The sequence below is a fragment of the Polyangium jinanense genome (assembly GCF_028435365.1).
This window is the reverse complement of the sequence record NZ_JAGTJJ010000064.1, coordinates 1-57,472: the sequence shown is the minus strand read 5'-3', so window position 1 is coordinate 57,472 and position 57,472 is coordinate 1. Positions and strand designations below refer to the sequence as shown.

The window sequence follows — 57,472 nt, the reverse complement described above, 5'->3', positions numbered from 1 at the left end:
CGGGGTGGAAGAACGGCGCGGTGCGCAGTTCTTCCACGGGCCGGTGGCAAGACCAGGGACAGCATTGCCAATAGAAATGGCAGCGCGGCTGTCTTGGTTGGCAGGGGGCGTTCCTCGGCCTGTTCGATGAACTGCGCGGAGCGCAGTTCATCGACCCCGGGTCCAGCGCTTGCGCTGGTCCGGGTCCAGGGGCGGATAGCCCCGGTGGGGCCTGGGGCAACGCCCCAGCGAAGCGGCTCCCAGATGAGACCAATGCTCAGGCCGTCGAGGCGTGGTCACCGCCCCCGGAGCCTCGGCGCAGGGGCAGCGGCCGTCGCGCCGCGGACGCGCCGGAGAGCGTATTCCATTCCGCCCTGGAGGGTGCTCATCGTCACGAAAGACCGCAGATCGACGTCGAGCGAAATGAGCGTCTGTGCGATCCGCGGAGCGATGCCCGTGATGAGCGTCTCTGCGCCGAGGAGCCGCAGCGCGCCTGCGACGTCGATGAGCATTCGCGCTGTATGGGTATCGACATCCTTCATTCCCGTGACATCGAGAATGACCACGCGCGCGCCTTGGCGCTGGGCGCCTTCGAGCGCGACAGCGAGGACCTGGGCGGCGCGCTCGCTATCCATGGTGCCGATGAGGGGCATGACGACGATCTCGCGGGTAATGGGCAGGAGCGGCGTCGACAGCTCCGCGAGCCTGGCGCGCTGTGCCGTGATGATTTGCGCCTGGAGCGCCTCGCGCTGCTCCTCGACCATGCGGCGCTGGGAGAGCTCGGCTTCGAGGCGGCCGTTGGCATCCGTGAGATCACGATTGAGATACCGCAGCTCCTCTGTCCTGCGCGCGACCTCGAGCTCGAGCCGCTCGTTGGCGCGCTTGACCTCTTCATTGGCCGCGCGCGAGCTCTCGAGGAGCCTGGCGATTTCAATGGCGATGGCGGCCTGCGACGAGAGCAGGGTGAGGAGCTCGACGCGCGCTTCGTTGAAGACGCCGGCGATGGCGCGGTTTTCCAGGTAGAGTACGCCGCTCAGCCGGCCTTGGTGCAGGAGCGGCAGGCACAAGATCGACCGTGGGTTTTCGCGGACGATGTACGGATCGTCCGAGAAGCGCGCGGCGCTCTCCCTGTCGTCGAGGAGCACGACCTCCTGTGTTCTTGACACATAAAGGATGACGCTCCTGGCGCATTCGGCGGCGCCGTCCAGCGGCTCCCCCTCGCCGGCGTCGATGGTCCTGCTCTGCTCCCCGAGCCTCGCGACAATCGCAAACTGCCCGTCTCGCGCGAGGATCAAAGCCCCACGATCGGCGCCCGCGTTGCTGAGGACGAGGTTGGCGAGGCGATCGATGACCTTCGCGAGATCGGTCTCGCTTGCGATTTCCTGCGCGGCACGGACGACGAGTGCGGCGTCGCGGAGACTGCCGGCGCCCGTCTTGCTGAGGAGGGTCCTGCCGAGCTCCGTGAGCCCGGATTGGCTCGTCGTCCCCGTGCTCGACCTGGTACGCGTAACGTCGCGGAACGAGGGCCACACGTGTGAGGACTCCGACTCGAGCGAGGCGGCCTTGAGGGGGGCGCCCCAATGCAGGTATGCCCGGTATGCATTTCGCATGTAGGCGCCGGCGCCCGTGGTGATGCCGATGCTCACGAAAAACTTGGCGAAGAGCTCGTTGGCCATCGCCTCGAAGTGGGGGGCCTTGTTTTCCTGGCAAAGCGCGATTGCGCCTTCGTAGCGCTGCATGGCGCCGGTGATATCACCTTGCGTTCGTGCTTCTTCGGCGTCGACGAGCGCCTTCAAATGCGCGAAGCTCTTCGGGGACCACGCCGCGAGGTCTGCGATCTCCGCCCTGTATCTCGTGAAGAGCTCCTTGCGCCTCGCCGCCTCGTTGGGCTCCTCAGCCGGCGGTAGGGCGAGGAGCAGGAGCGCTCGGAAGAAGGAATGGATCTTCGGTTGGATCGTCCCTCCGCCGAACATCAAGGCACGCTCGGCGATCTCCGATGCCTCCCAGGCCTCCGCGTGTTTTCCGTGCACGAGGAGGACGAATGACTTCAATACGCCATAGTGGACATTCGTGCTGCTGGGCTGCTGGCTCTGCAGGTCACGGACGAACTTGTCCTCGTCGAAGTTGTCGTCGCTGAACGACGTCGCGTCCCGCGTCTTGCCTGCGAGGCATGCGACGGCCTGCCGAACGGCGGTCATGGCGGCGTTGTTGCGCTGGATGTTGCTGCGCCGGACGATCGCCAGGTTTTTCTCGGCGAGGTCCATGAGATCGTCGATCTGATCTCCGGCGAAGAGGTTTGCCATCGTCCCGAGGAAGCAGGCGACGCCGAGCATGTGAAGCTCGCCGGTCTCCAGGCAGCGTTGCCGCGTGACGGCGAACCGCTCTCCCACTTGGCGCATCGGATATCGCATATGCGCGCAGCTGCTCGCGGCGAAGCCGAGCCTCGCGGTCTGCAAGGCGCTTGGAAACTTCGCGTTGATCGCTTCCGCCAGTTTGCAGAAATCCATCCCCTCGTCCACGCGCCCACGGATTGCCGCGAGCATGTAGCCGACGCAGCTGTACGGCAGCGCGACGAGCTCGGTATGACCGTGCACGAGGGCGATGTTGACCGCCCTGAGATTGATGATGGAGAACGCGACCGCGCCGAGGTGGTGCGAGCCGTCGCCGATGGAGTCGAGGATCGAGAGGACCGCGCCGATGACCGGGTCTTTCACCGCCGGCGCGTCGACCACGTCCTCGATGCGGCGTCCGCGCAGGTTGGTCGTCACCTGGGCGAGCTCCGCCATCATCACCTGCGGCGACTTGATCTCCTCCATGAGCAGCGGGTGCCCGAGCAGCCCCAGCGTATCGAGGCCGATCTTGATGCCTTCCACGAATTGCCCGTGGGACATCCTGCTGAAGACGCGCTCCCTCTGGATCGCGGCCCGCTCGATATCGGTCTTCACCCGGCGCGAAAGCTCCGCGAAGACGGCCTCGGCGCGTTCGGCATCGCCGCCCAGATATGCGCATTGACCTGCGAGCATGTGCAATTCGAGGCACAAATCATAATGCTCGTGCCAATCCTCGTCGCGGAGCAGGTCGATGCCGGCGCGTGCATACTCGGTGGACGCGTGGTAGGCCGTGGAAGCCTTGGCTTTTTGGGCAGCTCGCAGGTTGAGCCTCGCGAGGTCGACCCGCTCGGCATGATCATCCATGCAAGCAGCGCCGATGTTGAGGTGGTGGACGAGCTTGAGCAGATGCTCGTCCATGGATGCTCCTTTGATGTGCTGCTGGAGGAGGCGCCCGATGCCGAGATGGATCGTTTCTCGCTGTTCGGGCGGGAGGAGAAGGTATGCAGCCTGATGGACGCGATCGTGGACGAATCGATAGCGGACGTCGAAGCGCGCCGCCGAGTCGCTCGCCTCCGAGCCTCCGAGCCCGACCTCGAGATACCTGTAGTCACCGTCCAGAGAGACGATGAGCCCGGCCTTCATCGCGTCCCAGATCGCGGCGAGGATATCATTCGGCGGTTTGTTCGCGACGATGGCCAGCAATCCATATTCGAACGAATGGCCAATACACGCCGCGAGCAAGAGCACCTCTTGCGTCGCTGCCGGGAGCTCCTGCATGCTCTCGATGAGCAGATCGACGACGTTGTCGGTCACGTTCGCCGCGCGGATGGTGTCGACCTCCCATGACCACGCGCCCGTGGACGGGTCGAAGCGGAGGAGGTTCCGTTCGTTCAGCGTGACCAGGAATTGATGCGCGAAGAACGGGTTCCCGTGCGTCTTTTCGTAAACCAGCTCGGCCAAGCTCTCGACTTCCTCGGGCCGGCTCGTGAGCGTGTCGGCGACGAGGTGATGCAACGTCTCACGATCGAGCGGCCCGAGCTGGATATCCGTGGCGCGGAAGCCGAACTTGCCGAGCTCCGCGACGAGCGAGAGGAGCGGATGGCCGGGCTCGACTTCGTTGTCCCTGTAGGCGCCGATGATCAACAAGTGCCGGCTGAACGCGTCCGTCAGGAGAATATGCAAAAGCCGCCGCGAGGCCGGGTCGAGCCATTGAAGGTCATCGAGGAAGAGGACGACGGGGTGCGCCGCGCTCGCGAAGACGTGCAAAAAGTCGAGGAGCGTCAGCTCGAAGCGGTTCTTGGCTTGATCCGGCGGCAGATCCGGCACTTTGGGCAGATCGCCGACGACGAGCGCGAGCTCCGGCACGAGCTCGGTGAGCAGCGCGCCATTGCCTTTGAGCGCAACGAGCAGGTTTTCTTTCCATCGTGCGAGCGCCGCGGGGGACTCCGTCAGGATTTCGCGCATCAACTCCCGGAACGCCGATACGACCGGCGCGAGCGGCACGTCGCGGGAGAGCTGATCGAATTTGCCCGAGATGAAAAAACCACCGTGCCGCGTGATGGTCTTGTGAATCTCGCGGACCAGTGCCGACTTGCCGATGCCGGAATAGCCCGAGACGAGGACCAGCTCCGGGCCGCGCTGGCGGGCGTGCTCGAACGCCTCGAGCAGCGCTTCGATATCACGCTCTCGGCCGTACAGGCGCTGCGCGCGCCGCAGTTCGGGCGCCCTGTCCTTCGTATACAGAGGGAATGACTCGATGGCGCCGCGCTCCCTCCACTGCCGAAGGCATTCGGCGAGGTCGAACGCGAGGCCCGCGTCACTCTGGTATCTCTCCTCGGGTGTCTTCGCGAGGAGCCTCATGACGATTTCCGAGAGCGGCGCGGGCACGGACGGAGACATCTCGCGCGGCGGCACCGGGCTTCGTGTCAGGTGGGCCTGAAGGACGTCCTCGACCTCGCGGTCCGGGAAAGGCACATGACCGACGAGCATCTCATACAGAATCACGCCGAGCGAATAAAGATCCGACCGCGCGTCGACGGCGCGGTTCATGCGCCCCGTTTGTTCGGGCGAAACATAGAGAGGCGTGCCCTCCAGCGAACGCGCATTCGTCGGCGCGTTGAGCTCGCGAGAGATGCGCGCCGATATGCCGAAATCGATGAGAAAAACCCTGGAGGAGGACCTGTCCACCAGGATGTTTCTCGGTGTGATGTCCTTGTGGATGACGCGCCTCTCGTGGATCGCCGCGAGCGCGTTGCATATCGATATGGCGAGGACGAGGACGGTGTCGATGTCGAGCTTCCCGCCCTCGAGGATCTCGCGCAGCGTGGGGTGGCCGATGTCCACCATCACGAGGCGCAGGCCGCGCCCGTGCTCCTCCAGCGCGAGCGCTTGGGGCGTGTTGTCGAGCCCAAGCTCGCGCAGGATCATGAATTCGCGCCGCAGCCTGGCGTTCTCTCGCGCGCTCGGATAGTCGTTCTTCGTCTGCTTCAGGATGACATGCGCCCCGCCATCCTGTTTCCGCGCCCGGTACACGAACGTTTCGGCGCCTTCATAGACGGGCACCACGAATGCGTAGCCGTCGAATGCATCGGATGCCGAGGCGGGAAATGCAGACTGCGCGACCATGTTGCCTCCTCCGAGGAGCTTAGCTTTAAGGGAAGACCCTACCCGAGTTGGGGCCGCCGTTGCAAGGGTTCTCGTGACACTGTAAGCGCCAAATGAATGTGGATGTGCGCCGGAAGAGCCGCGCCAGAGCGCCAGCTGTCTTCGTTTTCGCCTGGAGTTACAAGATTTTACGAGAGAGGGGCGAGTCGATGCTCGACGTGGACCCGTTGCCGGTCGGCCCGCGGGACAGGGGATGGTCCTGAGCTTGATGTTTTTAGCGTAGATCGACGACCGTCAACTCGACCGCCTCGGCATCGGATGCGCATCGGGCGGCGGCGCGCAGGGTCATTCGTCGCCGTCCCGGATACCGTCCTCGTCCCGGTCGATACCAATTCGTTCACCGGTTCCGGGGGGCACGCACGTAAATGTCAGCTCGCGCTGGAAGAATTGCGCCAGGTGGAGCAGCGCGGTCTTTGAAATCGCTCCGATCGACTGGTAACTCGAGGTGAACTCATTCGCGCCCACGTACAGGAAGCCGATCTCCTGCAGCCCGAAGCGGGTCTTTCCGACGAGATCACATTCGCCGACCTCGGCGCGTGATACGAGGAGGTCGAGGCGTCCGCGCGCGGCGGTGCTGTTCTGGTTCGTGACGGTGACCTGCTGCCCGACGATCGGCGCTAGATTGCTGTCGAAGGCCAAGAGAAATTGCTCGACCTGTCTGCGCACCGGGTCGCCTGCCCCCGGAGGGCTCTCGTCGAAGCCATTGGGGGAAACGGGAGGGCTGTTGGGAAACGATGTCTGATTATCGAACCCGCGTGAATTCATGAAGCGGAAGATCGTGTCTTCGGACCCGTCGTTCGTGAAGCCGAATCCGCGCACCTGGTCACCCATGTGGTCGTTGTCCTTGGCGAAAATATTCGGCACCTGGTCCATGCCGAACATACCGACCTTCTGGTACAGATTGCGGAGATGCGGAACTTTCAGGCTTTGCGGCTGCTCGTTGACGACGTACCCGCCCCCGGTGCCAAAGAATCCCGGTATGGGCTCGCCGAACTTGGCGTTTGCGGTCGGGTCGAGCCTGTGGCACGTCTCGCAGGTGCCGGAAAGCGCCCCCTCCACCAGGAAGAAATGATCGCGCCCCGCTTGCTGGTCCGGCGTGAGCGAGTTGTCGAGGTTCCGGATCGGGTTTGGGGGGTACATGATCTGGAGCGCGAAATCCGCAAAGGCTTCCATGTCGTCCTCGGGAAGCGGCTCGCTGCGGCCGAGCAAATCGACATACGCGGCCTGGAATTGCCTGAACGCCTCATGTTCATCGAACGTCCCATCGTCCGGCTGAGCGCTCGGCTCGGCGTTGCCCCCGGTGCGATCTCCTCGCCAATGCATCGGGCCATGGTTCGCCGTTCCGCGGAGGCTCTGCGTCGTCATCGGCCCCTTGAGCGCGGAGAAACCATCGAACGTCGTGATGAACTTCGGGAACGGACTGGCGATCGGTCCCGGCAGGTCGGCGTCCATGGTATCCGGGTTGCCGAGATTCCAGGCAAGGCTATCCAGGTCGCCGAAGACGTGGCAGCTCGCGCAGGACGCCTCCCCGTTGGCGGAGCTGAATCGGGCGTCGTACAGATGTTGTCGGCCCGCGACGACGCTCGGAGGCTCGGGATTGTAGAGCGGGACGCGGCCGATGACGGCTTTCGTCGTCGTGTTGACGATCGTGATCGAGTTGTCGAACCGTGTGAGCACGTAGAGTCGCTGTTGGGACTCGTTGAGGACGAGGCCGGTCGGACCGACAGGCTCGTCGCCGTCGTCGAGGACGATGTGGTTCGCAGCATTCGGGGTGAATGTATCGTTCTCGAGCGCAGCCGTATCGAACACGCCGATCTTGCTGGAGCCGAGCGCCGCGACGTAGAGCTTCGAACCATTGCTCGTGATGGCCATCCCTACAGGCGTCGCCAGGCTCTTGTCATTGACGGTGTTGGGCAACGGCGCGCAGCACGAGTCGTAATTGATGTGTTTGTTGAGGTGGCGCGGCGCGACCGTGCCATTCGACAGCACGGAGATACGGGCTTCGTGCAGGTGACCCCGGACCGTCGAGCCGGTGAATGTCCCCGGACCCTCGAACCGCTGGAGGTTGTTCGCATCGGTGTTCGTGACGTACACCTTCCCGTTCGCGGGGTTGACGATCATGTCGTAGAGGACCGTACCCACGCCTGTATAATAGCCCGAGGCACCTGCGAGCTGCGCGGGAGGGTTCGCCATGGCGTCGATGACGAAGACGTCCTTGTCGGGGAGGGAAAGCTTGACGGCTGCATCCCAGGATTTCCCGCTCTCGTCCACCCAGTGATGGCCGTCGTATTTCACGATCAGCGCGGTCGGAGGCTGGGGTTCGCCGGCAGCATTGGTGTGCGGCGGCGGCATCACGAAGTTATTGTATTTGAGTACGAGATTCCTATGAATGCTCGTGGTGCGATTGCCCGTGTGGAAGCCGGCCGCGTAGACACGTTGCCCGTCCGGGCTCACCGCGAGCGCCCGTGGCGTGTCCGTAAATAGGCTGATGATGTTGAGGGGGACACCCCCAAGCGAGCTCGATTCCAGGTGCGTCGCGTCAAATACCCAAACATCGGCGCGCCCGATGCCGGGCGTTGTGAGCTGAGGATCAAATGGAGCGTTCTGGCCGCGGTGGGCCGTGGTAATGAACGCCCGGCCGCGGTTGGGGCCGCCGAACACAATGTCGCGAGGCTCGTCGCCGACGAGCAGCGTACGGACGACGCGCGGCGCGAAGGGGGCCGAGACGTCCACCACGCTCACGCTGTCGGAAAGATGATTGACCACCCACACCTCGTCGCTGTTCCGAGCTGCGACAGCGACAGGCTCGAGTCCCACCGTTACAGACCCGATATGCAGCAGCCCCGAGGACGTGACATGGAACACCTCAAGCCGGTTGTCGGGGGTGTTCACGGCATACAGCCGCTGGCCGTTTTGCGAGAGCGCGAGAGGCCGGACTTGGCCGCTTTCAAAGAGTGTGTAGGAGCCAGCGCTGGCAGAGCTCACTTGCAACATCGCGCCTGAAAGGGCCGCTGCGAAGGCAAGCCAGGCTTTGCTGCGGCGACGTCGCGCCGGCGTGATGATGGCGTGATCGAGCCCGGAGCCATGGAGCTCCCGCGCGTGGAGATGGGTAGACATACCTCCCCTTTCGGCGATGAAGCAATCGCCCAAATTCGGACGAGTGGATTTCTGCGTGACCGACGGGCTGGAGGCTATCGACGGGTCAACATGAACTGACCATCGCTCTCTTCCTCGCGCCGGTCGGTCGGGGCCTTCGTGCGCCAGTATAAACTACCCGAACCGCGTCAATTTTCAAGACTTTTGTGGGCTAGGCGCAGTGCAATGGGGAGCAACGACGAAGATTCGACGTCATCCTTGGCACAAGTCTTTCACGGCGCTTGCGTGGTCGCGGAGCGCTTAGGAAGAACAAACCGCCTCTTCGACAGCCGCAGACCGCTGGATCACCGCGCGCAAGCAGGGGGCTCGCGCCCGAAGCCCCCGCAGGTCGTTTCCAGGTCAGAGCGCTTGCTGCGAGGGGGCGAAGACGCGACGGTGCCCGGCGCGAGCACGGTGGCATACCCCGACGTGACTCGGGCTTTCGTCGGACGTCGTGTACGCGGACGCACCCAACGAACGTGTCGCGCGCAAGGTTGAACGCATGACGCGGGGGTCGCTTTCAGGAACGTGGTCGGTGCTCGTTGAGCAGGTGCCACCGGTGAAGGGTGGTCACTGCGTGGTGCACGTGCTCCTTCGCACCGGGCGAGTGTGAAGGCCGCGTGTCGCGCCGCGCCGCGGGGCGCGGGGGGGTGATCATTCCGCGGCGCAGGGCATAGCGCGGAGGATACGGACGGTGTTGTTCTTCGTGCCCTTCGCAGCGAAGGCGACGCTGCCATCGGGGTAAGCGCGGAAGGCTTGGTAGCGATTGCCGAGCACGCCGGCGTCGAGCACGGCGCTCACGGCTTCGCCGGTCGTTGCGTGGAGGACTTGGACGAGCATCTTGCGATTCCCGTCGAAGGGCGTGAGATCACCCGGAGCGGTCGAGGTCTCCCAGCCGGCGAGGAGGTATTTGTCGCCGTAATTCGCGAGGTAGGGCGCGCGCGCGTTTTCCCCGGTCTTCCCGGCGATCACGATGTCCTTGTCGGCCGTCCCGCTGTTGAAATGCAGGAGGTGGACCTCGGCGAGGCCGTTCGCGAGGACGGGCTCACCATTTTGACGGTCGCTCGTCAGGGCCCAATAACCGCCCTCGTGATCGAGGGCGACGTCGCTCAAATTCGAATAGGCGAGGTCGATCGACTTGATGGTGGAGATTTCCGGGGCATGAGCGATGCGGTTGTTGTTGTCGGTTTTGCAGATGGTGACGTATTTGTTCGCGCCCGGATCCCAGGTGATGCGCTCGTAGCCGCTATGGCTACAACCCCAATCGAACCCGCCCGAGATCAGCTCTCCGGCCGGGGAGACGACCTTCATGCGATCGCCCTGGTGAATGTTGATGCAGCCGCCTTGCGAGACGCTGATCGCCGCGCCGAAATAACCGGCGAAGTTCGTGCCGTCCGAGGCGATGCGGCCGTGATGCGCGTACCACCAGATCATGAAGACATCGGGGCCGGTCTTGCCGGTCGAATAGGGGGGAAGGGCCGCGCTCGAGCTCGTGAGCTTCGTCGCCCAGGACTCGCTTTGGCCGTCGAAGCGCACCATGTACATGTCGTGACATGCCACGGGGGGGTTTGGCGGGGTGCCGCAGAGGTTCGTCGGCTCGCCGCAGTTGAGCGTCCCGCCGCCTTGGGCGTCGCGCGTGAGGAGGAGGACGCCGCCTTTGTCATCGGCGTAGAGGTCGCCGAAATCGTGGGCGTTGATATCGACGAGGTCACCGACGAGCTTGTCGCTCACGTCGAGCTCGGCGACGTGGACCTTGTTGTCGGTCCCCATGAAGGCGAGGCGGGAGCCGCCGGAGGGTTTGGGGGAAATCGCGAGAGGGCGAAGATTTACCTCGTCTTCGTTCTGGTCGACGGCGATGGGGAGCTCGACCTCGGTGATGGTCAGCGTCGGGTTGCTGCACGTGCCTTGCGTTGGGTTTCCGGTTGTGCCTCCGCCGGAGCCCGAAGAGGCCCCGGGACCTGTGCTCGAGTTGCTCGAGCTTCCCCCAGCGCCGGCGCCATTTCCGGCGCTGCCGCTGCTCGGATCCCCGGAGCCGTTTTCGCCGCCGCAGGCGATGGCGAACACGAGGGGCAGGGAGAGGAGGAGACATGTGGTTGTGAGGGGACGTGCATGGAAAAGATTGTTCGCATTCATGGAGGGGGGGTCGCTTTCGGGGCTTCGAGGGACGACGATCCAAAGGCGCGAAGGATACCCGCGCCCACGCAGAAAGACTCTAACCGAGTGCGGGGCAGTGGGCGCTTCATGATTGACATGCTGGTCGATGCCACCGACGATCGTGGGATGATCAAGCGTATCTTTTGCATGGGGCTGTTCATCGGGGGGCTCGTCCACTGCTCGGCGGGCGAAAACGGGGCGACGACCAGCCCCGGGGGACAAGGGGGCGGTGCGGGGGGCTCGAGCTCGAGCGCTGGCGAAAGCGGAGGCATGAATGCGGGCGGCGGCGGCGCAGGAGGCGAAGGAGGCGTCCTCTTCCCGAGCGGCTCGGGGGGCGGGGGCGGGTCATGCACGCCGGCGGGCGCGGTCGAGACGGTGTGCGACGGCAAGGACGACGATTGTAATGGCCGCGTCGACGACGTGGACGTGGGCAAGGACGGGATCTGCGATTGCTTGCGGCTCGGGATCGTCGGCAGCCCGGGGAGCAATCCCTCCTCGAACTTCCAGGCCTGGCTCGCGGCGCGAGGCACGAGCGTGGAGCGGACGCATCAGACGCCCGCGGAGGTCTTCGACGCGGCGCTCCTCGACAAATACGACGTCATCATCTTCGATCGGCTGGCTCGGACGTACACGGCCGAGGAGGCGAATGCGCTCGCGGCGTGGGTGGAGACGCGGGGCGGGTTCGTCTCGATGACGGGATATACCGATGCGGACCCTGATTTCTACGTGAACACGCTGCTCGCCCCGTTCGGGCTCGCATACCAGCCCGGTCTGCACTCCGAGCCAGTGACGATGTTCGCGGCGCACCCGGTGACGGCCGGGCTCTCGTCGGTGACGTTCCTCGGCGGATACCTGGTCGAGGACCTCGGCGGGAGCGGCGGCACGAGCGCGGCGATTGGGAGCATCCAGGCGGGGCCCGTGGCGTTCGCGCACGAGCGGGGCAAGGGCCGGGCCGTGGTGTGGGGTGACGAGTGGATCGAGTACGACAGCGAATGGCAATCGCTGCCCGAGATCGAGCAGCTCTGGGTCAACATGATCGCTTGGCTCGGACCTCAGGATAGCTGTCAGGTCACGGTGCCGAAATGACGGATCGAGGGGTCAGCGACCGGGCTCCTTTTCCGTCGCTTGCAGGAGCAGCTTTTTGATCCTGTCCTCGTCGAGGACCGTGAACACGGAAGCCTTCCCTTCGTGGTGCACGTAGATCCCGACCTGCGTCGCGAGGGCGAGCGCGAGCACCTTCATCGCGGGCATTCCCTCGGGTTTGGCGTCGGCGCCGTCAACGGCGCGGAGGGAGGCCTCGTCCGTATAAAAGACGAGGTTTCCCTCGTGCCTGGGCATCGTGCCTCGGGCATTGTTGAAATACAGGACGGATCGCAGGAGTTCTCGCTCGAAGTTCGCGTGCGCCTTTGCGTGGTCCATCCCGTACGCCTCCGGCGTCCAGATCGCCACCAGCGCGGGGCCGAGCTTCTCGTTGTTCGGGATCCCCGTCACGAGGGAGGGGTCGAGCGTCGTTGAAAGGTGAACGGTGGGCGCCGGAGCCTCGGCGGCCTCCGATCCTCCTTTCGGCTTTGAACTCTTCACGGCGTTCCGCACGTGCTCCTCGGTCTTGAATCGCTGGAACTTGTTCTCCATGCGTGAAGCGGCGAGCCGCTCGGCGGCCATCAGGGCCGCGGCCTGCTCCCGAGACGCCTTTGCGCGCAGATAAAACCCGCCAATCGCCAAGGCCATGAAGCCCAGGGACACGGCCCCCGTCACGGTCGTCGGAACGGGTGGCGTCTCATCGTTTCTCGTGGCGAGGAACAGCCCGCCGAACCCGGCCATTCCGGCGAGCCCGGAAATCCCCAGGCCGAGGCCGACGTTTTTCGTGGTCTGCGCGCCCTTCACCTCCGTTTCGTACATCTCGAGGGCGCGGGCGTGGTCCTTTTGGACGCGGTCGCGCTCCTCCTCGTAGGCACTCTCGAACGCGGCATACCGCGCGATGTGCAGGGCGCTGAGGGCGTCGATTTCCGTGTCTCCCTGATAGACGTGCCATTCGTGCACCGGCACCTCGGCCGGCTGCGCTTCGTAGATCACCTCCTTGCCCACGTAGCGGCCGCGCGCGCTATAGACCTCGCGCTCGCCCACGGGAACCTTCTTCATGACCGTGCGCGTGGAATCCTTGGTCTCGATCCGCAGAGGCTCCCCGGTCGACCGGTGCGGGAGCTGGTATTCGAAATCGGAAGGCGCCTGCGGCGGAGGCGGCGCCGCGCAACCACCGATGACAGCGCCGAGGACAACCCACCCCACCCATTTCTTCATGCGTTCACTCCCTCCATGATGTATTCGACAATCCCTCGTTTTCCACGAGTCGCAAGGCCCGTGCCAGCCTCGGTGCTTCCCTGGGGGGTGAGCGTTTTCTCAAAGGGAGCGAAAAACGGTGCTGTGGCGCACGACCAAGCGCGGTTCCCTGCCGAGGTGTCATGGAGTCGGTTGTACTGCGCTCGTGACACTGTCACACGCGTATGACAGTGCTCCGTCGCGTGGCGCGGGCGCATGCCTTGCACGACCCTCGGCCGGCGCGGACGTGGGCACGGGGGGGACAGGGAGCATGCGGTATGTTTTCCACTTGTTCACGTTCGTCGCGGGCTCGTGAACGGAAAGGATTCGACCATGTATACCGCCCTGTTCGCGCTCGCGTTTGCCCTCGTTCCCATCTACACGATTTCACCCCGACCCCTGTCGGTTCAGGGAATGCAGCTCGGAGACATCGATGGAGACGACGAGCTCGACGTCGTGCTCGCCCACAGTGGGGACCCGCTGCTGTACGGGGTCAGCGTGCTGCTGAACCGAGGCTCGAGCTCCGTGTCGCAGCCACGGTCGTACCGGCTCTCCGACAACGGCGGCACGGGCCTGCGGCTCGCCGATTTCAATGAGGATCAGCGCCTCGACGCCGTCGTGATGACCCTCGGCGCGGATGGAATGCGATCGCTCGACGTGCTGCTCGGTCAGGGAGACGAGGGCTTTGGGGCGCCGGAACTCGTCGCACCCAACGAAAAAGTGAACGGGATCGAAGTGGGGGATTTCAACGCGGATGGGCATCGAGACATCGTCGTGGGGAGTGGCTCTGTCGAGGGGGACGCTCCGCTCGTGCTCCTGTTCGGTCGCGGGGATGGCACGTTTGCGCCCGTCGAGTACGAGGGCGAATATTCCCTCAGAAATCTCGCCACGGGCGACATGAACGGAGACGGCGCGGTCGATATCGTGGCCGAAATGTACGAGGACACGGACGAGGGCGTCACGGCGTGGAGCGTGGCCGTTTTTCTCAATGACGGCACCGGGAAGTTCGCCGTGCCGCTCCGGCATCGAGTCCCCTGGAGATACTGGAAGGACCTCGCGCTGCTCGACGCCAATCGCGACGGGCGCCTGGACGTGGCCCTTATCGAGCCATACGAAAACGGGGTCGCCGTGTTGCGCGGCGCAGGCGACGGCAAGTTTGGCGAAGTCACCCGTCATGCGACCGGTCGTGGCCCGGTTTCTCTGGCCGTCGGCGACGTCGATCGGGACGGCTTTCCCGATCTGGTCACGGCCAACGAAGAGGACAAAACGATCACCGTCCTTCTCCTGGGTGCCCCCGGCAGCACGCCCAAGCGCTGGGAGCTCCCGCTCGGGGATCAGCCTGCGGCCGTGGCGCTCGGAAACATGGATGGGGACGCGGGGCTGGAAATCGTGAGCGCGGGCGAAACGGGGCGGATCACGGTCGTCGGATTCCGCGAACCCTGATCGAACCGGACGACGCGGCGCAGAGCGACCACGCCGCCGGCAACACGTGGGTATGTTCCGTAGGTCCTCAGGAGGCGAGGAGGCGCATGGGGAGTGTCTTCGGGCCGCGATCCGAGAGGTTGTAATCGCCGAGGAGGCAAGGGCCGGAGCCGGGCTCCCAGCGGGGGATCTCGAGCAGCGCCGCGAGCGCCTCCTCGACCTCCACGCGGACGAGCGGGGCGCCGATACAATAATGGTGGCCCATGCTGAAGGACAGGTGCCGGGGGCCTGTGCGCGTGATGTCGAAGCGGTCGGGATCGGGGAACGCGAGGGGATCACGGTTCGCGGCGGGGAGGATGGGGAAAACGAGCTCGCCCTTTTTGATTCGCTTGCCGCCGAGCTCCACGTCCTCCGCAGCGAGGCGGTTTGTCACGACCACCGAGGGCTCGTAGCGCAGTGCCTCCTCGATGGCGCCCTTCATGCGGCGGGGGTCGTCGCGCAGGCGCTCGAGCTCGGCGGGGTGCCGGAGCAGGGTCCAGATGGTGTTCGCAATCTGGTTCATGCTGGTCCGGTAGCCGGCGACGATCACCTGGTAGCTCTGCAGGACGATGTCCTCGCGGCTCGGTGCGCCCTCGTCGGCCCAGAAGCGGCTGATCACATCGTCGCCCCGGTCCGCACGGCGGCGCTCCGCGAGGGCGGCAATGTAGTTGAGCATGGCGCTCGTATGCTCCTTGATTCGATTCGTGACGTCCTCGGCCATGGCCGCGCCGCCCGCGCCCTTGAACAAGGTCGTGATCCAGCCGCGGAAGGTCGGTCGATCGTCGGGGGGGACGTCGAAGAGGGAGGTGATGGTGCGGAGGGCGATGGGATCGGCGAGATCCTCGACGATATCGATTTCCTCGCCCTTTTCGCGCGCGGCCGCGAGCGCCTCGCGCGCGATCGCCCGCACCGCGGGGCGCAGGCCCTCGATGGCCTGGGGCGTGAAGCCCTTGTTCATGAATTGCCGGAGCCGCGCGTGGTCTGGCGGATCGCGGAACCAGACGAGCTCGGACCACATCTGCGCCATAGCGGTAAGCTCCTCGCCCGCGAGCGTCGGCATCATCACGCGGATGAGCTCGCGGGCGCGGTGATTGAGGAAGCGGCGATCGTCGCGGACCATCATGTCGGCGTGGTCGTAGCGCGTGACGAGCCAAATTCCGAGCGGCTCGAACCAGTGGACCGGATCCTCCTCGCGGATGCGGTGGAGCGTGGGATAGGGATCGTCGAAGAACGCCTAGCTCTGAATGTCGTACGGGGCGCGCTGGCTCATGCTCGTCCTCCTCGGGTGGCCGTTGCTCGGGCGGCAAGACCCCGTCGCAAGCAACCTCTTCCTTTGTGCACGTGAGGAGTTTAGGATGCGGCCGCACGTCCGGGTAGCTTTGTGTGGACCCGGGGGACGCGGGAGAAAAGAGGATGTCGTTCGTCAAACGCCCGGGAGGGGATCCCACGCAGATCGCAGGCGGCCTGCGCGAGCCGGAGCTGCCGATCTTCGAGGAGAAGGCGATCACGTCACGCGTGGCCGAGAAGGCCGTGAACGCATTCCAGGCGAAGGGCGGCGCGGCGTTCGAGGAGCTCGCGAGCCGCGCGGGCGCGGCGGGCCTGGGCGAGAGCGGCGGCGCGATGGGCGGCACCGACCTCACGTTCGCCTGGGAAAACGCGGCCGGGCCGCAGGGGCCGTGGAGCCACTTGCGTGTCGTGTCCGTGCGCGGGACCGAGGCCGTCTCGAGCCTGTATCGTTACGAAATCACGGCCCTCGCCCGCGAGCCCGCGCCCGAGCTCGATCCGGACGAGCTCATAGAAGCCCGCGCGACGCTGCGGATTGCCACGACGACGCAGCCTTCGTTTCGCGTCGTGCACGGCATCGTCGTCGAGGCCGAGGAGCTCGGGCCCGTGCCGGGAGGCATGCTCTATCGCCTCGTGCTCGCGCCCCCGCTCACGCGCGCGATGCACCGCATGCGTTGCCGCATCTTCCTGGAGAAGACCACGCGGCAGATCATCGACGCGGTTCTGCAGGGCGATCCCGAGCTCTCGCTCGCGGTCGGGGCGAACGCGCCGCCCGACGGCGGGGACGAGCTGAGCTTCTCGCCTGCGATGGAGCGGTACACATGGCGTATCGCGGACGCCTCGCGGATCGACGACGTGGCCACGCGCGGGTATTGCGTCCAGTACAACGAAAGCGATTTCGCCTTCGTGTGTCGGCTCCTCGAGGAGGAGGGGATCTCGTTCCATTACGAGAACGGCGACGGGGTATGCCTGCTCGTCCTCTCGGACAACGACGCGGGCCGCACGCGCCTCGACCCGTTCGAGCCGCTGGGCCCCGGCATCGTGGGCCGCGCGGTGCAATCGATGAAGCTCGGAGCGCGCTTGCGCCCGCGCAAGGTCTCGCTGCTCGATTACAACTGGAAACAACCCACGCTCGACATGGCCGTCGCCGAGCCGGCGCGGCCGGCGAGCGCGGACCTCGTGTACCACGAATATCCAGGGCGCTACACGGAGACGCCCGCCATGGGCAAGCCGCTCGCGGCGGCGACGCTCGAAAGGCTGGAGGTGGAGGCGAGTTACGCAGTCGGTGAGAGCACGTGCCGCACGATCGCGGCGGGGAGCATCTTCGCGCTGGAACACCCGCAATCACGCTACGAGGGCGAATACCTGATCACGAAGATCGAGGTCCGCGCCGAGCAGGCGGGCGTATTGCCGCCGAGCGTGGCGACGGCGATGCCGCTCTCTGGCGTGCCGTATGCCGTGACGTTCGAATGTGCGCGGCGAGGGAAAAATGGCTCCGTGGCGGAGTCGAGGTTCCGCCCGGCGCGCGTGACGCCGAAGCCGCGGATTCACGGCTCGCAGACGGCATTCGTCACGGCGGAGCCGAGCACGAAGGGGGCGGAGATCCATGTGGGAGGGCCGCCGGGCGCCGAGATCGGCTGCGTCCGCCTGAAGTTTCACTGGGACACGGACACGGCGCGGCACGCGAAGGAGCCGACGTCGTGCTGGGTGCGCGTGAACCAGGTGTTCGCGGGGGTCGGCGAGGGCGCGGTGTTCCATCCGCGCGTCGGGGTGGAGGCGATCGTCGATTTCGAGGAGGGAGATCCGGATCGGCCGATCATCGTGGGGCGCGTATACAACGGGAAGAACCGGCCGCCGGGCGGAGCTCCCACGGTGAGCATGTTCAAGACGATGTCGAGCCCGTCCTCGGGCGCCTTCAACGAGCTCACGTTCGACGATACGGCGGGCAATGAACAGATCAAGATGCACACGCCGTTCAACTGGAACTCGGACGCCGGCAATGATCGGACCGAGAAGGTGGGGAACAACAGCGCGTCGACCGCGGGCGTGGATCGCAACGAGATGACGGGCTCGAACCGGACCACGATGGCGGGCGGGAACAACGCCGAGGTGGTGGGGGGCAACGAGTCGGTCACGGTCGGCGCGAACCAGAACATGAACGTCGGCGCGAACCAATCGGTCAGCGTCGGATCGAACCGATCGGTCGACGTCGGGGCGAACCAGACGGTCACCGTGGCGGGCAACCACACGGAGTCGGTCACGGGCAACCGCGAATCGACCATTTCGAGCAACGACAAACTCACGGTGACGGGCACGCAGGACGTCCACGTGACGGGCGCGCAAACGGAGAACTACGGCGCGACGCAGGACATCACGGTCGCCGGGAACCAAAAGGCGCAGATCGGCGGCGAGCAGACGATCGAAGTGGCGGGGCCGCAGGCGCTCAAATCGGGGGCGAGCCAGAAGATCGAGGCGCCGGCGCAGGAGATGAAGGCGGACGGCACGCAGGCGTTGAAATCGACGGTCCTCACGGTGAACGCCGCGGCGATGGCGACGGTCGAGACCACGATGCTGACCCTGAATGGGGCCGCGTTCACGCAGATCAACACGGCGAGCCTGGTCATCACGGCGGGGACGATCACGATCACCGGCGGCGCGATCAGCATCAACGGCGGTACGGTGACCGTGAAGGGATCGCCGGTCGACATCGACGGCGGCGGCGCGGTGAACGTGACGGCCGGGCTGATCAAGCTCAACTGAGCGCGCGCATGAAATTCGTCAATGAGACTCCGCTGCCGGCGGCGATGATTCCGAACGGCGAGGAGGACGATCGGATCACGGCGCTGTTCCTCTGCGCGATCACGCTCAGGATCGCGTCGGGCGGGCTCGAGCTCGTCCCCGGGCAACGGCCGCTTTTGCTCGACGCGCGGTCGAAGGTCCCGAACGACGTCATGTTCTCGAAGGAGGCCACCTCCGTGTGCGCGACGGGCTTCGTGTATCCGCGACGGGGCGACCGCGCGCGGGAGGCCACGGCGTCGCTGCGCGTGGGTTCGTCCGACATGCACATTCAGGTGTTCGGGACGCGGGTCTGGCAGCGGGGGGCGCTCGGGGGGCTCACGCCGAGCTCGCCGGTCCCGTTCGAGCGGGTGGCGATGAGCTGGGAGAATGCGTACGGCGGCGTGACGAAGGCGCCCGCGGCGGTGGTGGAGATGGACGGGGAGGAGGCGTTTGTCCCGGAGCACGAGTCGGGGTATCCGCTGAACTTCGACGGCAAGGGGTTTTATACGGACGAGGCGCGTGCCGAGAATCAGCCGCTCCCGCAGCTCGAAGATCCCGCGGCGCTCGTGCGCGCCTGGGACGATCACCCCGAGCCCGTCTGCTTCGCGCCATACCCGCTCTGGGGCGGCATGCGGGCGAAACACGTGGTGAAGGGGCAAGAGCTCGACATGACGGGCATCCGCAAGCTCGGCAGCCGCGCGGCGCCGCGGATGACGTTCGACACGATCGGCGCGGGAACCGAGATCGTGCTCGCGGGGATGCGGCCCGGAGGCGGAGCTCTTTCGTTCGTGGTGCCGCGCTCGCCGGTCGTGGTTGCGATGTCGGTCGGGGGTATGCGCGAGACGATCGTGCCGCGGCTCGACGCCGTCGACATCGACGCCGAGGCGTGCGAAGCGCGATTCGTGTTCCGGGCGAAGGCGACGTACGGCCTCGTGCAATTCGAGGAGCGGCGGGCGGTGCTCTCGCCGAGCGAGTTTTTCCCGAAGGGGTGAGCGGCCATGGCGAACAACTTCCACACCGATGCGGGATGGCTGCTCGTCGGGATCGATGGGCACAACGGGATCCATTGGCCGTTCGTGCCGACGTGGTTCTTCAAGCTGAACCTCTTGCACCCGCTCTCGATGGGCGACAAGCAGAAGCCGACGGTGATGTTCAATGGCGTGCCGTCGGTGACGCACGGGCACGAGCCCTCGAAATTGTGGCCGCACATCGGCATCTTCCCGAGCCCGCTCGACCTGATGACGCCGCTGCACATCCTGTTCGGCTCGCACAAATGCTGGCTGCCGCGGGGGGCGGTGGAGATCTGCGGGGAGACGTCGACATGTTGCGTGATCGGCGGAGCCATGTCGCTGAACGCCGATTGCTGGGAATACGGCAAATGGCCGACGTCGCTCGTGGAGGATCCGGGCACGGTGCAGACCACGCCGACCGTGATGGATTTCCTCATGGGCGCGGTCTCGCTCGCGGTCGACCTCGTGATCGATCTCGCGTTCGAGGTCGTCATGAACGTCGGCGGCGCGGCGCTCAAGAAGTTCGGCGACAAACTCATTGCCCCGTTCTTCAAGAAGGCGGACGAGGTGGTGGAGGGGGCGGCGAAGAACGCGGACGAGGTGCTCGGCGAGGGGCTCGAATCCGCGGCCAAGCAAAGCGACGAGGTGGCCGGGGAAGCGGCGGAGAGCGCGGCGAAAGGCGCGGACGGGAAAGCCTCGGATCTTTGTGACGAGGTGCGGTGCGAGGGCGGGCATCCGGTCGATCTGACGAGCGGGGACGTGGTCGATCGAAAGGTCGATCTGGTCTTGCCCGGGGCCATTCCGTTCGAGTGGAAGAGGCATTACTCGTCGAAACGCGCGCTCGCGCGGACCTCGCTCGGCCGTGGCGGGTGGGCGCACAATTTCGAGCAATGGATCGAGCGCACGGACGACGGGCTGCTCTCGCTCCGCAGCGAGGAGGGCCGCGACGTGTTTTTCCGCGCGCTCCGCGTGGGGGAGAGCGCGTTCCATCGGATGGATCGGCTGACGCTCCGGGCGCTCGAAGGCGGGGCGTTCGAGGTGACAAGCCACAAGACGCGGCTCGTGCGGCATTTCGCCCCGGAGGAACCGGGCGAGAAGGCGCTTCTCCGATCGATCCGGGACGCGTACGGAAACTCCATCGAGCTCGAATACACGAATGGCCGCCTCCGCCGGGTGATCGATACGGCCGGCCGCGAGGTGCGCGTGAAGACGACGCACGGCGGGCGTATCGCGCGGCTCGAGGTCTGGGTCGGCGATTCCTTCGAGCAGTGGGTCGATTACACGTACGCGAAGATGGGGGAGCTCGCGAGCGTGACGGATGCGCTCGGACAAACGGAGCGGTACGAGTACGACGAGGATCATCGGATGGTGAAGACCACGCTGAAGAACGGCGTGAGTTTTCATTATGCGTACGATCCGGAGACGGGGCGGTGCAAGAAGACGTGGGGGGACGAGGGGCTGCACACGCTGGTCCTCACGTACGACCTGGAAAAGCGCGTTACGAAGGTCGAGGGGAATGAGGAGCCGCGGGTCCTTCACTGGAACGAGTCGGGGCTCGTGGTCCGGGAGGAGACGACGGATGGGATCCTGATCGGCACGTGGGAATACGACGCGGACAATTATCTGGTTGGCCAAGCGAATGGGGCCGGCGAGGCGACGCGGTATCGGTACGATAAGAGGGGGAACAAGGTCGAGGAGGTCGATCCTGCGGGGAACGTGACCCGGTGGGAGTACGACGACGATCTTGCTGTGTTGCAGGTGGGCCCCGAAGCATTGACGACGCGGCTCTCGCGGGACGCGTTCGGCGCGCTGCAGAGGGTGGAGTATCCCTCGGGCGTCCGGTACTCGTTCGCGTACGACAAAAAGGGGCGCCTCACCTGCGTGAGCGGGGACGAGGGGATGCTCGTCGAGGTCGCGTACGACGCCCAGCACAACATCGTGGCCGAGCTCGACGCGCGCAGCGCCCGGACGACGTACGAACACGACCTCGTGGGCCGGCCCGTGCGACGAACCGATGCCCTCGGGCGCTTCACGGCGGTGGAGTACGATCGCCTGGGGCAACCCCTGTCCGTGCGGAGGCCGGACGGCACGAGCACGCAATCGGCGTACGATCCGCTGGGCAACCCGATCCGCGTCGTCGATGCGTCGGGGCAGGTCACGCAGATGGAGTACGGCGGGACGGGCGTGCTCACGAAGCTCATGCAGCCGGACGGGCGGGTCTGGCGGTTCAAGTATTCGGCACAGGAGAAGCTCCGCTGCATCGAGAATCCGCGGAACGAGAAATACGAATTCGTTTACGACGCCGCAGGAAGGGTGGTCGAGGAGGCCTCGTTCGATGGACGGGTGCTGAAGTACGGGTACTCGAAATCGGGTAGGCTCGGGCGAATCGATTATCCGGATCGCAGTTATCGTGCGTTCGCGCATGATCCGCTCGGCAACGTGCTGCGCGAGGATACGACGGATGGCCCGATCACGTTCGAGCGAGATCGCATGGGCAGGCTGCTCGGCGCTGTCCTCGAGCAGGACGGCCAGCGGGTCGTCACGATGTTCGAGCGGGACCGGCTGGGGCGCGTCGTGGCCGAGGTGCAGGACGGGCGGCGGCTTCGGTACGAGCTCGATTCGCGTGGGCGCAGGACGGTGCGCGTCATGCCGGACGGCGCGGCCACCCGGTATCGATACGATATGCTCGGCGATCTCGTCGGGCTCTCGCACGATGGCCACGAAATCATGTTCGATCGCGACGTGCTCGGGCGGGAGACGGCGCGCCGGGACGCCTCGGGGAGGTTTTCGATCCGGAGCGAGTACGACTCGATGGATCGGATCATCGAGCAGCGCGCCGAGGCGCGGAGTCCGGGCGGCGGCGTGCCGCAAGCGGTGGTGCAGCGGCTTTGGCAATACGATGCACTCGGACGGGTGAAGCTCGTCGAGGATCGGCGGTGGGGCTCGACGGCGTATCGATATGATCCGGTCGGGCAGCTCGTGGAGGCGCAGCGGGGCAGCCACCACGAGGTGTTTGCATACGATCCGGCGGGGTCGATCCAGAAGATGCTCGACGGGCTGGAGACGGGCCCGGCGAAGGCGGACGAGGCCGAGCCGTGGGAGATCGGCAAGGGGAACTTGCTGCTCCGCACGGATCGCGCGAAGTATTCGTACGATCGGCGGGGGCGTCGGGTATCGAAGGAGGAAGCGGGGCAGCGGACCACCTATCGCTGGGATGCGCGGGACCGGCTGCGCGAGGTCACTCTGCCGTCGGGCGAGCGAGTGTTCTTCACCTATGACGCGTTCGGCCGGCGGCTGCGGAAGGAGATTCAGGACGAATACGGGGATAGGCGATACGCTGTCGATTTCGTCTGGGATGGGGATGTCCTGGCGCAGGACATCGATAGCCGGCACGGCAAACGTTGCTTCGTCCATGCACCGGGCACGTTCTTGCCGCTGCTCCAGGCGGAGCGGGGCGAGGTGTTCTGTTACGTCGTCGATCAGGTGGGGGTGCCGAAGGAGTTGATCGACCGGGAAGGGCGGGTCGCGTGGTCGGCGGCGCATTCGGCGTGGGGGCGCGTCACGGAGACGTACGCGGCGCCGGGGCGGACCGGTCGCGCCGTGGAGTCGCCCTTCCGGCTCCTGGGGCAGTATGCGGACGAGGAGACGGGGCTTTGTTGTACGAGGTTCCGGTACTTCGACGCGTCGGCAGGAAGGTGGTGCAGCCCGGATCCGCTCGGCATCATGGGCGGGCTCGACCTCTTCGCGTTCGGCAGAGACGCCATCAACAACGTCGATCCGCTCGGCTTGGCCTGCCAGAAGCCCGAAAACGCAGTCCACGACGCGAATTATACGATAAACAGACACACGCGTGATGGTAGGATCGTTCAGAAGGACCTCGGAAAGGGCAAAGAAGCGCACATATTCAACGATGACGCAGACCTCGAGGCCCTGGAGGATCTGGTCTGGAAGCACGGCGAGGCGCAAGGAAACGTCCGCGGCTTCGATCGGTTCACGTATACATCGGACACGCCGATCGGTGTGAGGACTCAGAACGGGAGATCCGACGTCCCTCTTTATGTCATAGAGATCAAGGGCAAACTCGAAGGCGATTCGTGGGTATACCACATGGTGCCGAGGACGAGGGTTGCGCAATGAGATCGAAATACAAATGGCTCGAAGCTTGGGTCGATTTTTCGAGCGACCGCCATTACGTACTGCTGGTGCGCGAGCGACTGAGTGGAAAGATCGAAATCGTCGACCCGGCCGAGGACAACAAGGTCATCCATGAGTTCGACAATTACGAGGACGCCGTACACTGGCTCCGCGAAGACGAGTACGATCAGATCGAGGGGCGCGGTGTCCTCGACGAGGATGGCGGGGTCACCTTCGATTGAGCGCGATGCCTCAGGTCCCAGAGCTCCACTTCAATCGTAACCCCGTGTTCTCCAGGACGTCCGCCGCGATCGGGCTCATCAATCGCACCACCCCCGCCCACGTCATCACCACCCGCCTCGCCTCCGCGTCCACCCGCACCGTCTGCAGCACCGCTTCCGGCGTGAACACCTTCGGGCTCCCCGGCGGCGTCACCTCGATTCGCGGCCTCTCCCCCGGCAATTGAAACCTCGTCTCCCCGCTCCCTTCGACGAGCCCCTGCAGAATCACCACCTCGTCCCCCCGGAGCCGCTCCACCGCCATCCCCGGCGCCGCCCCCTGCAGCCCGCGCGGAAGTACGTCGTTTTTCCGGAACGGACCCGCGAGATCTTCCCCGTCCGCGAATTGCATCTCCCGGATCGGCTTCGTCGCCGGATCGTGCTCCAGAAACCCGCCCATGAGCCGCATCATCCGCGGATACCACGTATGCGGCACCCACCCGATCCCCGCAGGCATCGGCTGATCCAACCACTTCTTCCAGTGTGGCACGAAAAACCGCGACGGCGTCAGCGGATCGCCCGGATCCTCGATCTGCGGGAGCAACGCCCCGTCCGCCCGATCCCGGTCCACGTCGATGAAATAAGCCCGCCCCACCTTGTTCCGCGGATACGCGAAGACCCCCTCCTGCCGCGGCGAAGGCTCGATCCTCCGCCCGTTCCGCCGCTTCGGCGGGCAAAGCTCGTCGTGCGCGTACGCGTCGTACCCGCCATACGCGAGATCCCACGCGAGCGGCACGCTCTCGAAGAGCGCCGGATCCGAGAATCGCACCGTCCCCTCGATCGAGACCTCCGCCCGCCGCTCTCCGAGCACCCGGAGCACGCGCGCGTTTTTCCCGACCGCCACCCGCACCGTCGCCTCGCGCGCCTTCCCGCCCGGCGCATACGCCCGCCCCGTCACGATCACGTCGGTCGCGACCTTCGGCGGGAAGAGGTCCATGTCGTCCCGCAGCCCGCGCATGCGGCCGTCGTCGCCCACCTCGAGGTCCGGCTCCCGGCGCACCGGCACCTGCTCGTCCGTGAGCCGCAGCTTGCCCCCGGCGAACGAGTAAGCCCGTTTCGCCACGCACACGAGCCACAACTTGCCGTCCGTGCTCTTCGCGTTCGCGACCGCTTGTGCGCTCGTCATGCCACCCGTTCCCCGAACTCGGTTATCATGGCTTTGTGAAGGACGACGCCGAAAAAAACGCTCCCGCCGCGGCCCTCGCGTCCGCGCGAGGCGAAACGCTCGCCGCGCCAGCGCGCACGATCGGGCTCGCCTCCGGACGATCGATTCAAATCGAGGAGACGGGCCGCGAAGAACACATCCAGGTCCGCGGCGCCGACGGAAACCTCGTCCTCTCGCTCCGCCTCACCGACGAGGGGCCCGTCCTCTCGCTCTCCGCGGTTTCCCTGGAGATCGCCGCCCAGAAGCACCTCGCCCTGAAGAGCGAGACCCTCGCGATCCAGACCTCCGGCGACGCCACGCTCGACGTCGGCGGGAGCTTGCACGAACGCACGCGCGGGAGCGCGATCCGCGAGGTCGGCAAGGCCTCCATCGAGCGCGCCCGCGAGGTGAGCATCGAGGCCGCGCCCGGCGGCGTGGTCGTCAAGGCGAACGACGACGTGTCCATCACCGGCGAGCGCGTGCGGCTCAACTCGGACGAGCCGCCCATGCCCCTCACCTGGGAAGAACACCACGCGCGGCAGGCCAAAAAACTCGCCGCGGCGGCGGAGCGGGCCCACGAGATCGGCGTCCCCGGCCTCGGTCCGCTCCGCATCCCGGAGCCCTGACGCGCGCCTCACGCCCGCCGCGCGGCCCGGAGCGCGTCGTTCGCCGCGTCCCCGAGCTTCATGTCCGTCGCCACCTTCCGCGTCCACAGCCGCACGATCGGCATGAGCGCGGGGCGCTGGATCCGCAACGCGTCGAGCGCCTCGTTCGCCTTGCCACGTTCGAGCGCGACGAGCAGCCGCGTGAACGCCTCCAGCGTGATCGGGCCGCGGAAGGACTCCACCTTCGCCACGTACGCCGCGTCGTAGGCCCCGCGCAGCTTGTGTGTCCCGCGCGCCGACTCCGCCTCGATCGCCTCGGCCCAGCGTCGCTCGTTCTTTCGCCAGGAGCGCTCGCGCAGCGCGTGCGCCTCGAGCACCTTCGCGCGCTCCTGCTTCCCTTCGGCAAGCTCGGCGGCGATGGCCGCGGTCTGCTCGATCGTGAGCTCGATCGGCGCCTCGGGCTCCTCCGGCGCCGTTTTCAGCTTGCCCGCCGGCTCCGTGGTCGGCGCGGGCTCGATGCTGGTCGCCGCGGCCGCGACGGGGGCCTCTGCGGGTGGTTTGTCGAAGGCCGCGAGGGGGCCGAGCATCGCGGGTTTTTCCACGACCCGCGACGTCGTCGGCTCCGCCTCGATGTTCGCCACGATGCCCAGGAGCGCCGGCGGGCGCACGTCGAAGCGCATCGGCGGCACGTTTGTCCGCGCCTCCGTGCGTTCCTCTTTCGCCGGTGCAGGGACGTCGAACGGCTTCGTATCGGGCGGCTCCGGGGTCACCTCCACCGGCGCTGGGCGCCTCGTCTGCTCGAACGGCGTGGCCGGCTTCGAGGCCGCCAGGGAAGGGAAGTGGGTCAACGTCCTCGGGCCCGAGCCCTCGTCCTGGTCCCTCGGCGGAGGCGCAGCGCGCGTGGCCTCGTCGCGGGTCGCGATGCTCGGCAAACCCGGCCCTCCCTGGACAAACGGGAGCACGGGCGCCTCCGGGACGTTTTTCCCCCCCGACGTCACGACCGGCAGCGTCGCCTCCACGTCGCCCCCGGCGAGCGCCGCCGCGCCCCCCATCGAGACCGCGACGAGCCCGACCTCCGCGGCATGCGCGAGCAAGACCACGCCGCGCCACACCAGCATCGCGAGCTGCCGGTCCGTGTCGAAGGTCAACGTGTCACAGCGGAGCCGCACCTCCTGCGGCGCCCCCCCCATGCGTTCCACGGTCACGCGCGGGACGACACGGGCGAGCTTCGTTTCGAGCCGCGGATACGACGGGTGCAGGTTCACGAGCACGATCGGCTCGTCCCCCGCGAGGTTCGCGAGCTGCTGATCGCCGGGCGCGAGGTTGAAGTACGCGCCATCCACGTCTTCGGGCAGCGGCTTCGTGTTCCAGGTGCGTGCATCCCAGCTCGCCGCGTGTTTTCCGAGGAGCGAAAGACGCGCAGGCGATGTCGGCGCGACGGGGCCGAAGCCCTCCGCGATCCAGCCGCGATCCGCGCGGACCTCGACCGCCTTCTGCAAGGTCCCCACGCCGAGCTGCGCGACGAGCGCGGAAGCCGCGGGCGCCTTCGGCGGATGGGCGTGGCCGAGCACGAGCACGTCGGCCCTTCGTTTGAACGGGGCCATGTCGCTCGCGGGGCTCTTCGTGTCCCAGACTGCCTCGCGTCGCGCGGCGAGCGGCGACTCGCCGGGCGCGAGCTCGAAGGTCGCCTTGCAGATCACGGTGACTGCGTGCGCGCCCTGTCGCGGCTGCCAGGGGAACAAGGAGGCGCGCAGGGCGCAGAACGACACGACATTCATGGGCGCAGCCTACCGCGATGCGGCACCGGTCAGAAAGCTTCCGCGGCTGCGCGCCGTCAGCTCTTGAGGAACGCGAGGAGATCGGCGTTGAGGCGGTCCTTCTCCGTCGCCGCGAGCCCGTGCGAGCCGCCCTTGTAGATCTCGAGCCGCGCATTCTTCACGAGCTTGGCGGCGGCGAGCGCGCTCGCGCCGATGGGGACGATCTGATCGTCGTCGCCGTGGATGATGAGCGTCGGCACGTCGATCTTCTTCAGATCCTCGGTGAAATCCGTCTCGGAGAACGCCTTGATGCAGTCGAGGGCGTTCTTGAGGCCGGCCTGCATGCCCTGGAGCCAGAAGGTGTCTCGGAGCCCTTGGGAAACCTTCGCGCCTGCACGGTTTGCCCCGTAAAACGGGAGCGTCAGGTCCTTGAAGAACTGCGCGCGATCGGCGTGGACGCCCGCGCGAATGCCGTCGAACGTCTCGATCGGCAGGCCGCCCGGATTCGCGGGGGTCTTCAGCATGAGCGGCGGCACGGCGCCGACGAGGACGGCCTTGGCGACACGCGCCGTTCCGTGGCGACCGATGTAGCGCGTCACTTCGCCGCCGCCGGTCGAATGCCCGACGAGCGTCACGCCTCGGAGATCGAGGTGCTCGATGAGCTCGCTCAGGTCATCGGCATAGGTGTCCATCTCATTGCCGTTCCAGGGTTGGCTGGATCGGCCGTGACCGCGGCGATCGTGGGCGATGCACCGGAAGCCGTGCGAGGCGAGGAAGACCATCTGGTCCTCCCAGGCATCCCCGTTGAGCGGCCAGCCGTGGCTGAAAACGACGGGCTGCCCGCTGCCCCAGTCCTTGTAATAGATCTGCGTTCCGTCTTTGACGGTCAAAGTTGCCATGCGACAACCTCCTTCATTCTCTTTCGTGGTTTCCCGACCGTGATGAGAAAGGTGCGCGTATCACGCGGAACGTTGGTGTCGACTGCCACGTCAGAACGCGAAACAGTCGCAAGCGCCGTCGAACAGGTTGCCGAGCTCCGACAGCCATCGCGGAAGACCGAAGGCCGCCTGGGCGCCAGGCTGTGCGTGCATCGGCATGCAACGACGCGCCGCGGGGAGCGCGGCCTGCGAGGTCTGCCGAAAGGCTCCCGGATGACGGTGCACCGGCGACCAGTCCGGCATCACCGGCAGGTCTCCCGGATCGAGCGGCTTGAATTCTTCGGCGGCGTACACCGGTTTGCCGCCGAGGATGGTGAGCACCGATTCGAGCGCTTTGATCTCCTCGTCGGGAATCTTGAAGTAGTCGGCGGTCAGCACCGCCAGATCGGCGAGCTGCCCGGGTGCGATCGCGCCGCGCGTCCCTTGCTCCCGTGACATCCAGGTGCTGCCCTGGGTGTAGAGCCGAAGCGCTTCCTCCCTCGTCAGTCGCGCTTTCTCCGGATAAAGCGAAAGCCCGCCGAGCGTCTTTCCCGTGGTCATCCAGTACAGGGAGACGAACGGATTGTAGCTCGCGACGCGCGTCGCGTCCGTGCCTGCGCCGACCGGTACACCGAGCTCCAGCATTCGCCGGAGGGGAGGCGTGCGCTCGGCCGCCTTCGCGCCGTAACGGTCGACGAAGTATTCGCCCTGGAAGGCCATCCGGTGCTGGACCGCGATCCCTCCGCCGAGCGCTTTGACGCGCTCGATGTTCCGATCGGTGATCGTCTCGCAATGGTCGAAGAACCAGTGCAGCCCATCGAGCGGAACGTCTCGATGGACCTTCTCGAAGATGGACAGGAACCGGGAGATCGATTCGTCGTACGTCGCATGAAGCCGGAACGGCCATTGGTTCTCGGCCAGGAAACGCACGACGCGCTCGAGCTCGCTCTCGAGCTTCTCGGGGAGGTCGGGACGTGGCTCGAGGAAGTCCTCGAAATCCGCCGCGGAAAACACGAGCATCTCGCCCGCGCCGTTGCACCGGAGCATGTCGTCGCCGTCGCCCGGCTTCACGACCTTCGACCAGCGCACGAAATCTTCGAGCTCGGCGCCGGCTTTTTGCGTGAACAGGTTGTAGGCGATGCGCAAGGTCATCTCGCCGCGCGCGTGGAGCTCGCGGATGATCTCGTAGTCCTCCGGATAATTCTGGAAGCCTCCACCCGCGTCGCATACGCTCGTCACGCCGAGCCGGTTGAGCTCTCGCATGAAGTGGCGGGTCGAGTTGTACTGGTATTCGGGGGGAAGCTTCGGACCTTTCGCGAGCGTCGCGTAAAGGATGGTCGCGTTCGGCTTCGCGATGAGCATCCCGGTGGGGTTGCCCGCCTTGTCGCGGACGATCGTGCCGCCGGGCGGGTCGGGGGTATCTTTCGTGTACCCGCACGCGCGGAGCGCCGCGCGGTTGAGCAAGGCCCGGCAGTAGAGGTGCAGGACGAAGACCGGCGTGTCGGGCGCCGCCGCATTGATCTCGTCGAGCGTTGGCATCCGCCGTTCGGCGAACTGGAACTCGCTCCATCCGCCGACGACGCGTACCCATTGCGGCGCGGGCGTGCGGGCCGCCTGGTCGCGGAGCATCTCGAGGGCCAGTGCCAGGGAGGGCACGCCTTCCCAGCGCAGCTCCATGTTGTAGTTCAGTCCGCCGCGGATGACGTGGAGGTGCGAATCGTAGAGCCCCGGAATGACCCTGCGCCCGCCGAGATCGACGACCTTCGTCTCGGGGCCGCGCTCGAATTGCGAAGCGTTGTCGACTCCGGCGATCCGGCCGCCTGCGACGACCACCTCCTTCGCTTCGGGATGGCTCGGATCGAGCGTGGTGATGCGCCCGTTGTGGAGGATGAGGTCGGCTGTGGTCGTCATGAGGTCTTGTTCCCGGGGTGAAGCCATGGATGCGCGAGCTTCACGAGCAAGGGCATGGCGCCCCACGTGAGAACCGCAACGATGCCTCCGGCGATGACGCCGGAGGCGAGGACTTGCGGGAAATTCGGGCCGAGCAAGGGCAGGAGGATCGCCGGGACGGCCATACTGACCGGCCACACGGCGATCCAGGTGAGCAAGGCCATCTTCCATCGCGGCGGCATGGCCTCCGCGGGGGTGCGAAACCAGGCCTCGAGGCCTTCCAATCGTCGATACGTCGGTTCACCTTCCACCATCGGCGCGATCCGAGCGAGCCATTCTTTGTAAAGGGCCGTCTCGTAAAATGCGTCGCGGTCGGCGGCGCTGGCGAAGCTGCGCAGGATGCCATACTCGGTCGAGTCGGAGCCGGGCGGCGGATAGATGCAATGCACCCCCCTCGCTCCAGGCTCGGCCAAGGACCGGCTGGCGAATTCGGTGAGGGCGCGTTCGAAGGCCTCGATGTGCGTCTTCCGAACGCGCCGGACGATGGCGATGTGGATGGTCTCGGCCATGGCTCTGCCGTCCGTGATCAGTGACCGGACTTCTTGGGCACGATCTGGGGCTTCACCGCCGATTGCGGCGCGTGATGGACCATCGTGTAGGCATACTCGACGCCCACGCCGTAGGCGCCGCCGTGCTGCTTGATGAGGCCCATGAGCTGGTTGTAGTGCTCCCGCTTCGCCCAGTCGCGCTGCCATTCGAGGAGCGCGGGGATCGTCGTCAGCCGGACCGCGCCCGCCTGGACCATCCGGGACAGCGACGCTTCATGCGCGGCCGGGGAGGTCGCGCCGCAGCAGTCCTCGACGATGTAGACGTTGTATCCGGCGCCGAGCATTTCGATGGCGGGCCAGGTCACGCAGACCTCGGTCCAGAGGCCCGTGAGGAGAATGTTCTTCCTGCCCGTCGCCTCGATCGCGGCGCGGAAGCCCGCGTCATCCCACGAATTCATGGACGTCCGTTCGACGACCGGTTGCCCCGGGAACACGTCGAGGAGCTGCGGCCAGACGTACCCGCTGAAGGACTCCGTCTCCACCGCGGTGAGGACGGCGGGAACGCCGAACTCCTTCGCGCACTTCGCGAGCAGCGTCACGTTGTTGATGAGCGTCGCACGATCGATGTTGGCGACGCCGAACGTCATCTGCGGCTGATGGTCGATGAAAACGACCGCGCTGTCTTCCGGCGTATAGAGCTTGTGATACTTGTTCATCGTCGTTGCACCTGGAATGTGGGTTATCGTTCGAGCCGCCAAGCCAAAGCCTGTCGATCGAGCGGGCGGCGCAAGACTACCTGCTTCTGGCGGGAGACGCCATCGATTTTGCGGCCGACGTCTCCGTCCTGCAAACGAACGAACGACCTCTCCTCCTTTCGAAGGGTTGACAGTCGGTCGAAATTCGGAGGTGGCCTACATGCAATCGGCGAGGTTCAATACGTGCACGTGGTGCACGCCATTGATCTTGCGGCGGAGGGGCGCCTCCTTCGAATGGCGGATCTCGTACTCCGCCATTCGAAGGAGGGCGGCACAGCCACGGGAACCGCGTGCGCGTCTGCATTCGAGCTTCCCTCCCACGCCAGCTTGTGCCAACATGCGATGGCGTGCGGTCCAGGCACGATGATTCGAACAGACCCGAGGTCCCGACGCGGTCGGGCTCTCCGCCGATGCCGTCCGAGCACGCCCGCGCATCCGACCGGGAAGAACTCCTCGAGCTTCTGTTCGCAAACGTCGCGGAAGCCATGGCGCTCGTCGAGCCGAACGGGCGGATCGTCGAGGTGAATCCCGCGGCTTGCGCGATGCTCGGTCGCGGGAAGAGCGATATCGTCGGGACGTACCCGTGGGATTTCGTGACGAGCGCATCGCGCGACGAGATCCTCGAAGCGCTCGGTCGCGTCGAGCCGTCGGGGCCGGCCTCCGTCCAGTGCACGTATCGACGAATCTCCGGCGAGCTCGGGACCATGGACGTGCGGCTTTCGCGCCTTGGTTGCCCGAGGCGCGATTGGCTCATCGCGAGCTGTCGAGACATCACCGAGGAAAAGCGACTCCAAGCACGATGGTCCGATGCCAGCGAACGGGAAAGCGCCGCGGAAGAGCTGCAACGATTGAACGCGGAGCTTTTGCAGCAGGCATCGCATCTAAGGGAGATCAACCAGACGCTGCTCGATAGCGAGCAACGTCTGAGGCTGGCCATCGAAACGGGAAGAATTGGTTTGTGGGTCTGGAACTCCACGGACCTGGGCAACGTGGGCGACTGGTCGCAGCGGATGAAGGAGATTTTCGGGCTACCGCTGGACGCAGAGGTGACACACGACATGTTTTTGAAGTGTGTTCACCCGGACGACCGGACGCGCGTGGACAGCTCGGTCATGCAAGCGCTCGCCGGCGCGAATGGCGGCGAATATCGCACGGAGTACCGCACGATTCATCCGCGAGACGGGTCGGTGCAATGGGTGACGGCCCGCGGCCAGGCCTTCTTCGACGCGGACGGCCAAGCAATTCGTTTCATCGGCACGGTGATGGATATCACCGAGCGTAAACGTGCCGAGGAAGCCTCCGCGCGTCTGAACATGGAGCTCGAGCGGCGGATCCGCGAGCGCACGGCGGATCTGGAGCGCATCAACCAGGCGTTCCGTGTCGAAATCGAGGAACGAAGGAAAAGCGAGGCCTCGTTGACCCGGACCCAGCGTCTGACCCAAACGGGAAGCGCGACCTGGATCCTCTCGACGCGAAAGCTCCTCTGGTCGGACGAGACCTATCGACTCTTCGAACTTCCTCCCGACACGAAACTCACGCCCGAGCTGGTCGCCTCGAGGGTCCACCCCGAGGACCTCCCCCTCTACCTTCAGGCGTTCTCCGGCAAGGGCGAGGATCTTCATTTTGGCCACCGCCTGGTGATGCCCGACGGCTACATCAAATACGTGGAGGTCTACGCCACGGCCCTGCGCGACGACGCGGGCCAGATCATCGAATGGGCGGGAGCGCTTCGCGACGTGACCTCGATCAAACGATCCGCGGAAGCCTTGCAGGCCTCGGAGCACCTCGCCCGTGGTCAGTTCGCGGCGCTCACCCGCACGCTGGATGTGCTCGCCCAGGAGTCGAATCCCGAACGACTCCTGGAGCATGTCTTGCGCATGATCGCTGGACGCCTGAATGGGCAGAGTGTCAGCGTGTACGAACGAAACGGCGAAAGCAGCGAGATGGACATGGTCGCGACGTTCGAGGACGATCGGCTGCACGCTCCCTCGAAGGACCTGTCCTCGGTCAAAAGGGTCACACTCTTCACGGAAGACCATCCCGTCTGGAGCGAGGCACTCCGCACCGGCGTCGATATCGTCGTCGGGGAGATCGATTGCGACCCTCCGCGCATTCGACTCGGGAGCCGTGAGAATTCGCCCTGGTATCCATGGCACGGAGACATGCCGCACGATCCCAACATGTCGGTGATCTACAAGCGGCTGGCAGCGATGGGCGTCGTGGCCACGCTGACGGTCCCGACGCTGATCGGCGGCAAGCTGGCCGGCTTCATCGGGATCCGGTCGAGGCACAAGAACCTGTTTCAAACGAGTGAGATGGAGCTCGCTCGTGCGTTGGCCCATCAGGCCATGCTCGCCATTCAGCTCATGCGGCTGTCCCGACAAAGCCGGGAGGCGGCCATCGCCGCGGAGCGCAACCGTATGGCGCGAGATCTCCACGACACGCTGGCGCAAGGATTCACCGGCGTGATCGTGCAACTGGAGGCAACGGAGGACGCCTGGTCGAGAGGCTTGCTCCCCGAGGCCGGAAAACACCTCGTCCGCGCACAAGAGCTCGCGCGAGGGAGCCTGCAAGAGGCGCGACGGTCCGCGCACGCGCTTCGATCGCAGGCGCTCGCCGAGAAGAGTCTCAGTGAAGCGATGGGGGATCTGATCAAGAAGATGACCAGCGGGACCAGCGTGGTCGGCGTGTTCACGCTGGAGGGCAGCCCCTGGCCGCTCAGCAACGAGTGGGAGGAAAACCTGCTGCGTATCGGTCAAGAGGTGCTGACGAACACGTTGCGGCACGCGCGCGCGCGCCATTTCAACGCTCGTCTCGCGTTCGAGCCACACAGGCTCCGATTCGAGCTGCGGGACGACGGCCTGGGTTTTGATCCTTCGGCGCAAAACGAAGGCCTCGGATTGATCGGGATCAAGGAGCGGGTCGAAGTGATGGGCGGTCAGTTGACCATTCGAAGCGCGGAAGGAAGCGGGACGGCCATCGTGGCGTCCTTGCCAGCTCCGTACCCCTATGACGACTTCACCCTATGAAATACCCTGCCGAAACGCAAGCGACCCCTTCGGGCTCGGATAAAATTCGGGTGCTCATCGCCGACGATCACGTCACGGTGCTCGAGGGCCTTTCGGCCATCATCAGTCGCCAACCCGACATGGAGGTCGTGGCCGCGGCCTCCGATGGCCGGCAGGTGGTGGAGCTTTGGCAAGAGCATCGCCCGGACATCGCGCTCATCGACATCCGCATGCCCGTGCTGGATGGCGTCGCGGCGATCGAGGAGATCCGGAGGAACGACGCGTCCGCCCGCTTGATCGTCCTCACCACGTTCGACACCGATAGCGACCTCCTCAACGCCGTCAAAGCCGGCGCGAAGGGGTATCTCTTGAAGGATTCGCGCCGTGAGGAGCTCCTCGACTGCATCCGCAGAGTGCATCGTGGAGAGACGTGCCTCCCTGCATCCCTGGTGCAAAAGCTGGCAGCAAGTTTGAGCCGCGAAGCCCTCACGAGCCGCGAGGTGGAGGTGCTCGAGTATCTGGCGCGCGGTCAGAGCAACAAGGAGATCAGCGCGTTGCTCGGCATCGGTGAGACGACGGTGAAATCGCACCTCAGGAGCATTTTTCGCAAGCTCGATGTGCTCAGCCGGACGGAAGCCATTGCCACCGCGAGCCGTCTCGGATTGATCAAGCTGTAGCGCCCCCGCCAGCTCGTCAGGGGATCGTCAGCAGCATCCAATCGACGGCGTCGAGCGAGAACGTCGGCTGCTCCGCGAGCGTGAGGGTCTTGGCGCCCCAGGTGTTCTGTACGAGCACGCCGAGGCTGCCATTGGCGAGCATGGCGGCGCTCGTGTCCACCTGGACGTCGGTGGTGAGGAGCGTGGTCGTCGCGACGGCACCCTCGCTCAGCGTATGTCCCGTGGTCGGAGACGTCAGCGCCAGATGGCCGTCCGCGACAGCCTGCCTGCCAGCGCCACATCTCCGCCGGGAAATGGGACCAGCGTCACCCTGTCCAGGGTCGGCGCCGCGAGGCTCGCCAGCGGGCCGGCCGCCGGGGTCGGCGGGTCGTCCGGGGTCGGGTCGGTGGGATCGCCGGTGCTCGTCGTGCCCTGCGGCGGGGCGCAAGCGCCGAGGGCCATGGCCAGCGCGCCCAGACACAAGCAGCGGCGAGCGAGAGAACGGATGGGGGTGAAGTTCATGGTGAGGAAGCTCCGGAGCGTTCAGGCTTTGGTTACTTGTAAGACTGCTTTCTACTCCTTCATCCAGCCATTCGCGCGACGGCGGATCCGCATGGGGCGTCTCCGGGGAGCCCATGCCTTAACGAAACGCTTGCGTTTCGCTCGGGCTTGCTCTACCTTCCGGATGAGTACGGTACCGTTTCGTATCGATCGTTCCGCGGGCTGCCGTGCCCCGCGGCAGAGGCCGTGATTTGCTCGGCGCGCGGGTTATCCTGGCGCGCCATGCCGCCCTCGAACCCTGGTGGGAAGAAGATGTCGACGAGCGAGCCCCAGAGCGCGGAATCGACGCCGATGCGCAGCCGCCTCTCCCCCGCGCAGGAGCAGGCGATCCTCGACACCGCCATGAAGCTCGTCGCCGAGGTGGGCTACGACCTCACGTCCATCGACGAAATCGCCCGCCGCGCCCGCGCCAGCAAGGCGACGATCTACCGCCGCTGGAAGAGCAAGGCCGACCTCGTGTTCGCGGGCCTCTTGCGAGGCGCCCAAAGGCCGTCCGAGGTGAGCGTCGGCGCGTCGCTGCGCGAGGACTTCATCCTTGCGCTGAGCGCGTTCTGCGCGACGGTCACTTCCGGCAAAGATCTCCTCATCGGGCTCATGTCGGTGTTTCACGCGCACCCCGAGCTCTGGCGGCTCGTGCGCGAGCAGTTCGTGAAGCGCGAGCAAGCGAGCATCATCGGGGTACTCGAGCGGGCGGTGGCCCGCGGCGAGATTCCCGCAATGCCCAAGGATCCCACGAAGATCATCGAGGTCGCCATGGCCCTGACGTCCCACCGCCTCCTCCTCTTACGGGCTCCGCTCGACGCGGACTTCGTCACCTATGTGGTCGACGAGGTCCTGCTCCCGCTCCTCGACGCGCAGCTCATACGGTCGCCCCGGCGCATCGCCGCCCCGGCGTCGCCGAGCTCGCCGCCGGAGGCAAAACCCGCCGCCCGCAAGCGGCGCCCCGACTGATTTTTCCGGGGCGGAAGCAGCGCCCGGAATCCTGAACGCTGAACCGGGCGCGCCCATGCGCGTTCTCGGGAGAGCTCCATCCAGCCGTCGTGTGTAAAACCAGAGAGGTAGCTTATGCGAACCATTGCGCTCACCGCGATTGCCATCGTCTCCACCGCACTCCCCCTGCTCGGATGCTCGAGCGAGCCGAGTGACGCAGGGACCGCCGCCGGTCCGACCTTCCACAAGGACGTGGCGCCGATCCTCCAGAAGCATTGCCAGAGTTGCCATTCCCCTGGCCAGATCGCGTCCTTCAGCCTGATCGAATACGCGCAGGTGAAGAACCTCGCCGAGCTCATCGTGATGCGGACGCAGGATGGGACCATGCCGCCCTGGGGCGCGATCAACACCGACGAATGCGAGCCGAGGTTTGGCTGGCAGCACGATTCCCGGCTCTCGGACGCGGAGCTCGCGACGCTCGAGGCCTGGGCGAACGCCGGCGCGCCCGAGGGCGACCCCAAGGACGCGCCGGCAGGGGAGCCGACCAAGGGCGCCGATCTGACCCGGGTCGACCTCACGTTGCAGCCCCAAAAGCCTTTCGTCGCGAGCGGGGAGCAGGACCAGTTGATCTGCTTCGTCCTCGATCCGCAGCTATCACAAGACGTCTACGTCAGCGCCAGCAAGATTGTCCCGGGAAACCTGAAGGTCGCCCACCACGGCGTGGTCTTCGTCGACCCGGACGGGGAGAGCCTCGCCCTGGCAAACGCAGACGGGTATTACGAATGCTTCGGGTCGATCGGCCTCAAGAAATCCGCATTCCTTACGCCGTGGGTGCCGGGCGCACAGCCGACGGTCTTCCCGTCCAATGCCGGAGCCTTCGTCCGCGCAGGCTCCAAGCTGGTGCTCCAGATGCATTACCACCCGGCAGGCGCGACCGCCGACCCCGATTCGACGAAGGTGGAGCTGCAATTCCACCCGGCCGTGCCCGAATACAGGGCGGAGTTCCTGCCGGTCGCCGTCCCCGTCCCGCTCCCGAGCGGGGACGGCCTGCAGCCGGGGCCGGACGACGCGAATGGAATCGAATTCAGGATCCCCGCCGGGGCCAAGGCCCACACCGAGATGGTCCGGATGACGCTGCCCACGGAGGTCGGGGGGCAGCCGGTCCCGGAGATGAAGGTCTACAGCGTCATGAACCACATGCATTACGTCGGGGTGGACGGGAAGATCACGGTCCGCCGCGCCGCCGCGCAAGGGAGCGACCCGGCGAACGAATGCCTGCTCCAGACGAAATGGGACTTCAACTGGCAGCAGACCTATACCTACGACGCCCCGATCGAGGATCTCCCCACGTTGCGGGGAGGGGACATCATCGATGTCCGCTGCACCTACGACAACACGCTGGAAAACCCCTTCTTGAAGCGAGCGCTCATCGAGCAGCATCTCACTTCGCCCCAGGAAGTGACCTACGGCGAGACCACCCTCGACGAGATGTGCGTCGGCATTCTCAACACGTTCGTCAAGAATTGACTTGACCCGCTCCGGAGGGGCCTGAGCAGTGGTTTCATCTGGGAGCCGCTGCGCTGGGGCGTTGCCCCAGGCCCCACCGGGGCCTGCGCAAGCGCTGGACCGTTTGTCAATGGCGGGGGCTCATCGAGGGGCCAGGCGTACGCGAGGAACGCCCGGTTGTGGTGTTGCTACATTTTGTTGATACTCTTGTAATGTTTTGACCGACAGGAAGACGCCCGTATCCTCGTCGCATGCAAAGGCAACGTCTCGTCGTTTCTCGCTTGTCGCGCTCCGCCTGGCTCGTGGCAGCTCTCTGCATCGGCGCATGCACGATCGATCAGGTACAGGAGGACGACGAGTACGCGAGCTCCTCCGAGCTCTCCGTTACCATCGTAAACCCCGGCTTCGAAAGCGACAAGACCAGCTGGGGGGACCCGTCCCTCTTCGAAATATCTACGAGTGACAAACACTCGGGGACGAAGTCTGCCAAGATCTCCTCGTCGGGTGGGCGCTTCGAACAGACGGTCACGGTCACGGCGAATACCGCGTACAGCCTCACCGCGTGGGTGCTGGGGAAAGGCACCGTCGGCGTGAAGAGCGGCTCTACGGTTCTCGGCAGCCAGAGTATCAACAGCGGCTCCACGTGGACGCAGTTCACGGTCGCGTTCAACTCCGGCAGCGCCACGTCCGTGACCCTTTACGGCGCGTACAACGGCGGAACAGGACGATTCGATGATTTCGCGCTGAACACGAGCAGCAGCAGCACGACCAGTAGCAGCAGCAGTAGCAGCAGCAGTAGCAGCAGCAGCAGCAGTAGTAGCAGCAGCAGCTCCGGCGGCGGCACGGGCGGTGCTCCCGCGCAATACCCGTCCGACGTCCTGGATCTGACGAACTGGAAGCTCACCTTGCCCGTCGATACGGCGCACGCGGGCAGCCCCGACGAGATCAAGCAGCCGGAGCTGACGGGTTACGAAAGCAGCCCCTATTTCTTGCTGAATACCACGGGCGATGCGGTGGTATTCCGCGCCCACGCCGGCGGATACACCACGAGCAACTCGGGTTATCCCAGGTCGGAGCTGCGGGAGATGAAGAACCTCGGCGCCGACAATGCGATCTGGTCGTCCTCGTCCGGCACGCACACGATGTACATCGATCAGAAGATCACGCACCTGCCCACCGTGAAGCCACACATCGTCGTCGGGCAGATCCACGACGACTCGGACGACGTCATCGTCTACAGGCTGGAAGGCCAGAAGCTGTTCATCGATCTCAACGGCACCGACGGGCCCACCCTCACGTCCTCGTACGTGCTGGGGACCCGCTTCAACGTGAAGTTCGAGGTCTCGGCCAACCAGGTGAAGTGCTATTACAACGGCACGCTGAAGTACACCTACCCCAAAACCTTCTCCGGGGCGTATTTCAAGGCAGGCGCCTACGTGCAATCGTCCTGCCAGGGCGAAAAGCAGGTCCCCGGTGAATCCTGCGACGCGTATGGCGAGGTCGAGATCTACGACGTGCAGATCGTGCATCAGTGATCACGCAGTCACCCGTCACCGACCGGACCGAGGGCCGCTCGCCAGGCTACGCAACTGCGTTCCTCACGCTATCGTGCGGCAGCATGGCCGTCGGTGTGATCGACTGGAGAATGCTGCTGGTTTTTGGCTGGCCGGCGCTCTCGTGGGCGCTCGTCGGGTTCGCTTACCTTTGGCCCGGCGCCGGGATCTTCGAAAAACGCGGCGCACGTCTCACCTGGCATCGAAAACTGCTTCTGCTTCCGCACATGGTCCTGCTCTACGCGACGTGGCACGCAGTGCGGGCGTTGTCGCGCGAGCCTGCGTTCGCACGACTGGGAGAGGACATCCTGATCGGTCGGCGATTGCTGCCCGGAGAGTTCCCGGCTGTGAGGACCGTCGTTGACCTGGCCGCGGAGCTCGACGAGCACATTCCGGCCGGCACGACCTATCTCTCGTGCCCGATCCTGGATGGAGCGCCCTTGCCGCCCGATGTGCTTCGACAAGTAGCGAAGCGGATATCCGCCGCGCCAGCACCGGTGTACATTCATTGTGCCCAAGGGCATGGTCGCACCGCGATGGTTGCATCTGCTGTCCTGCTCGAGCGAGGGGTCGCCACGTCTGTGGACGCCGCGCTCACCCTGGTACGTGAAGCGCGCCCAGCGGCTCGTCCCAACCGTGCACAGGTGCAGGCTCTTCTCGACGCTTGGGCACAAGTCCGCTAACTGAGTGAGGCGGACGACGCCGTGCAGGAAGCCAGGCTGCGGCTCCACCGCGTCAAGGAGACGGCCTCGGCTCCCGACGCCGATCTCACCCGCCAGCGGGACGTCGTCGACGCCTTCGTCCGTCGTGCTCGATCCGGACATCGTCCTGCGCGCCGACTACGGCGCCGCGACCGCGCTCGCCTCGCGCAAGGTCCACGGCGCGGCGGCTGTGGCCAAGCAGGCGCTCACCTTCTCCCGTCTCGGCGGCCCGGAGCTCGTGCGCTGGCCTGCCGACCCCGAACGCCTGCGCCGGCTCGACCTGGCCGTCCTCCCCGACTGACGAGCCAACTCGCCACGCGGCGTCGTGGCCGGTCGTTGCGTTCGCTCTACGCATCGTTATTGCGCAAAGTGAAACAGTGACTTCTTGTTTGCGTCTATTCTTACGACGCTCGGCATGATCTAGATTCTCGACGTCGACGCCGCGAAACATCGAAGGCGACCCGGCTCAACGCGCTTGCGAGGGAGAATCCTCATGTCTGCCACCACTTCGACCCCGATTCCCGTCACCCATCACCGGACCGCGACCGTCGAGGGCCTCACGATCTTCTACCGCGAGGCCGGCCCTGCCGACGCCCCGGTGGTCGTGTTGCTCCACGGCTTCCCGAGCTCGTCGCACATGTATCGCAACCTCATTCCCGCGCTCGCCGACCGCTACCGCGTGATCGCCCCCGACCTGCCGGGGTTCGGCCTGTCCGCGATGCCACCGCGCGAGGAATTCGAATACAGTTTCGCCAAGTTCGCCGATATTGTCGACGGCCTGCTCCAGCAGCTCGGCGCCGAGCGTTACGCGCTCTACGTCATGGACTATGGCGCGCCAACGGGCTTTCGACTTGCACTCAAGCATCCCGAGCGCGTGGCTGCGCTCATCACGCAGAACGGCAATGCCTACGAGGATGGCCTCCAGGCCTTCTGGGATCCCATCAAAGCGCTCTGGGCCGACCATTCGAAGGCCAATCGGGACGCGCTCAGGCCTTTCATGACGCCCGAGATCACGAAGTTCCAGTATGTCGATGGCGTGAAGGACATCTCGCGGCTCGATCCCGCCGCCTGGCTCTACGACCAGATCTTCCTGGACCGCCCCGGCAATGTCGAGATCCAGCTCGACCTCTTTTACGATTACCGTAACAATGTCGCGCTTTATCCCGCGTTCCAGGCGTTCTTCCGGACGCACCGCCCGCCGACGTTGATCGCCTGGGGCGCGAACGACAGCATCTTCCCGGCCGAGGGCGCCAGGGCCTTCCTGCGCGACCTGCCCGACGCCGAGCTCCATCTTCTCGATAGCGGCCACTTCGCCTTCGAGGACAAGGCCGACGAGATCGTGCCGCTGATGCGCGACTTCCTCGCCCGCCACTTGCCGGCGTGACCAGCAAACCCATCACATATCGATTCCAAGGAGAGACATCCATGAGCAAGAAAGTCGTCATCATCACGGGCGCATCACAAGGCATCGGCGCCGGCCTCGTCGAGGGCTATCGCAAGAAGGGCTTTCGCGTCGTCGCCAACTCGCGCTCGATCAAGCCCGACGCCTTCGGGGGTGATCCCGACGTCCTGATCGTCGACGGCGACGTCGGCCATCCCGAGACGGCAAAGAAGATCGTGGACGCCGCCGTCGCCACGTTCGGCCGGGTCGACACGCTCGTCAACAATGCCGGCATCTTCATCGCCAAGCCGTTCACCGAATACACGGCCGAGGATTTTTCGAGGAAGATCCACGTCAACGTCGCCGGTTTTTTCTATGTGACCCAGGCGGCCGTCACCCAGTTCTTGAAGCAGGGTGAGGGCGGGCATATCGTCAGCATCACGACCTCGCTCGTCAATCAGCCGATCAAGGGCGTGCCCTCGGTGATCGCGTCGCTGACGAAGGGCGGGATCGACGCGGCAACCCGCAGCCTCGCGATCGAATATGCCGCGAGCGGCATCCGCGCGAATGTGGTTTCGCCGGGCATCATCAAGACGCCGATGCACGCGCCCGAGACGCATGCGACCCTCGACGGCCTGCACCCGCTCGGTCGCATGGGCACGATCGACGAGATCGTCCAGGCCGTCCTCTATCTCGAAGATGCGGGCTTCGTCACGGGCGAGACGCTCCACGTCGACGGCGGCCAGCACGCCGGCCACTGGTAATCAGCACGAACGCGGAGAATCATCATGCCGTACATCAACGTGAAGATCACGAAGGGCAGCGCCACGCCCAAGCAAAAAGCCGAGATCATCGCGGGCATGACGAATGTGCTGCGCGACGTGATCGACAAGGCGCCCGAGGCAACCTTCGTCGTCATCGACGAGGTGGAACATGAAAATTGGGGCGCTGGCGGCCTGCCGGTGCTGGAATATTGGAAGAAAACAGGCAAATCCGCGTCTGCCAGTGGCAAGGGCTGACTTCAACTGCCGGCGCAGGCGATCTGGCGCCGCGTGAATTCTTCCTTCAGTCGCGGCAACGCGAAATCGAAGAAAGCGCGCACCTTGGGCACCGAGAGCCGGCCCTCGGGCGTGATCAAATGAACGGGGAGGGGCGCAGGTTCCGCGTCGGCCAGCACGATCCGCAATTTCCCCGCCGCCACCTCGTCGGCGACCTGATACGAAAAGACGCGTGTGATGCCGTTGCCCTCGACCGCAGACGCCACCGCTGCCTCGACGGTGTTCACCACGAGCCTCGGCTCAATCGCTACGTGCCGCACGGCACCCGCGGCCTTTTCGGGCGAGAAATTCCAGCTATCCTGGCCAAAGGTGGTCATCTGGATACAGCGATGGCGGGCAAGGTCGGCCGGGCTTTCGAGCGGCGGCGCCGCTTCAAGATAGGCGGGGGCCGCGCAAAGCACCTTGCGTACCTCGCCGACCCGGGTCGCGATGAGGTTCGAATCGGGCAAGTGCGCAATTCGCAGGCCCACGTCGATGCCTTCCTCGACGAGGCTGACCGTGCGATCCAGCAGAAGCAGCCGCGCCCTGACCGCGGGTTCTCGAGCCAGGAACGCATCGACGATCGGGCGCATGATCCGCGCTCCGCTCACCAGCGGCGCGGTCACGGTGAGTAGACCTCTCGGCGCACCGCGCTCGCTCGCGGCCAGCATGTCGGCTTCCTCGAGATCGACGAGCACACGCCGGCAGGCCGCGGCGTAACGCTCGCCCGCCTCGCTCAGATGGATCGAACGCGTGGTGCGGTGGAGTAGCTGTACGCCGACATGGTTCTCGAGAAAGGCGATCGCGCGCGTGATCGCCGCAGGCGAGCGGCCGAGCTTGCGCGCCGCACCCGCGAGGCTCCCCTCGTCCAGCGTCGCGACGAAGACGCGCATCGCGTCGATCCGGTCCATGCTCGCCCGATGCACGCCTAGCACGCTCCCCGCGCGCCGAGCAACCGTGACGCGCCCCTTTCAATTGAGCACCGGCGCGCCCGTATCGATCGACGCCTCCTCCACGGCGCGCGCCTCGAATCGCTGGCCCGAGAGGGTCGCTCGCAGCGCGCCGGGCAGGACCGCGAGCGTGGTGATTGTCCCGAAAAACATGCCGAAGATGACCACCGTCGCGAGCGGTCGCTGCACCTCGGCACCGGCGCTGTCCGCGAGCGCCATCGGCAAGAAGCCGAGCGCTGCGACGGCCGCTGTCGTGAGCACCGCGCGCACGACGGCCGCCGCCCCACGCGTGATCGCCTCGTCGAGCGGCTCGCGCGCGGCGAGGCGATTGCGCACCTCGCTGGCGATCACCACCCCGTTCAGCACCGCCACGCCGCCCAGCGCGATGAACCCGACCGCCGCCGACAGGCTGAAGGGCAGGCCGCGCGCGAGCAGACCCAGCATGCCGCCCACGAGCGAGAGCGGCACCATCATGAAGACGGCCAAGGCGAGCCGCACGTTCTGGAACATCCAGAGCAGCATGCCGAAGATGATCACCACGACGGCCGGCACCAGCAGCGCGAGCCGCTTCTGCGCCCGCTCGAAGTTCTCGAATTGCCCGCCCCACGCGAGCTGGTAGCCGCTCGGGAGCGGCACGTCGCGCTCGACGACGGCCTTCGCCTCCGCGACCCAGGAGACCAGATCGCGACCACGCAGGTTCACGTCGACGCGCACCGTGCGTTCGCGATCCTGCCTCCGGATCGAGGTCGGCCCATCGCCCTCGGCGAGCGTGACCACCTCGCGAAGCGGGACGCTGCGCCCGCTCGACGTCTCCACGAAGAGCTCGCCGAGCGCCGCCGCCGAGGGCTCGGCCGGGGGGTTCACCACGCGCAGGTCGAACTTGCGTTGATCCTCGTAGATGTCGCCCACGCGTACGCCCTCGCGCGCCGCGGCGATCACGGTGAAGGCGTCCTCGACCTTCACCCCGTGACGCGCCATCTTCGCTCGATCCGCGACGGCGCTGATGACGGGCTGGCCGAGGAGCCGCTCGACACGCACGTCGCCGGCGCCCCGGATCGCCTTCACGCGCTCACCGATCCGGTCGGCGAGCGCGGCAAGCTCGTTGATGTCGGTCCCGACAACCTTGATCGAGACGTCGGCGCGCGAGCCGCTGATGAGTTCGTTCGTCTTGTCCTCGATGGGCTGCGACACGGAGACGAACGTCCCTGGCACGCGGGCCTCGATTGCATTCTTGAACGCCTCGGAGAGCCCATCGAAATCACGCGCCGTTTTCCATTCCGCGGGCGGGCGCAGCCGCACGAGGATGTCGGTGTTGTCGTTGCCGACCGGATCGACGGCGACCTCGGCGCGCCCGGTCATTCCGAGCGTGCTCACCACCTCGGGAAAACCGTGCAGCACCTTCTCGGTCTCGAAATCGAGCCGCCGCGCCTCCTCGAGGGAGATGCTCGGCGCGCGGCGGATGGTCACGACCGCGTCGCCCTCGAAGATGCGGGGGACGAACTCTGCGCCGGCGCGGGAAAACAGGAAGATTGTCACGACGAACGACACCGCCGAGGCGCCGAGGAGCGGCCACCGGAGCGCGACGGCCCGGCCGACGATCCGCTCGTACCGCTCGGTGATCCACTCCATCCAGCGCGGACCGTGGCCCGCTGCGGGCGGCACGAGCGTGACGAGCAGCGCCGGGAAAAATACGACCGAATAGATCAACGCGCCGAAGAGGGCACACGCCATGGTGAGCGCCATCGGCCGGAACATCTTGCCCTCGATGCCTTCGAGGAAAAGCAGCGGGACGTAGACGAGCATGATGATGGCCACGGCGAAGGCGACCGGGCGCGCCACGCCCTGCGCCGCCTCTGCATACGCCCGCGCCTTCGCATTCCCCGCGAGCTTCTTGCCCGCCACGGCCGCGATGACCGCTTCGAGCATCACGATCGGCCCATCCACGAGAAACCCGAAATCGATGGCGCCGAGCGACATGAGATCACCCGTCACGCCGAAGAGGTGCATCCCGAACAAGGCCACCGTCATGGCCGCGGGGATCCCGAGGACGACCACCAGCGCGCCGCGGAGCGTGCCGAGGAAGAGCGCGAGCACGATCGTCACGACAATCACGCCCTCGGCCAGATTCTTCAGCACGGTGCCGATGGTGCGGCCCACGAAATCGGCGCGATCGTAGACCACCTCGATGGTCGCGCCCGGCGGCAGGTCCGCCTCGATTTCCTTCACCCGCTCGCCGACGGCGGCCACGACCTCGCGGCTGTTGCCGCCGAGCAGCATCATCACGATGCCCGTGACCGCCTCGCGTTCGCCGCCGTGGGTGATCACGCCATAACGCAGCGCCGCGCCGATCTGCACGTTGGCGACGTGCTTGACGAGCACCGGCGCGCCCTCGGCGTCCGCCCGCAAAACCACGTTGGCGATGTCCTGCTCGTCGCGCAGCATGCCTTGCCCGCGCACGGTGAACGACTCCTCGCGCCGCTCGACGTAGCCGCCGCCCACGTTGACGTTCGCGGTGCGGAGGGCCTCGAGCACGTCTTCCACCGTCATGTGCTGGGCCTTTAGGCGCGCGCGATCCACGACGACCTGGAACTGCTTGAGCTCCCCGCCCATCGTGTTGACCTCGATCACGCCGGGCACGCTGCGGAGCTTCGGCACGATCTCCCAGTCGAGCAGCGTTCGGAGCTGCATCGGCGAGTGCTGCGAGCTCCGGACGACGAATTGAAAAATCTCGCCGAGCCCCGAGGAGACCGGGGCGAGCTCGGGCGTGCCCGCCGAGGCGGGCAGCTCGCGCTCCACGGTGCGCAGGCGCTCCAGCACGAGCTGGCGCGCGAACCACACGTCCGTGCCGTCGGCGAAGACCACCGTCACGGCCGACAAACCACCACGCGAGACGCTGCGCAGCTCGGCGCCGCCCGGGACGCCGTTGAGCGCATTCTCGATCGGAATGGTCACGGTCCGCTCCACCTCGACGGCGGAGAGGCCCGAGGCGCTCGTGAGCACCGAGACCTGGATCGTCGAGACGTCCGGCATCGCGTCGATGGGGAGCGCGCGCACGGCCACGGCCCCCGCGCCGAGGAGGAGCGCGAAGAGGACGAGCATCAGCGCCCGAAGGCGGATCGAGGCAAGGACGATTCGTGACAGCATGGTTTTACCGGTAAAGCTCGCTCTTCAGGGCAAACACGCCGCGGCTCACCACGCGCTGGCCCTCGGTGAGGCCCGCGATGACGCCCTGGTTCGTGCCGTCGTTCGGGCCGAGCTCGATCGTCGTGGGCACGACGCGATCAGGGCTCTCGGCGAGGAACACCGTCGGCCGCCCGTCGATGTACGTGACGGCCGTCATGGACACGGTGAGCATCGTGCGCGAAGGGCCCGAGGCCTGGATGGTCGCGGTCACGGATTGTCCCGGCCGGAGCTTGCGTTCCTTGTTCGAAACCGCGATACGCACCTCCGCCGTGCGTGTCACGGGATCAACGACCTCACCGACGTGGGCGACACGACCGGGGATCGGCTCACCTCCGACGCGCGTGATCTCCACCGGATCACCCTTGTGGATCGCATCGACGTTGCTCTCGAAGACCGAGAGATCAATCCAGAGATGATCGAGGTTGGCGACGCGGAACGCGACGAGGTGGGCGTCGACGGATTGTCCCGCGAAGATGTGCCGCTCGACAACGGTCCCTTCGAGCGGCGCGCGCAACATGTACACGCCGAACGGGCTGCCGGGCGCGCCGCTCATGGCCACCACGCGTTGCCGCGCGGCTTCGAAAAGCGCGCGTTGCTCTTCGTGCGTCGCGGTCGCGACTTCGTGCTCGCGCGCCGTGGACAAACCTCGCTCGGCGAGCTCGCGCTCGCGCTTCTCGTTGATCGAGGCCGCCTTGCGGTGCGCGCCGGCGACGGCCACGCTGGCCTGCGCTTCTCCGAGCTCGGCGCTCTCGATCTCGGCGAGCACGTCGCCCCTCTTCACGCTGTCGCCCTCGACCTTCGCGAGCGAGCGGACCAGCCCGGGGATCCGCGTGCCCACGGCGGCCACGTGCGCCGGGTCGAAATCGACGGTGCCGACGACCTTGAGGCGCGGCACGAGCGGCGCGAGGCGCACGGGCTCGGTCTCGATGCCTGCGCGGTCGCGGAAGTCCTTCGAGAACACGATGGCCTTGCCCTCGACGTGCGGGACGTCGGCCTTGGTCACGGGCACGTCCGTCTCCGCGTCGCCTCCGCGTAGCAAGACGAACAGACCCGCGGCGGCGAGCGCCGACAGGCCCGTGGCGATGCCCCAGCGCGCCCATTGCGGCCGTCGCTCCTGCGCCTGCGCTTGCGGCTCGGTCTCGTCTCCGGCGAGGCCCTCGTCCGGGGTCATCGGGGCGTTCGAGCCCTCATCGCTCGCGTTTGTCTCGTCTTTCAAGGCAAATCTCCGGTCAATGCAACGATGTCGCCGACGATGGCCCATTCGCGCGCGATGAGCTCCAGGCGCCGCAAGCGCAGGAGCGCGAGGTCACGGCGCGCGGTGAGCACGAGGAGCATTTCCCCCTTGCCCGCCGTTTTCATCGCGACGGCCGCATCGGTCGAGGCAAGAGCCGCGGGCAGGGCGTTCGTGTCGATCACCTCGCGGGCGCGACGGACCTTGGCGCGCTCGAGCTCGAGGCCCGAGAGGCCCTGCGCGACGAGGCGGCGCTTCACGTCGGCCTCGGCCAGCGCGCGCGCTCGCTCGGCGTCGGCGCGCGCCACCTCGGCTTGCTTGCGCCGCGCGACCGGGAAGGTCCACGACAAACCGCCGCCGAAGCGTGGCTCGCCCAGATCGCCGCGGCCTGCGGTGACGATGAGGTTCACCGGCGGGTGGGCCTCGATCGCCGCACGATCACGAGCCCGCGCGTAAAAGCTCGCCTCGCGCGTCGAGGCGACCACGTGGGCGGACGCGCCCGCGACCCGAGCGGCGCCGGCTTCGCCGTATGTCTCGTCGGGCGTGGGGGGCATGGCGGACGTGCCGTCGGGCGGCGAGAACATGCGACCCGTCGCGCGCGCGAGATCGACGAGCGCGCGCGCGAGATCGGCGCGGCTCTCTTCGAGCATCACCGCGTATCGCGCGTGTTCCATACTCGCGAGCTTCTCCTCCTGCAGCGTCGCGTCGCCGGCGGCGAGCCTTTGCCTGTACACCTCCGCCTCCGCGCCCGCGTCACTCACGAGCCCTTCGATCGTGCGCACCCGCGCGGCTGCAACGAGCGCGGCCCCGTAGGCGCGCACGGCCTCCCCCTCCGCCGAGAGCTGCGTCGCCTCGAACAGTGTTTTTTGCCAGGCGACGAGCGCATCCGCCTCGTCGACCCTGCGGGCCCGTTGCCCGGACACCTCGAGGGGAAGCCACAAATTCGCCTGGACCGCCGCGTCCCTCGTCACGCCCTGGAGGCCGCGGTCGACGAAGACCTCCAGATAGGGATTGTCGAGCGGGGCGAGCCGCGCGCCTGCGTACGAGGCTTCCGCGACGCCCACGGCCCCCCGCGCGCTCACCACGCCCGGAGCACGCTCGCGCGCGAGCTCCATGGCGCGCTCGAGCGAAGGGAATGACTCGGCGGCAGGCTGTTGGGCCTCCGCTCGGGGCGGAGCCTCGATCTGGCGTTCCTCGGCGATTGCCGCGCTTGCGACGAGCATCACCAAAAGCGCCACGAAATGGATGGATAGACGTCGACAACACGCGTGAAGCATAGGCATCGTGGTGCCCCAAACAAGTTTGAGGGCAAACGAGTTCGTCGCATTGATGTAGTGCCGGCTCGGGCAGGGTCAAGGCATCTTTGTACCGCGGGCAAACTTGTTTGACGCCAAACGATGATGGCGCGGTCCCGGGCCTTACCTGTCCCGTTCGAGCTGTCCCGTGCGGTCGAGTCCTGGCCGCCTCGTTTTATTCCCGCTTGCCCAACACCCGTCGCGGAAGAAAACCGAGCATGGGGCCAACAAGGAAGGCGAGTCCCACCATGACCCCCGTCATCGCGAGGTTCGGCATCGTGTCGCCTCCTATACCGTTGATGTCCTGTTTCTCGTTCTTCTCGCGCAGGACGACGCGCACTCGAATCGACGCGCTTCCTCGGGGTCTATCGTTTGCAAGCGGCGGGCACACGACAGGTGGGGCGTGCAGTCACGTTACAGTCGCCTGTATCTGGGGAGGGAACCATGGGAAAGCACAGGAGACGATTGCTACTCGGCGCCGCGATCGGTGCGATTGTCGCAGGTCTCTGCCCAGCATCGGCATGGGCGACGAATTCATATCTCCTGCGAACCCAAACGGATGCGAGCGGCCTGGTCACCGTGGCGGTTTTCGAACGCATCGCCGGGAACGAGCAACAGCACTTTCAGGACTTTGCCATCGACGTTCCCCCGGATTTCGTCGCCGTGGGAGGTGGAATCGAGGGCACGAATTACCCAGCCGGCAACCTGATCACGGCTTCGTATGCCAACGACAACCTGTCGGCCTGGATGGTCTCATCCAAGGACCACAGCGTGGCGAATCCGGTTCGGATTCGTGGTTATGCCATCGGGCTCAAGATCAGCCCGCTCTCGCGTGAAGAGCTCATGCGTTACATCCAGGTCGCCGCGAACTCGAGCGGATTTGCCCAGCATCCCGACGTTTCCGTTGGCGTACCAGGTGGTTACGTCATGATCGGGGGTGGCATGAAGGTGGAGTGGATGGGCGCGGGAAATCTTGCGACGGCGTCCTATCCGGAGACTCCGTTCAACTGGCGAGCACGTTCCAAGGACCACGAGCATTATAGCCCTGCCAATCTCAGGGTCTATGCCATCGGCCTCGCGGAATACATTCCGGGCGTAGGGCGCGTCCGTGTGGAAATCGCATCGGCGACCTCCGGGACTGCGCCTCATCCTTCGAGTGCGGCCAACATTTCGCCCGGCTTTGCTCTCACCGGTGGCGGCGCACTCGTGCACTGGTCGGGAGCCGGGAACCTCCTGTGGCGGCTCAAGCCGATCACGCAGGGCAATCAGCACGGCTTCGAGGCCGCTTCCAAGGACCACAACGTCCCCTCACCGGCAACCATCACGACGTATGCGCTTGGAATTCGCATCCAATGACGGGTGCAAGCCCGTCGAGCGAGCTCTTCTCTCATAGACGTTACCGGCTGCTGCGGCTGGTTAGGCGCCATGGGTACGGCACCCGCTGCGCTCGAACGCAGCCGCCACCAGGTCGCGAACTTGCCTGTAAAGACGTCGGTCCGCCGTTGCCGGATCGAGCCCCTCCGCCAAGAATACGGCATCGGTGAACAACCGCACGTCATTCGGCGGATTTTGCTCGAGCGTCCGCCACTTGTTCGGCGGCAAGCAGAATCCGAGTCGAACGCAGAGATCGTTGAGCAGCCGGTGTACTTCGGACTCGGTCAACATCGCACCTCAACTCGCGCGAGCGCGGCACAGAGCTCGCGAAGCTGGAATGCCTCGGCCATCGCCCGCACCTCGGCCGCCCACGCGGAGAACTGCGCGTCCTCCATTTCGATTGCAGCAAGCGCATGCAAGAGATCCGTAATTCGTCCCCGCTCGGCGAGGTCGAGGAGGCGCGCCATCACCTCTTGAGGCGGCTCGATACGTGGCGCGGGCGTAGGGCGGCCGCGGAGGACGTACGAGCGGGTGTCGCAGCGAGCGCGAGGGCGAGGACAGCAACGAGGCGACGGGTCACGTGCGTGGATGCTACCTCCTGCGAGGTCGGATGTCCTCGGGCCGCTTGCGCCAGATCTATAGGACGTTGGTCCCATGGCGGGATTTTTTCGGATCGGGCAAGACTCAGGTGTCCCGGATTCGATCCACGAGACGAACGAGATCGGCCAGCGACTCCGCGCCGAGCTTCTCCATCACCCGGCCCCGATGAACCTTGATCGTCTTCTCCGCCGCGCCGAGCTCCGCCGCGATCTGCTTGTTCAACAAGCCCTGCGCGACGAGCAAAGCCACCTCACGCTCCCGCGGGGTGAGCGCCGCGAAGCGTGCTCGAACAGCCTCCTTCTCGACCCGCGCCGCCCGCGCCTCGGCGTCTCGCGCGAGCGCCCGCTCCACCGCCGCGAGCAGATCCGTGTCGTCGCAGGGTTTGGAGAGGAAATCGATCGCGCCCCCCTTCATGGCGCGCACCGAGCTCGGCACGTCGCCGTGGCCGGTCAAGAAGATCAAGGGGAGCGGGAAGCCTCGTCGCGCGAGCTCCTCCTGAAGGTCGAGGCCGCCGATTTCGGGCATACGGAGATCCACGACCACGCACCCCGGCCGATCCGCGGGCGCGCGCTCCAGGAACGCGCGGGCAGAGGCGTGCGCCTCGACCGCATACCCCGCCGAGCGCAAGAGCCGCTCCAGGCCGCGCAGCACGGAGGGGTCGTCGTCCACCACGAATACGGTGCGCTCCATTGGTGTCATCGCTGCCTGGTCGCAAGAACATGAACCAACATGCCTGGCATTCCTCCCCCAGATCCCCGACCATGTCAACGATGCGAGCGTCCCTGGTTTTGCTCGTCGACGACGACCCCCAGAGCCTCAAGCTCCTCTCCGACGCGCTCGCGGGTCAGCCCTTCGCCCTCGCCGTGGCGCTCGACGGGGACATGGCCCTGCGGCAGATCCGGCGCGAGGAGCCCGACCTCGTGCTGCTCGACGCGGTGATGCCTGGCATGGATGGCTTCGAGGTCTGCCGGCGCCTGCAAGCGGACCCGTCCACGCGTGACATTCCGATCATCTTCATGACCTCGCTCGCGGACACGGCGAGCCGGGTGCGTGGGCTCGAGCTTGGCGCTGTCGATTACGTGACCAAACCGTTCGTGCGCGCGGAGCTCGCGGCCCGGGTGCGCGCGCAGATCGCCGTGCGCGCCGGGGCGCGGGCACTCGCGGAGAAAAACGCCGAGCTCGAACGGACGGCCGCGGAGCTCGCGCGCGCCCGGGATACGCTCGAAGCCGAGGTGGTGCGCCGGACCGACGAGCTCATGGCCACGAACCAGCGCCTCACGCACATGAACCGCGTGGCCGCGATGAGCGAGCTCGCGGCGTCGATCGCGCACGAGCTGAACCAGCCGCTCGCCGCGATCCTGAGCAACGCGCAAGCGGCGCGGCGCCTACTCCAGAAGAATCCGCCGGACGTCACGGAAGCGCTCGCGGCGCTCGGCGACATCGTGGACGACGACCGGCGCGCCGCGACGATCATCCAGCGCATGCGCACGATGCTGAAGAAGGGCGCGCCGCGCACGGACGGGCAGGACCTGAACGAGCTCGCGCGCGAGGTGGCGCGGCTCGTGGGCAATGACGTGCTCCTCCGGGGCGCGACGCTGCGGCTGGATCTCGCGCCGGGCCTACCCCGGGTGCGCGGCGACGGCATTCAGCTCCAGCAGGTGGTGCTGAATCTGGTGGTCAATGCGCTCGACGCCGTCGCGGACCGGCCGCCCGACAGGCGCCTCGTCGTGGTACGGACGCGCGGCGACGGCAAGGATCGGGTGGTGCTGTCGGTGGAGGATTCGGGCAAGGGAATCGCCCCGGCGGACATGGAGCGGGTATTCGAGGCCTTTTATACGACGAAGGCAGAGGGGCTCGGCGTGGGGCTCGCGATCAGCCGTTCCATCGTGGAGGCGCACGGGGGGAGGTTGTCGGTAGAGAACAATCCAGGCGAGGGGGTGACGTTTCGGTGCCAGTTGCCGGTTTGGGAGGAGGGTGGGGCGTAAACGGGCGGATGTTCAGGACCCGAGCGGTAGGATCTCGACCTGACACGTGTTGTTTTCGCACACGGCGATGGCGTCGCCGCATCCGAGGCGGGTACACCCGCCACCGCAGCCTTGCGGGCGGTGCTCGTTGGCGTGCGCCTTGTTGAACGCCTCGGCCTTTCCGCCGTTGCAGTGGTCGCAGCACGCGGTCTCGACGACGACGCAGTCAGCGTCCGATTGGCATGCAGTCGCCGGGCCGGCGCTCGCCCCATCGCCTTGCGGCTGGCCGTTTCCCATGTCGCCCGGCGACGCGCCGGCGCACGCGAGCGCGGCGAGCGCCCACAGCAACAGTCCCAACATCCTGAGCACGCGTCTGTTCATGGGGCTTCTCCTCGACGAGCGGTGGACGATGATGAACGGAACGTAGGAGGCTCATCTTACACACGCGCCTCGCTTACCGATGTTGTGGGAGCTCGTGGAGGAAGGGAAGCCGCATTCCGCGGCTTACCTCGCCGGCGCTCCCGGCCGCCGGAGTTGCCGACGGTTGGTTTTTCCGGCTGTAACGCCACCCGTCTGCCCGTGCCCGCAGGAGGGCCGTTCCGCTTGCCGTCCGACGCCCGCCGTGCAACCGTCGGGCCGTGGCAGAAGCGCCTATCCTCCGCCGAGGCGCCGATCCGTCACGACCGGGATAGGGGCGCGTGTGAGCCAGGACCCCGAGATGTTGCGGCGCCTGCTGCGCGCGAAGGATCGGATGGACGCCGCCTCGCATGAGGACTGGCCCGTCCGGCGGCTCGCCCGCGTGAGCGGCGTCTCCGAAGCACACTTCGCCCGGTCGTTCAGGGAGGCCTTCGGCGTCCCGCCGCACCGCTACCTGCTCACGCTGCGCATCGAGCGGGCCATGGCGTTGCTCCGCGAGACCGACCTGCCGATCGCCGAGATCGCGTTCGAGACGGGCTGGAAGAGCTTGGGCACGTTCGGGCGCACCTTCCGCGACGTCGTCGGCGAGAGCCCTTCCGCGATCCGGGCGCGCGAGAAGGCCGCGTCTCACGACCTGAAGAGCGTGCCCGTCTGCTTCCTGCGCGCCGCCCACCGCCCCCACCTCACGATCGCAGTTTCGGAGAAGCGACGGCAGGAAACGGGCGGTACGAAGGGGCCCGAAGAAACGGAGGTCCCATGAGTCAGGGTGTCGAAGTGGTCGGTCTGTACGTGCGAGATCAGGACGAAGCGTTCGCGTTCTACGTCGAGAAGCTCGGGTTTCGCGTCCACACGGACGTGAGGAACGGTGACTATCGCTGGCTCACGGTGCAGCACCCGGACCAGCCGTCGTTCCAGCTCGGCCTGTTCACGCCGGGGCCGCCGGTGCACGACGCGGCGACGGCGCAGGCGCTGCGCGAGCTCGTGGCCAAGGGCGCGATGCCGTCGCTCGTGCTGGTCGTGGACGACTGCCGCGCCGCCTACGACCGGATGCGTGCCCGAGGAGTGGAGTTCACGCAGGAGCCCGTGGAGCGGTACGGCACCGTGGACGCCGGCTTCCGCGATCCGTCGGGGAACGGGTGGAAGATGATCGAGGCGCGCCGCTGAGGCAGCCGTCGCGCCGGGGGGGAGCGATGAGCGCTCGCGGATGATCTCGCGCTCGAACTCCTTCCCGGCCGTGGGCGTGGGCCTTTGGCTCGTGCTCGCGGGCGGCGCGGCCGTGATGATGCTGCTGCCCGGAATCGTGGCCCCGTCGCGGGCGGCCACGCTGGTTTATCTCGGCGCATTCTCGTTCGGCAGCATGATGGCCATGGCGGCGCTCGCGCAGCTCCTCGCGCGCGCCACGCGGCTCGCCCACAGTCAGGCGCGGGTCGCGGCCTTCGGGTCGATTCTCCTCGGAGCGATTTGGACCCTTCACGCCGCGACGGAGTGATACGATGCTGCTCGATCCCTCCTTGCTGCGTTGAAAAAGGGCTCATGCCTCGCCCCTTCAGACACCCCGTGCCGCTCGAGATCGGCGGCGCCGAGCTCCGCGACCTCGTTTCTGCCTGCATGGATCGGCTCGCGCCCTGGCTGGATGGGCTGAACGAGCAACCGGCCCATTCCCTCGACGGGAGCCATAAGGTCGCCCGCGCCTTCGACGAGCCCATGCCCGAGCGCGGCGTGCCCTTCCGGCGCGTGCTCGCGAGGCTCTTCGATCGCGCCATTCCGGTCAGCTTGAATCCGGCGTCGCCAGGCTATCTCGGGTATATCCCCGGCGGCGGACTGCCGAGCACGGCGCTCGCGGATCTCATTGCCGACATCACCAATCGTTACACGGGCCTCTGGATGCCTGCGCCCGGCCTCGTGCAGCTCGAGATCAGCGTGATTCGCTGGTTCTGCACGCTCGCGGGGTATGGGCCTTCCGCGGGGGGCTGGCTTTGCTCCGGTGGGTCGATGGCAAACCTCGCCGCCGTCGTGACGGCCCGCGAGGCGAAGCTCGGGGAGGATATCGACAGGGGTGTGCTTTATACCTCGGAAGGAGCGCATCACTCGATCTCCAAGGCAGCACGCGTGGCCGGTTTGCCGCGGCGTAACACGCGCGTCGTGCCCGTGGACGCGTCGTTCCGGTTGCGGCGCGACGAGCTTGCCAGGGCCGTCGCCGCGGATCGGGCCGCGGGACTGCGGCCCTTCATGGTCGTCGCGCAGGCCGGCTCCACGCCGGTCGGCGCGGTGGACGATCTAGCCGCATTGGCGGACGTTTGCGCCGAGGAGGGGATATGGCTCCACGTGGACGCGGCGTACGGCGGGTTTTTCCTCCTCACCGCGCGCGGGCGGGGCGCGCTCGCAGGGATCGAGCGGGCGGACTCCATCGCGCTCGACCCACACAAGGGGCTGTTTTTACCTTATGGAACCGGCTGTCTGCTCGTGAAGGAGCTCGCGACCTTGCGTGCTGCTTTTTCCGAGGCGGCCGCGTATCTGCCGCCTTCGCAGGAGGACCAAGAACACTGGGATTTTGCGGATCTCGGCCTCGAATTGAGCCGTCCGGCCCGTGGTCTGCGTATCTGGTTGCCGGTCTGGCTGCACGGCGCGTCGGCATTTCGCGAGGCGCTCGACGAGAAGCTCGATCTCGCGCGAGACGCGGCGGCGCGTGTACGGGCCCTCCCCGGCGTGCGTATCGTGGCCGAGCCGGAGCTGTCCTTGTTCGCGTTCCGGGTCGAGCCACCGGGCATGAATGCCACGGAGTTCGACGCATTCAATCGGCGCGTGCTCGCCCGCGTCAATCAGCGAAAGCGCCTGATGTTGACGGGCACGACGTTGCGTGATCCGGCGCTCGGAGAGGAAGTCTTCGTCATCCGCGTCTGCGTGCTTTGCTTTCGCACCCATGCGGACAGGATGGACATGCTGCTCGAGGATCTCGCAGACGCCATTGCGGACCCGCGGGGGTAAGGCCTGAGCATTGGTCTCATCTGGGAAGGCGCTGCGCTGGGGCTTTGCCCCAGGCCCCACCCGGGGCTGTCCGCCCCGGGACCCGGACCAGCGCAAGCGCTGGACCCGGGGTCGATGAACTGCGCGATGCGCAGTTCATCGAACAGGCCGAGGCAAGACCGGCGAGCGGCCCTGCCAACCGAGACAGCTGCGCTGCCATTTCGACTGGCAACGCGGTTCCACCGGCCCGTTGGAAGAACTGCGCGCAGCGCAGTTCTTCCACCAAAGGTCCAGGGCTTGCCCTGGTTCTGAGCATTGGTCCCATCTCCGATCGGTACATTCCCCCCCTCTGACGACATTTACCGAGTGAGATGTTGGATGCAGGGGCAGCCTTGTCGGCGGAAGCGTGGGCGGAGGAGGAGTTCGGGCATGCGGACCTTGGAGACAAGCGCCGGACCCGGCGACTGACGCGCATGGCCGCGCAGGCGGCGCTGTTTCCCTCGGGGAAGGTGAGTGAGGTT

General features: G+C 66.2%; 46 protein-coding genes. 24 read left to right on the top strand and 22 right to left on the bottom strand.

The window, feature by feature from the left end; genetic code table 11:
* Positions 1–275: 275 nt before the first annotated feature.
* The 3 genes from KEG57_RS46980 to KEG57_RS46970 form a co-directional block, all read right to left on the bottom strand.
* The gene (locus KEG57_RS46980) at positions 276–5,435 is read right to left on the bottom strand and encodes an AAA family ATPase (protein WP_272459729.1); all 5,160 of its coding nucleotides are present in this window, start codon (positions 5,433–5,435) and stop codon (positions 276–278) included.
* 324 nt (positions 5,436–5,759) lie between these two features.
* Positions 5,760–8,591 carry a YncE family protein gene (locus KEG57_RS46975; protein ID WP_372518278.1) on the bottom strand — a complete coding sequence of 944 codons (2,832 nt, stop codon included), beginning with the start codon at positions 8,589–8,591 and terminating at the stop codon, positions 5,760–5,762.
* A 672-nt stretch (positions 8,592–9,263) separates the two neighbouring features.
* On the bottom strand, positions 9,264–10,673 hold the full coding sequence (locus KEG57_RS46970) for a hypothetical protein (protein ID WP_272459728.1): 1,410 nt from the start codon (positions 10,671–10,673) through the stop codon (positions 9,264–9,266).
* A 186-nt stretch (positions 10,674–10,859) separates the two neighbouring features.
* Here KEG57_RS46970 and KEG57_RS46965 point away from each other — a divergent pair, with 186 nt between their 5' ends.
* Positions 10,860–11,849, top strand: coding sequence for a type 1 glutamine amidotransferase family protein (locus KEG57_RS46965; RefSeq protein ID WP_272459727.1), 990 nt, complete (start codon positions 10,860–10,862; stop codon positions 11,847–11,849).
* Positions 11,850–11,861: 12 nt separating this feature from the next.
* On the opposite strand, the gene KEG57_RS46960 is transcribed toward KEG57_RS46965, so the two are convergent.
* Complete coding sequence (locus KEG57_RS46960; protein WP_272459726.1) at positions 11,862–13,061, bottom strand: ATP synthase subunit I; 1,200 nt, start codon at positions 13,059–13,061, stop codon at positions 11,862–11,864.
* 351 nt (positions 13,062–13,412) lie between these two features.
* On the opposite strand from KEG57_RS46960, the gene KEG57_RS46955 reads away from it, so the two are divergent.
* Positions 13,413–14,522, top strand: coding sequence for an FG-GAP repeat domain-containing protein (locus tag KEG57_RS46955; protein WP_272459725.1), 1,110 nt, complete (start codon positions 13,413–13,415; stop codon positions 14,520–14,522).
* Positions 14,523–14,589: 67 nt separating this feature from the next.
* Here the strand turns inward: KEG57_RS46955 and KEG57_RS46950 are convergent, their stop codons facing one another.
* Positions 14,590–15,663: a cytochrome P450 gene (locus KEG57_RS46950; RefSeq protein WP_272459724.1), complete on the bottom strand. Its 1,074-nt coding sequence runs from the start codon at positions 15,661–15,663 to the stop codon at positions 14,590–14,592.
* A 290-nt stretch (positions 15,664–15,953) separates the two neighbouring features.
* On the opposite strand from KEG57_RS46950, the gene KEG57_RS46945 reads away from it, so the two are divergent.
* From KEG57_RS46945 to KEG57_RS46930, 4 genes are read left to right on the top strand one after another with little or no spacing between them, the layout of a single operon-like run.
* Positions 15,954–18,584: a type VI secretion system Vgr family protein gene (locus KEG57_RS46945; protein WP_272459723.1), complete on the top strand. Its 2,631-nt coding sequence runs from the start codon at positions 15,954–15,956 to the stop codon at positions 18,582–18,584.
* A gap of 8 nt (positions 18,585–18,592) precedes the next feature.
* A complete protein-coding gene (locus tag KEG57_RS46940) occupies positions 18,593–19,594 on the top strand; it encodes a DUF2169 domain-containing protein (protein WP_272459722.1) in 1,002 nt (333 codons plus the stop codon).
* Between the two features lie 6 nt (positions 19,595–19,600).
* Positions 19,601–23,749, top strand: a complete 4,149-nt coding sequence (locus KEG57_RS46935) for a DUF6972 family protein (protein ID WP_272459721.1) — start codon at positions 19,601–19,603, stop codon at positions 23,747–23,749.
* Positions 23,746–23,988, top strand: coding sequence for a hypothetical protein (locus tag KEG57_RS46930; protein ID WP_272425398.1), 243 nt, complete (start codon positions 23,746–23,748; stop codon positions 23,986–23,988). Before KEG57_RS46935 ends, KEG57_RS46930 begins: the two co-directional genes overlap by 4 nt.
* 10 nt (positions 23,989–23,998) lie before the next feature.
* On the opposite strand, the gene KEG57_RS46925 is transcribed toward KEG57_RS46930, so the two are convergent.
* On the bottom strand, positions 23,999–25,150 hold the full coding sequence (locus KEG57_RS46925; protein WP_272459720.1) for a DUF2169 family type VI secretion system accessory protein: 1,152 nt from the start codon (positions 25,148–25,150) through the stop codon (positions 23,999–24,001).
* Between the two features lie 35 nt (positions 25,151–25,185).
* Here KEG57_RS46925 and KEG57_RS46920 point away from each other — a divergent pair, with 35 nt between their 5' ends.
* Positions 25,186–25,794, top strand: a complete 609-nt coding sequence (locus tag KEG57_RS46920) for a hypothetical protein (RefSeq protein WP_272425400.1) — start codon at positions 25,186–25,188, stop codon at positions 25,792–25,794.
* An 8-nt stretch (positions 25,795–25,802) separates the two neighbouring features.
* On the opposite strand, the gene KEG57_RS46915 is transcribed toward KEG57_RS46920, so the two are convergent.
* The 5 genes from KEG57_RS46915 to KEG57_RS46895 form a co-directional block, all read right to left on the bottom strand.
* Positions 25,803–27,551: a DUF2169 family type VI secretion system accessory protein gene (locus KEG57_RS46915; protein ID WP_272425401.1), complete on the bottom strand. Its 1,749-nt coding sequence runs from the start codon at positions 27,549–27,551 to the stop codon at positions 25,803–25,805.
* A gap of 56 nt (positions 27,552–27,607) precedes the next feature.
* Complete coding sequence (locus tag KEG57_RS46910) at positions 27,608–28,429, bottom strand: alpha/beta fold hydrolase (protein ID WP_272425402.1); 822 nt, start codon at positions 28,427–28,429, stop codon at positions 27,608–27,610.
* Positions 28,430–28,519: 90 nt separating this feature from the next.
* Positions 28,520–30,358, bottom strand: coding sequence for an amidohydrolase (locus tag KEG57_RS46905; protein ID WP_272425403.1), 1,839 nt, complete (start codon positions 30,356–30,358; stop codon positions 28,520–28,522).
* A complete protein-coding gene (locus tag KEG57_RS46900; RefSeq protein ID WP_272425404.1) occupies positions 30,355–30,906 on the bottom strand; it encodes an antibiotic biosynthesis monooxygenase in 552 nt (183 codons plus the stop codon). Before KEG57_RS46900 ends, KEG57_RS46905 begins: the two co-directional genes overlap by 4 nt.
* 17 nt (positions 30,907–30,923) lie before the next feature.
* Positions 30,924–31,601 (bottom strand): hydrolase, encoded by a 678-nt coding sequence (locus tag KEG57_RS46895; protein WP_272425405.1) that lies wholly within the window; start codon positions 31,599–31,601, stop codon positions 30,924–30,926.
* A gap of 449 nt (positions 31,602–32,050) precedes the next feature.
* Between KEG57_RS46895 and KEG57_RS46890 the strand changes: the two genes are divergently transcribed.
* Together KEG57_RS46890 and KEG57_RS46885 are read left to right on the top strand one after the other, a co-directional pair.
* The gene (locus tag KEG57_RS46890) at positions 32,051–34,669 is read left to right on the top strand and encodes a sensor histidine kinase (RefSeq protein ID WP_272425406.1); all 2,619 of its coding nucleotides are present in this window, start codon (positions 32,051–32,053) and stop codon (positions 34,667–34,669) included.
* Complete coding sequence (locus tag KEG57_RS46885) at positions 34,666–35,325, top strand: response regulator (RefSeq protein ID WP_272425407.1); 660 nt, start codon at positions 34,666–34,668, stop codon at positions 35,323–35,325. Before KEG57_RS46890 ends, KEG57_RS46885 begins: the two co-directional genes overlap by 4 nt.
* 16 nt (positions 35,326–35,341) lie before the next feature.
* Here the strand turns inward: KEG57_RS46885 and KEG57_RS46880 are convergent, their stop codons facing one another.
* Together KEG57_RS46880 and KEG57_RS46875 are read right to left on the bottom strand one after the other, a co-directional pair.
* Positions 35,342–35,467, bottom strand: coding sequence for a hypothetical protein (locus KEG57_RS46880; protein WP_272425408.1), 126 nt, complete (start codon positions 35,465–35,467; stop codon positions 35,342–35,344).
* A 92-nt stretch (positions 35,468–35,559) separates the two neighbouring features.
* Positions 35,560–35,826: a hypothetical protein gene (locus KEG57_RS46875; RefSeq protein WP_272425409.1), complete on the bottom strand. Its 267-nt coding sequence runs from the start codon at positions 35,824–35,826 to the stop codon at positions 35,560–35,562.
* Positions 35,827–36,087: 261 nt separating this feature from the next.
* On the opposite strand from KEG57_RS46875, the gene KEG57_RS46870 reads away from it, so the two are divergent.
* From KEG57_RS46870 to KEG57_RS46835, 8 genes are all read left to right on the top strand, one after another.
* Positions 36,088–36,816: a TetR/AcrR family transcriptional regulator gene (locus KEG57_RS46870; RefSeq protein WP_272459719.1), complete on the top strand. Its 729-nt coding sequence runs from the start codon at positions 36,088–36,090 to the stop codon at positions 36,814–36,816.
* A 114-nt stretch (positions 36,817–36,930) separates the two neighbouring features.
* Complete coding sequence (locus KEG57_RS46865; RefSeq protein WP_272425411.1) at positions 36,931–38,322, top strand: hypothetical protein; 1,392 nt, start codon at positions 36,931–36,933, stop codon at positions 38,320–38,322.
* A gap of 230 nt (positions 38,323–38,552) precedes the next feature.
* Positions 38,553–39,836, top strand: a complete 1,284-nt coding sequence (locus KEG57_RS46860; RefSeq protein ID WP_272425412.1) for a polysaccharide lyase family 7 protein — start codon at positions 38,553–38,555, stop codon at positions 39,834–39,836.
* Positions 39,833–40,537 (top strand): protein-tyrosine phosphatase family protein, encoded by a 705-nt coding sequence (locus tag KEG57_RS46855; RefSeq protein WP_272459718.1) that lies wholly within the window; start codon positions 39,833–39,835, stop codon positions 40,535–40,537. The genes KEG57_RS46860 and KEG57_RS46855 overlap by 4 nt, the downstream gene beginning before the upstream one ends.
* Positions 40,538–40,661: 124 nt before the next feature.
* Positions 40,662–40,856: a hypothetical protein gene (locus KEG57_RS46850; protein WP_272425414.1), complete on the top strand. Its 195-nt coding sequence runs from the start codon at positions 40,662–40,664 to the stop codon at positions 40,854–40,856.
* 192 nt (positions 40,857–41,048) lie between these two features.
* Complete coding sequence (locus tag KEG57_RS46845; RefSeq protein WP_272425415.1) at positions 41,049–41,939, top strand: alpha/beta fold hydrolase; 891 nt, start codon at positions 41,049–41,051, stop codon at positions 41,937–41,939.
* Between the two features lie 41 nt (positions 41,940–41,980).
* Positions 41,981–42,700, top strand: coding sequence for an SDR family NAD(P)-dependent oxidoreductase (locus KEG57_RS46840; RefSeq protein ID WP_272425416.1), 720 nt, complete (start codon positions 41,981–41,983; stop codon positions 42,698–42,700).
* A gap of 24 nt (positions 42,701–42,724) precedes the next feature.
* The gene (locus KEG57_RS46835) at positions 42,725–42,955 is read left to right on the top strand and encodes a tautomerase family protein (RefSeq protein WP_272425417.1); all 231 of its coding nucleotides are present in this window, start codon (positions 42,725–42,727) and stop codon (positions 42,953–42,955) included.
* A gap of 2 nt (positions 42,956–42,957) precedes the next feature.
* Here the strand turns inward: KEG57_RS46835 and KEG57_RS46830 are convergent, their stop codons facing one another.
* The 5 genes from KEG57_RS46830 to KEG57_RS46810 all read right to left on the bottom strand — a co-directional run bounded on the left by KEG57_RS46830 (position 42,958) and on the right by KEG57_RS46810 (position 49,972).
* Complete coding sequence (locus KEG57_RS46830; RefSeq protein ID WP_272425418.1) at positions 42,958–43,884, bottom strand: LysR family transcriptional regulator; 927 nt, start codon at positions 43,882–43,884, stop codon at positions 42,958–42,960.
* 60 nt (positions 43,885–43,944) lie between these two features.
* On the bottom strand, positions 43,945–47,067 hold the full coding sequence (locus KEG57_RS46825) for an efflux RND transporter permease subunit (protein WP_272425419.1): 3,123 nt from the start codon (positions 47,065–47,067) through the stop codon (positions 43,945–43,947).
* 4 nt (positions 47,068–47,071) lie between these two features.
* Entirely contained in the window at positions 47,072–48,322 is a 1,251-nt protein-coding gene (locus tag KEG57_RS46820; protein WP_272425420.1) for an efflux RND transporter periplasmic adaptor subunit, read from the bottom strand.
* Positions 48,319–49,575 (bottom strand): TolC family protein, encoded by a 1,257-nt coding sequence (locus tag KEG57_RS46815; protein ID WP_272425421.1) that lies wholly within the window; start codon positions 49,573–49,575, stop codon positions 48,319–48,321. The genes KEG57_RS46820 and KEG57_RS46815 overlap by 4 nt, the downstream gene beginning before the upstream one ends.
* 232 nt (positions 49,576–49,807) lie before the next feature.
* Positions 49,808–49,972, bottom strand: coding sequence for a hypothetical protein (locus KEG57_RS46810; RefSeq protein ID WP_272425422.1), 165 nt, complete (start codon positions 49,970–49,972; stop codon positions 49,808–49,810).
* A gap of 104 nt (positions 49,973–50,076) precedes the next feature.
* On the opposite strand from KEG57_RS46810, the gene KEG57_RS46805 reads away from it, so the two are divergent.
* Positions 50,077–50,988 carry a hypothetical protein gene (locus KEG57_RS46805; RefSeq protein ID WP_272425423.1) on the top strand — a complete coding sequence of 304 codons (912 nt, stop codon included), beginning with the start codon at positions 50,077–50,079 and terminating at the stop codon, positions 50,986–50,988.
* A gap of 60 nt (positions 50,989–51,048) precedes the next feature.
* Here KEG57_RS46805 and KEG57_RS46800 read toward each other — a convergent pair whose 3' ends face one another.
* From KEG57_RS46800 to KEG57_RS46790, 3 genes are all read right to left on the bottom strand, one after another.
* The gene (locus KEG57_RS46800; protein WP_272425424.1) at positions 51,049–51,297 is read right to left on the bottom strand and encodes a hypothetical protein; all 249 of its coding nucleotides are present in this window, start codon (positions 51,295–51,297) and stop codon (positions 51,049–51,051) included.
* The gene (locus KEG57_RS46795; RefSeq protein WP_272459717.1) at positions 51,291–51,473 is read right to left on the bottom strand and encodes a hypothetical protein; all 183 of its coding nucleotides are present in this window, start codon (positions 51,471–51,473) and stop codon (positions 51,291–51,293) included. Before KEG57_RS46795 ends, KEG57_RS46800 begins: the two co-directional genes overlap by 7 nt.
* 217 nt (positions 51,474–51,690) lie before the next feature.
* Positions 51,691–52,296: a response regulator transcription factor gene (locus tag KEG57_RS46790; protein ID WP_276605278.1), complete on the bottom strand. Its 606-nt coding sequence runs from the start codon at positions 52,294–52,296 to the stop codon at positions 51,691–51,693.
* 71 nt (positions 52,297–52,367) lie between these two features.
* Here KEG57_RS46790 and KEG57_RS46785 point away from each other — a divergent pair, with 71 nt between their 5' ends.
* On the top strand, positions 52,368–53,591 hold the full coding sequence (locus KEG57_RS46785) for a sensor histidine kinase (protein WP_272459716.1): 1,224 nt from the start codon (positions 52,368–52,370) through the stop codon (positions 53,589–53,591).
* A 12-nt stretch (positions 53,592–53,603) separates the two neighbouring features.
* Here KEG57_RS46785 and KEG57_RS46780 read toward each other — a convergent pair whose 3' ends face one another.
* Positions 53,604–53,951 (bottom strand): hypothetical protein, encoded by a 348-nt coding sequence (locus KEG57_RS46780; protein WP_272425428.1) that lies wholly within the window; start codon positions 53,949–53,951, stop codon positions 53,604–53,606.
* Positions 53,952–54,270: 319 nt separating this feature from the next.
* Here KEG57_RS46780 and KEG57_RS46775 point away from each other — a divergent pair, with 319 nt between their 5' ends.
* From KEG57_RS46775 to KEG57_RS56335, 5 genes are all read left to right on the top strand, one after another.
* Positions 54,271–54,747: a helix-turn-helix domain-containing protein gene (locus tag KEG57_RS46775; protein WP_272425429.1), complete on the top strand. Its 477-nt coding sequence runs from the start codon at positions 54,271–54,273 to the stop codon at positions 54,745–54,747.
* A complete protein-coding gene (locus KEG57_RS46770; RefSeq protein ID WP_272425430.1) occupies positions 54,744–55,151 on the top strand; it encodes a VOC family protein in 408 nt (135 codons plus the stop codon). The genes KEG57_RS46775 and KEG57_RS46770 overlap by 4 nt, the downstream gene beginning before the upstream one ends.
* A 40-nt stretch (positions 55,152–55,191) precedes the next feature.
* Positions 55,192–55,476: a hypothetical protein gene (locus KEG57_RS46765; RefSeq protein ID WP_272425431.1), complete on the top strand. Its 285-nt coding sequence runs from the start codon at positions 55,192–55,194 to the stop codon at positions 55,474–55,476.
* 44 nt (positions 55,477–55,520) lie between these two features.
* Complete coding sequence (locus tag KEG57_RS46760) at positions 55,521–56,972, top strand: pyridoxal phosphate-dependent decarboxylase family protein (protein WP_272425432.1); 1,452 nt, start codon at positions 55,521–55,523, stop codon at positions 56,970–56,972.
* 350 nt (positions 56,973–57,322) lie between these two features.
* Positions 57,323–57,472, top strand: a 150-nt coding sequence (locus KEG57_RS56335; protein WP_372518250.1) for an IS4/Tn5 family transposase DNA-binding protein, incomplete at its 3' end; no start/stop codon positions are given.

Excerpts from the sequence above, each read along its gene's own strand:
- KEG57_RS46980 (WP_272459729.1), bottom strand. The coding sequence starts at position 5,435 with ATGGTCGCGCAGTCTGCATTTCCCGCCTCGGCATCCGATGCATTCGAC.
- KEG57_RS46975 (WP_372518278.1), bottom strand. The coding sequence starts at position 8,591 with ATGTCTACCCATCTCCACGCGCGGGAGCTCCATGGCTCCGGGCTCGAT.
- KEG57_RS46965 (WP_272459727.1), top strand. The coding sequence starts at position 10,860 with ATGCTGGTCGATGCCACCGACGATCGTGGGATGATCAAGCGTATCTTT.
- KEG57_RS46960 (WP_272459726.1), bottom strand. The coding sequence starts at position 13,061 with ATGAAGAAATGGGTGGGGTGGGTTGTCCTCGGCGCTGTCATCGGTGGT.
- KEG57_RS46955 (WP_272459725.1), top strand. The coding sequence starts at position 13,413 with ATGTATACCGCCCTGTTCGCGCTCGCGTTTGCCCTCGTTCCCATCTAC.
- KEG57_RS46950 (WP_272459724.1), bottom strand. The coding sequence starts at position 15,663 with ATGATGGTCCGCGACGATCGCCGCTTCCTCAATCACCGCGCCCGCGAG.
- KEG57_RS46945 (WP_272459723.1), top strand. The coding sequence starts at position 15,954 with ATGTCGTTCGTCAAACGCCCGGGAGGGGATCCCACGCAGATCGCAGGC.
- KEG57_RS46940 (WP_272459722.1), top strand. The coding sequence starts at position 18,593 with ATGAAATTCGTCAATGAGACTCCGCTGCCGGCGGCGATGATTCCGAAC.
- KEG57_RS46935 (WP_272459721.1), top strand. The coding sequence starts at position 19,601 with ATGGCGAACAACTTCCACACCGATGCGGGATGGCTGCTCGTCGGGATC.
- KEG57_RS46930 (WP_272425398.1), top strand. The coding sequence starts at position 23,746 with ATGAGATCGAAATACAAATGGCTCGAAGCTTGGGTCGATTTTTCGAGC.
- KEG57_RS46925 (WP_272459720.1), bottom strand. The coding sequence starts at position 25,150 with ATGACGAGCGCACAAGCGGTCGCGAACGCGAAGAGCACGGACGGCAAG.
- KEG57_RS46915 (WP_272425401.1), bottom strand. The coding sequence starts at position 27,551 with ATGAATGTCGTGTCGTTCTGCGCCCTGCGCGCCTCCTTGTTCCCCTGG.
- KEG57_RS46910 (WP_272425402.1), bottom strand. The coding sequence starts at position 28,429 with ATGGCAACTTTGACCGTCAAAGACGGAACGCAGATCTATTACAAGGAC.
- KEG57_RS46905 (WP_272425403.1), bottom strand. The coding sequence starts at position 30,358 with ATGACGACCACAGCCGACCTCATCCTCCACAACGGGCGCATCACCACG.
- KEG57_RS46900 (WP_272425404.1), bottom strand. The coding sequence starts at position 30,906 with ATGGCCGAGACCATCCACATCGCCATCGTCCGGCGCGTTCGGAAGACG.
- KEG57_RS46895 (WP_272425405.1), bottom strand. The coding sequence starts at position 31,601 with ATGAACAAGTATCACAAGCTCTATACGCCGGAAGACAGCGCGGTCGTT.
- KEG57_RS46890 (WP_272425406.1), top strand. The coding sequence starts at position 32,051 with ATGCCGTCCGAGCACGCCCGCGCATCCGACCGGGAAGAACTCCTCGAG.
- KEG57_RS46885 (WP_272425407.1), top strand. The coding sequence starts at position 34,666 with ATGAAATACCCTGCCGAAACGCAAGCGACCCCTTCGGGCTCGGATAAA.
- KEG57_RS46880 (WP_272425408.1), bottom strand. The coding sequence starts at position 35,467 with ATGCTCGCCAATGGCAGCCTCGGCGTGCTCGTACAGAACACCTGGGGC.
- KEG57_RS46875 (WP_272425409.1), bottom strand. The coding sequence starts at position 35,826 with ATGAACTTCACCCCCATCCGTTCTCTCGCTCGCCGCTGCTTGTGTCTG.
- KEG57_RS46870 (WP_272459719.1), top strand. The coding sequence starts at position 36,088 with ATGCCGCCCTCGAACCCTGGTGGGAAGAAGATGTCGACGAGCGAGCCC.
- KEG57_RS46865 (WP_272425411.1), top strand. The coding sequence starts at position 36,931 with ATGCGAACCATTGCGCTCACCGCGATTGCCATCGTCTCCACCGCACTC.
- KEG57_RS46860 (WP_272425412.1), top strand. The coding sequence starts at position 38,553 with ATGCAAAGGCAACGTCTCGTCGTTTCTCGCTTGTCGCGCTCCGCCTGG.
- KEG57_RS46845 (WP_272425415.1), top strand. The coding sequence starts at position 41,049 with ATGTCTGCCACCACTTCGACCCCGATTCCCGTCACCCATCACCGGACC.
- KEG57_RS46840 (WP_272425416.1), top strand. The coding sequence starts at position 41,981 with ATGAGCAAGAAAGTCGTCATCATCACGGGCGCATCACAAGGCATCGGC.
- KEG57_RS46835 (WP_272425417.1), top strand. The coding sequence starts at position 42,725 with ATGCCGTACATCAACGTGAAGATCACGAAGGGCAGCGCCACGCCCAAG.
- KEG57_RS46830 (WP_272425418.1), bottom strand. The coding sequence starts at position 43,884 with ATGGACCGGATCGACGCGATGCGCGTCTTCGTCGCGACGCTGGACGAG.
- KEG57_RS46825 (WP_272425419.1), bottom strand. The coding sequence starts at position 47,067 with ATGCTGTCACGAATCGTCCTTGCCTCGATCCGCCTTCGGGCGCTGATG.
- KEG57_RS46805 (WP_272425423.1), top strand. The coding sequence starts at position 50,077 with ATGGGAAAGCACAGGAGACGATTGCTACTCGGCGCCGCGATCGGTGCG.
- KEG57_RS46800 (WP_272425424.1), bottom strand. The coding sequence starts at position 51,297 with ATGTTGACCGAGTCCGAAGTACACCGGCTGCTCAACGATCTCTGCGTT.
- KEG57_RS46795 (WP_272459717.1), bottom strand. The coding sequence starts at position 51,473 with ATGGCGCGCCTCCTCGACCTCGCCGAGCGGGGACGAATTACGGATCTC.
- KEG57_RS46790 (WP_276605278.1), bottom strand. The coding sequence starts at position 52,296 with ATGGAGCGCACCGTATTCGTGGTGGACGACGACCCCTCCGTGCTGCGC.
- KEG57_RS46785 (WP_272459716.1), top strand. The coding sequence starts at position 52,368 with ATGTCAACGATGCGAGCGTCCCTGGTTTTGCTCGTCGACGACGACCCC.
- KEG57_RS46780 (WP_272425428.1), bottom strand. The coding sequence starts at position 53,951 with ATGAACAGACGCGTGCTCAGGATGTTGGGACTGTTGCTGTGGGCGCTC.
- KEG57_RS46770 (WP_272425430.1), top strand. The coding sequence starts at position 54,744 with ATGAGTCAGGGTGTCGAAGTGGTCGGTCTGTACGTGCGAGATCAGGAC.
- KEG57_RS46765 (WP_272425431.1), top strand. The coding sequence starts at position 55,192 with ATGATCTCGCGCTCGAACTCCTTCCCGGCCGTGGGCGTGGGCCTTTGG.
- KEG57_RS46760 (WP_272425432.1), top strand. The coding sequence starts at position 55,521 with ATGCCTCGCCCCTTCAGACACCCCGTGCCGCTCGAGATCGGCGGCGCC.